The 56,959-nt window shown below is 70.1% G+C and carries 48 protein-coding genes, 4 tRNA genes and 1 pseudogene (2 of these 53 only partly in view); 26 read left to right on the forward strand and 27 right to left on the reverse strand.

All coding sequences use genetic code 11. From position 1 onward, the window contains the following. The 3 genes and pseudogenes from AAH991_RS40460 to AAH991_RS08545 form a co-directional block, all read right to left on the reverse strand. A pseudogene (locus AAH991_RS40460) lies at positions 1-53 on the reverse strand (non-ribosomal peptide synthetase) (its annotated part extends 1,279 nt beyond the left edge of the window); the annotation flags it as partial. A 216-nt stretch (positions 54-269) separates the two neighbouring features. Next, positions 270-977, reverse strand: a complete 708-nt coding sequence (gene upp, locus AAH991_RS08540; protein WP_346225208.1) for a uracil phosphoribosyltransferase — start codon at positions 975-977, stop codon at positions 270-272. Then, complete coding sequence (locus AAH991_RS08545; protein ID WP_169981773.1) at positions 974-1,666, reverse strand: phosphoribosylanthranilate isomerase; 693 nt, start codon at positions 1,664-1,666, stop codon at positions 974-976. The genes upp and AAH991_RS08545 overlap by 4 nt, the downstream gene beginning before the upstream one ends. Positions 1,667-2,310: 644 nt before the next feature. Here AAH991_RS08545 and AAH991_RS08550 point away from each other — a divergent pair. Further along, entirely contained in the window at positions 2,311-3,501 is a 1,191-nt protein-coding gene (locus AAH991_RS08550; protein ID WP_346225209.1) for an MFS transporter, read from the forward strand. On the opposite strand, the gene AAH991_RS08555 is transcribed toward AAH991_RS08550, so the two are convergent. Then, complete coding sequence (locus AAH991_RS08555) at positions 3,498-3,977, reverse strand: MarR family winged helix-turn-helix transcriptional regulator (RefSeq protein ID WP_346225210.1); 480 nt, start codon at positions 3,975-3,977, stop codon at positions 3,498-3,500. The genes AAH991_RS08550 and AAH991_RS08555 overlap by 4 nt on opposite strands. A gap of 52 nt (positions 3,978-4,029) precedes the next feature. On the opposite strand from AAH991_RS08555, the gene AAH991_RS08560 reads away from it, so the two are divergent. Further along, the gene (locus tag AAH991_RS08560; RefSeq protein ID WP_346225211.1) at positions 4,030-4,722 is read left to right on the forward strand and encodes an NAD(P)-dependent oxidoreductase; all 693 of its coding nucleotides are present in this window, start codon (positions 4,030-4,032) and stop codon (positions 4,720-4,722) included. A gap of 129 nt (positions 4,723-4,851) precedes the next feature. Here AAH991_RS08560 and AAH991_RS08565 read toward each other — a convergent pair whose 3' ends face one another. Continuing rightward, positions 4,852-6,126 (reverse strand): hypothetical protein, encoded by a 1,275-nt coding sequence (locus AAH991_RS08565; protein ID WP_346225212.1) that lies wholly within the window; start codon positions 6,124-6,126, stop codon positions 4,852-4,854. A gap of 162 nt (positions 6,127-6,288) precedes the next feature. Here AAH991_RS08565 and AAH991_RS08570 point away from each other — a divergent pair, with 162 nt between their 5' ends. Then, a complete protein-coding gene (locus tag AAH991_RS08570) occupies positions 6,289-7,137 on the forward strand; it encodes a hypothetical protein (RefSeq protein WP_346225213.1) in 849 nt (282 codons plus the stop codon). A 37-nt stretch (positions 7,138-7,174) separates the two neighbouring features. Further along, positions 7,175-7,801 carry a class I SAM-dependent methyltransferase gene (locus tag AAH991_RS08575; RefSeq protein WP_346225214.1) on the forward strand — a complete coding sequence of 209 codons (627 nt, stop codon included), beginning with the start codon at positions 7,175-7,177 and terminating at the stop codon, positions 7,799-7,801. A gap of 12 nt (positions 7,802-7,813) precedes the next feature. On the opposite strand, the gene AAH991_RS08580 is transcribed toward AAH991_RS08575, so the two are convergent. Then, entirely contained in the window at positions 7,814-8,485 is a 672-nt protein-coding gene (locus tag AAH991_RS08580) for a type 1 periplasmic-binding domain-containing protein (RefSeq protein ID WP_346225215.1), read from the reverse strand. A 167-nt stretch (positions 8,486-8,652) separates the two neighbouring features. Between AAH991_RS08580 and AAH991_RS08585 the strand changes: the two genes are divergently transcribed. The 3 genes from AAH991_RS08585 to AAH991_RS08595 all read left to right on the forward strand — a co-directional run bounded on the left by AAH991_RS08585 (position 8,653) and on the right by AAH991_RS08595 (position 12,714). Next, entirely contained in the window at positions 8,653-9,873 is a 1,221-nt protein-coding gene (locus AAH991_RS08585; RefSeq protein WP_346225216.1) for a HupE/UreJ family protein, read from the forward strand. Positions 9,874-10,023: 150 nt separating this feature from the next. Then, entirely contained in the window at positions 10,024-11,553 is a 1,530-nt protein-coding gene (locus AAH991_RS08590; RefSeq protein WP_346225217.1) for a purple acid phosphatase family protein, read from the forward strand. A 129-nt stretch (positions 11,554-11,682) separates the two neighbouring features. Beyond that, positions 11,683-12,714, forward strand: a complete 1,032-nt coding sequence (locus AAH991_RS08595; protein WP_346225218.1) for a WxL protein peptidoglycan domain-containing protein — start codon at positions 11,683-11,685, stop codon at positions 12,712-12,714. Here AAH991_RS08595 and AAH991_RS08600 read toward each other — a convergent pair. Further along, entirely contained in the window at positions 12,690-14,810 is a 2,121-nt protein-coding gene (locus AAH991_RS08600; RefSeq protein ID WP_346225219.1) for a prolyl oligopeptidase family serine peptidase, read from the reverse strand. The genes AAH991_RS08595 and AAH991_RS08600 overlap by 25 nt on opposite strands. A gap of 474 nt (positions 14,811-15,284) precedes the next feature. Between AAH991_RS08600 and AAH991_RS08605 the strand changes: the two genes are divergently transcribed. Further along, positions 15,285-16,193 (forward strand): RNA polymerase sigma-70 factor, encoded by a 909-nt coding sequence (locus tag AAH991_RS08605; RefSeq protein WP_346225220.1) that lies wholly within the window; start codon positions 15,285-15,287, stop codon positions 16,191-16,193. A gap of 116 nt (positions 16,194-16,309) precedes the next feature. On the opposite strand, the gene AAH991_RS08610 is transcribed toward AAH991_RS08605, so the two are convergent. The 6 genes from AAH991_RS08610 to soxR form a co-directional block, all read right to left on the reverse strand. Further along, the gene (locus AAH991_RS08610; RefSeq protein WP_346225221.1) at positions 16,310-16,837 is read right to left on the reverse strand and encodes an EF-hand domain-containing protein; all 528 of its coding nucleotides are present in this window, start codon (positions 16,835-16,837) and stop codon (positions 16,310-16,312) included. A 1,769-nt stretch (positions 16,838-18,606) separates the two neighbouring features. After that, on the reverse strand, positions 18,607-22,572 hold the full coding sequence (locus AAH991_RS08615; RefSeq protein ID WP_346225222.1) for a CehA/McbA family metallohydrolase: 3,966 nt from the start codon (positions 22,570-22,572) through the stop codon (positions 18,607-18,609). A gap of 266 nt (positions 22,573-22,838) precedes the next feature. Beyond that, entirely contained in the window at positions 22,839-23,594 is a 756-nt protein-coding gene (locus tag AAH991_RS08620) for a hypothetical protein (RefSeq protein WP_346225223.1), read from the reverse strand. 83 nt (positions 23,595-23,677) lie between these two features. Further along, complete coding sequence (locus AAH991_RS08625) at positions 23,678-27,220, reverse strand: WD40 repeat domain-containing serine/threonine-protein kinase (RefSeq protein ID WP_346225224.1); 3,543 nt, start codon at positions 27,218-27,220, stop codon at positions 23,678-23,680. 272 nt (positions 27,221-27,492) lie between these two features. After that, complete coding sequence (locus AAH991_RS08630; RefSeq protein WP_346225225.1) at positions 27,493-27,831, reverse strand: hypothetical protein; 339 nt, start codon at positions 27,829-27,831, stop codon at positions 27,493-27,495. Positions 27,832-27,982: 151 nt separating this feature from the next. After that, the gene (gene soxR / locus AAH991_RS08635; protein WP_346225226.1) at positions 27,983-28,441 is read right to left on the reverse strand and encodes a redox-sensitive transcriptional activator SoxR; all 459 of its coding nucleotides are present in this window, start codon (positions 28,439-28,441) and stop codon (positions 27,983-27,985) included. An 83-nt stretch (positions 28,442-28,524) separates the two neighbouring features. Here soxR and AAH991_RS08640 point away from each other — a divergent pair, with 83 nt between their 5' ends. Then, positions 28,525-29,412 (forward strand): NmrA/HSCARG family protein, encoded by an 888-nt coding sequence (locus tag AAH991_RS08640; RefSeq protein WP_346225227.1) that lies wholly within the window; start codon positions 28,525-28,527, stop codon positions 29,410-29,412. Between the two features lie 127 nt (positions 29,413-29,539). On the opposite strand, the gene AAH991_RS08645 is transcribed toward AAH991_RS08640, so the two are convergent. Next, positions 29,540-31,831 (reverse strand): glycoside hydrolase family 9 protein, encoded by a 2,292-nt coding sequence (locus tag AAH991_RS08645; RefSeq protein WP_346225228.1) that lies wholly within the window; start codon positions 31,829-31,831, stop codon positions 29,540-29,542. 168 nt (positions 31,832-31,999) lie between these two features. Here AAH991_RS08645 and AAH991_RS08650 point away from each other — a divergent pair, with 168 nt between their 5' ends. Next, entirely contained in the window at positions 32,000-33,040 is a 1,041-nt protein-coding gene (locus AAH991_RS08650; protein WP_346225229.1) for a LacI family DNA-binding transcriptional regulator, read from the forward strand. Positions 33,041-33,163: 123 nt separating this feature from the next. Here AAH991_RS08650 and AAH991_RS08655 read toward each other — a convergent pair whose 3' ends face one another. The 6 genes from AAH991_RS08655 to AAH991_RS08680 form a co-directional block, all read right to left on the reverse strand. Next, on the reverse strand, positions 33,164-34,021 hold the full coding sequence (locus AAH991_RS08655) for a hypothetical protein (protein WP_346225230.1): 858 nt from the start codon (positions 34,019-34,021) through the stop codon (positions 33,164-33,166). Between the two features lie 266 nt (positions 34,022-34,287). Further along, positions 34,288-34,364 (reverse strand) — tRNA-Phe (locus tag AAH991_RS08660). 20 nt (positions 34,365-34,384) lie between these two features. Beyond that, positions 34,385-34,459 (reverse strand) — tRNA-Asp (locus AAH991_RS08665). 110 nt (positions 34,460-34,569) lie between these two features. Further along, positions 34,570-34,642, reverse strand: a tRNA-Glu gene (locus AAH991_RS08670). Beyond that, positions 34,643-36,274, reverse strand: coding sequence for a metallophosphoesterase family protein (locus tag AAH991_RS08675; protein WP_346225231.1), 1,632 nt, complete (start codon positions 36,272-36,274; stop codon positions 34,643-34,645). A gap of 57 nt (positions 36,275-36,331) precedes the next feature. Then, positions 36,332-36,967: a TetR/AcrR family transcriptional regulator C-terminal domain-containing protein gene (locus tag AAH991_RS08680; protein ID WP_346225232.1), complete on the reverse strand. Its 636-nt coding sequence runs from the start codon at positions 36,965-36,967 to the stop codon at positions 36,332-36,334. 86 nt (positions 36,968-37,053) lie between these two features. Between AAH991_RS08680 and AAH991_RS08685 the strand changes: the two genes are divergently transcribed. The 4 genes from AAH991_RS08685 (at position 37,054) to AAH991_RS08700 (ending at position 40,636) form a co-directional block, all read left to right on the forward strand. Continuing rightward, positions 37,054-37,983, forward strand: coding sequence for an ATP-binding cassette domain-containing protein (locus tag AAH991_RS08685; RefSeq protein WP_428833964.1), 930 nt, complete (start codon positions 37,054-37,056; stop codon positions 37,981-37,983). Continuing rightward, entirely contained in the window at positions 37,980-38,810 is an 831-nt protein-coding gene (locus tag AAH991_RS08690) for an ABC transporter permease (RefSeq protein ID WP_346225234.1), read from the forward strand. Before AAH991_RS08685 ends, AAH991_RS08690 begins: the two co-directional genes overlap by 4 nt. A gap of 12 nt (positions 38,811-38,822) precedes the next feature. Further along, entirely contained in the window at positions 38,823-39,164 is a 342-nt protein-coding gene (locus AAH991_RS08695) for a metallopeptidase family protein (protein WP_346225235.1), read from the forward strand. Between the two features lie 182 nt (positions 39,165-39,346). Next, positions 39,347-40,636 carry an MFS transporter gene (locus AAH991_RS08700; RefSeq protein WP_346225236.1) on the forward strand — a complete coding sequence of 430 codons (1,290 nt, stop codon included), beginning with the start codon at positions 39,347-39,349 and terminating at the stop codon, positions 40,634-40,636. A 1-nt stretch (position 40,637) separates the two neighbouring features. On the opposite strand, the gene AAH991_RS08705 is transcribed toward AAH991_RS08700, so the two are convergent. Beyond that, positions 40,638-41,069, reverse strand: a complete 432-nt coding sequence (locus AAH991_RS08705) for a PspC domain-containing protein (protein ID WP_346225237.1) — start codon at positions 41,067-41,069, stop codon at positions 40,638-40,640. A gap of 86 nt (positions 41,070-41,155) precedes the next feature. Here AAH991_RS08705 and AAH991_RS08710 point away from each other — a divergent pair, with 86 nt between their 5' ends. Both AAH991_RS08710 and AAH991_RS08715 read left to right on the forward strand, forming a co-directional pair. Further along, on the forward strand, positions 41,156-42,313 hold the full coding sequence (locus tag AAH991_RS08710) for an acyl-CoA dehydrogenase family protein (RefSeq protein WP_346225238.1): 1,158 nt from the start codon (positions 41,156-41,158) through the stop codon (positions 42,311-42,313). Positions 42,314-42,451: 138 nt separating this feature from the next. Continuing rightward, positions 42,452-42,523: transfer RNA gene (locus tag AAH991_RS08715), tRNA-Lys, on the forward strand. 478 nt (positions 42,524-43,001) lie between these two features. On the opposite strand, the gene AAH991_RS08720 is transcribed toward AAH991_RS08715, so the two are convergent. Beyond that, positions 43,002-43,406, reverse strand: a complete 405-nt coding sequence (locus AAH991_RS08720; RefSeq protein ID WP_346225239.1) for a hypothetical protein — start codon at positions 43,404-43,406, stop codon at positions 43,002-43,004. Positions 43,407-43,702: 296 nt separating this feature from the next. Continuing rightward, positions 43,703-44,041 (reverse strand): hypothetical protein, encoded by a 339-nt coding sequence (locus AAH991_RS08725; protein WP_346225240.1) that lies wholly within the window; start codon positions 44,039-44,041, stop codon positions 43,703-43,705. Between the two features lie 315 nt (positions 44,042-44,356). Here AAH991_RS08725 and AAH991_RS08730 point away from each other — a divergent pair, with 315 nt between their 5' ends. Continuing rightward, positions 44,357-44,698 (forward strand): VOC family protein, encoded by a 342-nt coding sequence (locus tag AAH991_RS08730; RefSeq protein ID WP_346225241.1) that lies wholly within the window; start codon positions 44,357-44,359, stop codon positions 44,696-44,698. Between the two features lie 21 nt (positions 44,699-44,719). Here AAH991_RS08730 and mltG read toward each other — a convergent pair whose 3' ends face one another. Both mltG and AAH991_RS08740 read right to left on the reverse strand, forming a co-directional pair. Continuing rightward, complete coding sequence (gene mltG / locus AAH991_RS08735; RefSeq protein WP_346225242.1) at positions 44,720-45,664, reverse strand: endolytic transglycosylase MltG; 945 nt, start codon at positions 45,662-45,664, stop codon at positions 44,720-44,722. After that, positions 45,661-46,173 (reverse strand): SigE family RNA polymerase sigma factor, encoded by a 513-nt coding sequence (locus tag AAH991_RS08740; protein ID WP_346225243.1) that lies wholly within the window; start codon positions 46,171-46,173, stop codon positions 45,661-45,663. The genes mltG and AAH991_RS08740 overlap by 4 nt, the downstream gene beginning before the upstream one ends. A 257-nt stretch (positions 46,174-46,430) precedes the next feature. Here AAH991_RS08740 and AAH991_RS08745 point away from each other — a divergent pair, with 257 nt between their 5' ends. The 3 genes from AAH991_RS08745 (at position 46,431) to AAH991_RS08755 (ending at position 48,473) form a co-directional block, all read left to right on the forward strand. Then, a complete protein-coding gene (locus AAH991_RS08745; protein ID WP_346225244.1) occupies positions 46,431-46,895 on the forward strand; it encodes a hypothetical protein in 465 nt (154 codons plus the stop codon). A 640-nt stretch (positions 46,896-47,535) separates the two neighbouring features. Then, complete coding sequence (locus tag AAH991_RS08750; protein WP_346225245.1) at positions 47,536-47,838, forward strand: hypothetical protein; 303 nt, start codon at positions 47,536-47,538, stop codon at positions 47,836-47,838. A 131-nt stretch (positions 47,839-47,969) separates the two neighbouring features. Next, positions 47,970-48,473, forward strand: coding sequence for a hypothetical protein (locus tag AAH991_RS08755; RefSeq protein ID WP_346225246.1), 504 nt, complete (start codon positions 47,970-47,972; stop codon positions 48,471-48,473). 5 nt (positions 48,474-48,478) lie between these two features. Here the strand turns inward: AAH991_RS08755 and AAH991_RS08760 are convergent, their stop codons facing one another. Both AAH991_RS08760 and AAH991_RS08765 read right to left on the reverse strand, forming a co-directional pair. After that, complete coding sequence (locus AAH991_RS08760; protein WP_346225247.1) at positions 48,479-48,676, reverse strand: hypothetical protein; 198 nt, start codon at positions 48,674-48,676, stop codon at positions 48,479-48,481. Positions 48,677-48,790: 114 nt separating this feature from the next. After that, positions 48,791-50,641 carry an ABC transporter ATP-binding protein gene (locus tag AAH991_RS08765; protein WP_346225248.1) on the reverse strand — a complete coding sequence of 617 codons (1,851 nt, stop codon included), beginning with the start codon at positions 50,639-50,641 and terminating at the stop codon, positions 48,791-48,793. Between the two features lie 262 nt (positions 50,642-50,903). Here AAH991_RS08765 and AAH991_RS08770 point away from each other — a divergent pair, with 262 nt between their 5' ends. The 6 genes from AAH991_RS08770 to AAH991_RS08795 form a co-directional block, all read left to right on the forward strand. Next, complete coding sequence (locus tag AAH991_RS08770) at positions 50,904-51,971, forward strand: LacI family DNA-binding transcriptional regulator (RefSeq protein ID WP_346225249.1); 1,068 nt, start codon at positions 50,904-50,906, stop codon at positions 51,969-51,971. Between the two features lie 382 nt (positions 51,972-52,353). Next, the gene (locus tag AAH991_RS08775) at positions 52,354-53,655 is read left to right on the forward strand and encodes an MFS transporter (protein WP_346225250.1); all 1,302 of its coding nucleotides are present in this window, start codon (positions 52,354-52,356) and stop codon (positions 53,653-53,655) included. Further along, a complete protein-coding gene (locus tag AAH991_RS08780; protein WP_346225251.1) occupies positions 53,652-54,431 on the forward strand; it encodes an SDR family NAD(P)-dependent oxidoreductase in 780 nt (259 codons plus the stop codon). The genes AAH991_RS08775 and AAH991_RS08780 overlap by 4 nt, the downstream gene beginning before the upstream one ends. Before the next feature lie 12 nt (positions 54,432-54,443). After that, complete coding sequence (locus tag AAH991_RS08785) at positions 54,444-55,187, forward strand: SDR family NAD(P)-dependent oxidoreductase (RefSeq protein WP_346225252.1); 744 nt, start codon at positions 54,444-54,446, stop codon at positions 55,185-55,187. After that, entirely contained in the window at positions 55,184-56,185 is a 1,002-nt protein-coding gene (locus tag AAH991_RS08790; protein ID WP_346225253.1) for an asparaginase, read from the forward strand. Before AAH991_RS08785 ends, AAH991_RS08790 begins: the two co-directional genes overlap by 4 nt. A gap of 30 nt (positions 56,186-56,215) precedes the next feature. Further along, positions 56,216-56,959: the 5' portion of a polysaccharide deacetylase family protein gene (locus AAH991_RS08795; protein WP_346225254.1), read on the forward strand. 135 nt of this gene lie beyond the right edge of the window; only the first 744 of its 879 coding nucleotides appear in the window; its start codon is at positions 56,216-56,218; its stop codon lies beyond the right edge, outside the window.

Consider the following 56,959-nt stretch of genomic DNA (forward strand, 5'->3'; position numbering starts at 1 on the left):
CAGACGTCCTCGGGTGATTCCCGCCTCGCCTCAGTGACTGGAGTGGTGGTCATTTCCTCCCCCTGCGATGAGCGGACAAGAGTTGGTGGGAAGCCGCGGCCCTCGGCGCCGTCGCGGCCCCGGCCGCGCCCGGCGCGGCCGGGGGCCGGACGACCGGCGCGATGATGGGCCGGATGAGCGGCGCGGCGGTGGGCCGGACGACCGGCGCGGCGGTGGGCCGGACGACCGGCAGCGCGACGCCGGCCGCGCCGATCACGCGGCGCCGGCGTTCATCGTGTGACGTCGGTGCCGAAGTACCGGTCGCCGAAGTCGCCGATGCCGGGAATCATGTAGGCGTTCTCGTTCAGCCGTTCCTCGATGGCCGACGTCACGATCCGCAGGTTCGGGTGGCGCGCGTGGACCGCGTCGATGCCCTCCGGCGCGGACAGCAGGGTGACGAAGACGATGTCGTCCACCGCGACCCCGTGGCCGAGCAGCACCTCGACGGCGGCCAGCGCGGTCCCGCCGGTGGCCAGCATCGGGTCCAGCAGCAGCACGCTCCGCCGGTCGATGTCCGCGGGCAGCGCGGAGTAGTACAGCCGCGGCAGTTTCGTCACCTTGTCCCGCTGGATCAGGATCTTGCCGATCCGCACTCCCGGCGACATCACCCGCAGCTCGTGCTCCATGCTCTCGCCGGCGCGCAGGACGGACACCCCGCAGATCCCCGTGGCCGGCCGCAGGCCGTGGTAGGTGCGCCCCACCGGGGTCTGCACGTCGAACGGCTCGTACGGCAGGAGGTCCAGGGCCGTCTCGATGAGCCGGCGGATGATCCGGCCCGACGTGGTGACGAAGCGCTCCGGGTCGGCGTGCCGGTCCCGGATGATCGTGTGCAGCGCCCGGAGCTGCCTGGTCTGCGGCAGCAGATGCACGGTGTCGAGCGCCGGCCCGGTCTTGGTCGCTGTCGTGGTCACTGTCGTGATCGCTGTCGTGATCGTCACGCCTTCTCACCCGCCTGCAGCTCGGCGAAGGCCCTGCGGGCCTCGTCGACGAACTTGCGCACCTTCAGCCGGTCCTTCCGGCGGGTGACCGGGTCCTCCAGGCCGGTGTGCGCGTCGACGGCGGCCGGGCGGACCTCGGCGATCGCGGCCGCGACGTTGTCCGGGTTGAGCCCGCCGGCGAGCATCAGCGGCTTGGGCGAGATCCGGACCAGCTCCGCGCTGATCGACCAGTCGTGCAGCAGACCGGTGGCGCCCTTGGCACCGGTGGCCGGGTTGAAGGTGTCGGTGATGAACATGTCGACCCACTCGGCCGCCTCGTCCACGATCGTGGCCAGCTCGTCGAGGTTGTCCTGCTTGACCACGAGGCTCTTGAGCACGTACAGGTCGGGGGCGATGCGCCGCAGCTTCCGCAGTTCCTCGCCCGTCACGTCGCCGTGCAGCTGGATCGCGGTGACGCCGAGCTCCGCGCAGAAGGTCTTGATCTCCTCGGCGTCGGTCAGGTAGGTGATCACGACACCCCTGTGCTCCGGCTGGATCTCCTTGACGATCGCCGCGGCGTCCGCTTCGGACAGGTCCTCGTTCTTCGCCGGCAGCCGCAGGGCGAAGCCGAGCCAGTCCGCGCCCTCCTCGCGGATCAGGTCCGCCTCGGCCTGGTCGATGACACCGGCCACCTGAATAAGTCCCTGCATGTTGACCCGCCTTTCGAACCGGCCTCAGCGGCCTCGGTCGGAAACGAATTGCAATCGGCCATGAAACGATGGCATTGAGCTGCCCGCGACAGTTCGGCCTTTTCGCACCGGAATCAGCAGCGGCACGAATATTCTGGCCTGGCGAGGCATATTCAGAATTGGCCGCGGCGCGCTTTTCTCACAACCCCTAGCAGCCCCACATGCATGCCAGGACGATCCGGGACACCTGCGGACTTTTCGGGTGCCCCAGAGCCGGCCGGGAAAATACGGCGGGCAACCCCATTCGACCCCTATCGGTGGGCGGCTCGCCCCGAATCGTGCACGGCTCTCGTTGACCCGGCGGAAAACGCGGAACTAGCCTCCGTTTCGGAGTGCCTCGAGCACGCGCGAGAAACGGCGGTGGTGATAATGCGCCACGGACAATCGCTCTCCCCGGATCATCCGCCGGCGCGGCTCCCCGCCCTCCGGCGCGCGATCGCCGGATCGCGCGCCCGTCCACGCCGCCGGGGCGCCGTCACCGGCCCCTCTGGCCAATCGCTTAGCGCTAAGATAAAGTCTCTTAGTGCTAAGCGAAGTTGCCCAGCCGACGCACGAACGTCCGCTCTCCCCTGCCCGGACCGGGCCACGCGCACAGGAGGAACCAGATGACCGTCATCGAGTCCGTCTCCACGGAAGCCGGCAGACCGGATCGCGTGCCCATCAAGAACTGGCTCGCGGTGATCGCCGTCGCGCTGGGGACCTTCCTGGTGGTGACCGTCGAGAACCTGCCGATGGGCCTGCTCACGGCCATCGGCGGCGGGCTGAACGTCACCGACGGCGAAGTCGGTCTCATGGTGACCGTGTCCGGTCTGGTCGCCGCCGTCACCGCCCCGCTGCTGCCCGTGGCGATCCGGGGGCTGGACCGGCGGGTGGTCCTGCTCGGCCTGATCCTGCTGGCGCTGGTGGCCAACGTCGTGTCCGCGCTGACTCCCACGTACGCCGTGCTCATGGTGGCGCGGCTGTTCGTGGGCGTCAGCATCGGCGGGTTCTGGGCGCTCGCGGCGGGCCTCGGCGTCCGCCTGGTCCCCGGGGCGCACGTCGCCAGGGCCACTTCGCTGATCTTCTTCGGCGCCATGGCCGCCAACGTCCTCGGCGTCCCCGCGGGCACGCTCGTCGGCGAGCTCACCGGCTGGCGCGTCGCGTTCGGCGCGGTCGCCGTGGTCGCGCTCCTGCTGATGATCGCGCTGGCCGTGCTGCTGCCGCGGATGCCGGCGACCGAGCCGGTCCGGCTGCGCACGCTGGGCGAGCAGCTGCGCACGCCCGCCGTCCGGATCGGCGTCATCGCCACGTTCCTGCTGGTGTCCGGGCACTACGGCGCCTTCACGTTCGTCAGCCCGATCCTGCAGGACGTCTCCGGAGTGGGCGCGGCGTTCGTCGGCCCGCTGCTGCTGGCGTACGGCGTGGCCGGGATGGCCGGCAACCTCATCGCCGGCTCCTGGGCGGGCCGCAACGTCCGCGGCACGATCGTCGTGGTCAGCGTCGCGCTCGCGGTCATCCTGGCGGCGTTCCCGTTCCTCGGCGGCAACGCGGTCACCGGGTCGATCCTGTTGATCGCGTGGGGTTTCGCGTTCGGCGGCCTGCCGGTGAGCGTGCAGACCTGGATCATCAAGGCGGCGCCGCAGGGCGTCGAGGCCGCCACCGGGCTCAACACCTGCATGTTCAACCTGGCGATCGCGCTGGGAGCGCTCTTCGCCAGCCTCATCGTCGGGGCGGTCGCCGTGACCGGCGTGCTGTGGGTCGCCGCGGGGCTCGTGGTCCTGACGTCGCTCGTGGTGTCGGGCGCCAAGCGGGTCTAGTCGCCCAGCGACACCAGCAGTTGCCTGAGGGTCTCGGCCAGGTTCTCCCGCTGGGCGGGGGTGAGCCCGGCGAGCAGGCGCCGTTCGGTGTCCACGTGGTCGGGCAGGGCGCGGTCGATGAGCTCGCGGCCCGCCTCGGTCAGATCGACGTGGACACCGCGGCCGTCGACGTCGCTGGGCGTCCGGGTCACCAGGCCCCGCGCCTCCAGCCGGTCGAGGCGCTGGGTGACCGCCCCGGAAGTGATCATCGCCGAGCGCATCAGCTCGGCCGGGGCCTGCCGGCCGCCACGGCGGAGGGTGGCCAGGACGTCGAACGACGAGGGGTCCAGGTCGTGCTCGGCGAACGTACGGCGCAGCTCGTTGTTGACGAGCTGGGTCAGCCGCGACAGCCGGCCGAAGACCGCCATCGGAGACACGTCCAGGTCGGGGCGGGCATGGGCCCACTGCTGCAGAACGTGGTCCACATGATCGGGCACATCGCAAGGTTACCGCCACGGCAACCACCCGGATCGAGAGGGAGTGACAGGCATGCGCATCACGGTGTTCGGGGCGACGGGAAACGTGGGCAGGCGCGTGGTCGCCGAGGCCGTGTCCCGCGGACACGAGGTGACCGCCGTGGCCAGGACCGCGGTACGGCTCGCCGGGCTGTCCGGCGGGACGGACGGCGGGATGGACAGCGGGATGGACAGCGGGATGGGCGACGGGGTGCAGAGCAGGGTGCGCGTGCGTGCCGGTGACGCGACCGACGTGGACGACGTCGTCGCGTCGATCACCGGGCAGGATCTGGTGATCACGGCGACCTGTCCGGCCCCCGGCAGCGAGGGCGAGCTGGTCACGGTCGCCACCACGCTGCTCGCGGCGTGCGCCAAGACCGGCGTGCGCCTGCTGCTCGTCGGCGGCGCGGGCAGCCTGACCGTCGAGGGCGGCGGCCTGCTGATGGACCGGCCGGGCTATCCGTCCTTCCTACTCCCCATCGCGTCGGCGTGCGTCGCGCAACTGGCGGCCTGCCGGGCCGACACCACCGCCGACTGGGCCTACCTGAGCCCGGCCGACGTGCTCGTCCCCGGTGTCCGGACCGGCCGGTACCGCGTGGGCGCCGACGAACTCGTCGTCGACGCCGACGGCGAGTCGCGCATCTCGATGGAGGACCTCGCGGTGGCGCTGCTGGACGAGGCCGAACGGCCCCGCCACCACCGGACCCGTTTCACCGTGGCGTACTGAACGTGGGAGAGCGGATCGGGCGAAACGGGCTTATCGCGATCGGGAGGGCGTTGACTCCGCCCGCCGCCGGCGGCGCGTGTTCGCCGGCGGCGGGCAAGGCCCGGGCGGCCGACGGCCTGCGGCGCTCCCTCAGCCTCGCTCGTCGTTCCCGCGCCAGCGGAGCGCCCGCTCGGCGATCTCACCGGAGAGCCTGCCCGTCACCGATCTGGCCCGGTCGAGGGTCTCGTTGCCGAGCTGCCTGGCGGCGTCGACGCCCTCCGCCCCCGTCTCGAGCACCTTGTCCCGCACCTCCGCCCCCGTCTCGAGCACCTTGTCCCGCACCTCCGTGGCCGCGTCCACCCACCGTCTCGCTTCCAGCGACTGCCGGCCGCGCTCGATCCCGAGCCGCCCCTGGAAGTCGACGACGGCGACCGCGACATGCTCGCTCGAATGCACCACGGCCCGGGACGCGGCCGGGTGCAGCAGCACCTTCGTGTTGGCCGTGCCGGCGGCCGCTTCCATGCGGATCATCAGGCGCTCTGTGCTCCGGGAGATGAGATCCAGCCGGTTCCGCCGTGCGGCCCGAAGCCCGAGGCGATGCCGGTCCAGCTCCTCGGGAGAGGTGTCCAGCACCCGGTCGAGTTCGAGCACGGCGATCGCGTCCTGCAGCTGGAAGCAGCGGGCCAGAACGGCGAGCCACTCCTGCACCTTGAGCTCGGCATCCTTTGACGTTTTGGCGAGATCGCCGATCTTGGTGTTGTGCTCCAGCTTCTCCGCGAGCGCGTCGAGCTGACGCAACGCGTACGCCTGGGTTCGTGCGATCGTCACCGACGTGGCCTGCACCTTCGACCACGTGACCTCGGAGACACGGCCCACCTGCTCCCGGATCGTCATGGACTCCTCGACCACGAGGTCCACTCCGATCATGTCCGCCAGCACGGCGTCCTTCTGGGCGCGAAGCACGTCGTCGACCTTCTCGTCGATCGCGGCGAGATAGTCGGTGATCTCGTCCATGGTCTGCCGCATCGCGAGCTGCGCCATGATCCCCGCGGCACCGGCCAATACCGCCGGGTTGCCCAGAAACGATCGGGACCCCTTCGTGAATTCGACGAATCCCTTGATCTGGCCGCTGTTCCCCTTCAGCACGCCGGTGCTCAGACCCGACTTCGCGCTCTCCCTCAGCCCGTACTTCTCGACAAGCTGCGCGGAATCCTTGGTCAGCTTCACCCACCGGCCCGAGTCGGCGGCGATCTCGGAACCCGCCCGCGCGGCTCCGGCCCCGATGTTGAGAACGGGTCTGAGCCGTTGCAGTCCGAGGTCCTTCGACGGCAGTCCCTCGGAGACCAGGAAGCGTTCGACAGCGGTCGGATTCCCGATTACCGCCAGTCCGTCGCCGTCACTGATCAGCTGAATCTCGTCATCCATCGTCGGCTCCCGAAGCGTGGGCAGGGAAACTGCTCTCCGCACATTTCACCCGGCGCGGTGGGTGTGCAGCCCGGTGCGAATCGAAGCCCTGCCGATATCGAGATCGATTCGTGATTCGCAGCCGACAGAATTTCCGAGCGTGCTTCCAGCCCAGGGAGAGACATGAAGCGTTTCGCGGTCGCCGGTGTCGTGCTCGGCATGCTCACGGCGCTGTTCTCCGGCGCCGGCGCCGCGCACGCCGATTCGCCCACTCAGCCGGTTGATGCGCTCGGGCAGCAGTTCACGGCCGGACGTGGGGTGCTGGTTTCCGAGACCTCCCGGGTGACTTCCCGTAGTTCCAAGCAGACCTACGTCACCCACACCACCGGCTCGATCGGATTCGGGAAATCCGGGGTAACCGGCTATGACGTCACCTCCAGGCTGGAAATAACCCCCTCGCTCCGAGCCAGCACTCCTCGCGAGCAACTGGACGCCCTGCGCGACCCGCTCCGTGCGGTCAATGTGGGGCGCGACACCTACGTTCAGGGTTTCGGCTGGGGTCCGATGCCCGCGGGAAAGACCTGGACCAAATTCGACGGGGACATCGCGACCTGGGGATATTACGGACAGCGCGGGGACCAGATCGTCGACGTCCTCAGCCCCGCGAGGCTCAGGTTCGTCATTTCGAAGGCGAATTTCCGGCGCCCGGGCGAGTATCGCGGCACCCTCAGGACGCAGGACCTGTACGCGGAGCTGGGTCCCATGAATCCGGACAGGCTCAAGGTCTCGTTCAGACTGTTCGTCGGCGCGAACGGATTGCCGGTTCGCCTGGTCACACGCTGGGAGAAGAAGGATTACGAGTTCTCCCGCGACGACGAGTGGGTCAACACCGTTAACACCAACGTCGTGGACACGCGGTATCACCATTGGGGCGCGAAGGTGAGGATCACGGCCCCTCGGGCATCCGACGTCGTCGTCTTCGATGGCCATCTCGAGAACGTGATGAATCGCAAAGTCGTCATCACTCCGTGAAATCATCCGCGAGTCGCCCGTTGGGTAGGGTCGATTCATGCGGCCCACCACGGACGCCGACGTACGGCGGGTGTTCGATCGGATGGCGGATCGGTACGACAGCCAGATGCTGGCCTGGGAGCGCCGTCTTCTCCCGGGCGGCCGGGAATGGGCGGTCGGGCAGGCGCGCGGTCACGTCGTGGAGATCGCGGTCGGCACCGGGCTCAACCTCCCGCTGTACGACGCCGGCACCACGGTCGTCGGGATCGAGCTGTCCGAGCGCATGCTGGAACTCGCGCGGCGGCGGGCGGCGCGGGCCGGCCTCGGCGAGCGGGTGGAGCTGCGGCAGGGCGACGTGCAGCGCCTCGACCTGCCCGACGGCGTCGCCGACACCGTGGTGTCCACGTTCACGATGTGCACGATCCCGGATCCGGCGGCCGCGGCGCGCGAGGCCCACCGGGTGCTCCGGCCCGGCGGGCGGTTCGTGCTGGCCGAGCACGGGCCGTCGAGCAACCCGGTCATCCGGGCCGGGATGCGGCTGGCCGAACCGCTGTTCGTGCGGTCCGCGGCCGACTACCTCACCCGCGATCCCCGGCCGTTCCTGGAACAGGCCGGTTTCGAGCTCGAGTCGGTGACGCGGACGACGCGCGGGATCGGCTTCCGGGTGCTGGCCGTCCGGCCCTGACGCGAACGCGCCCTAATCGAGCAGGATGACGATGCCGGTCATGCCGGTGAGCACGGCCGCGACACCGGCACGTACGGCGCGTCCGGCGCGCTCGGGCGTGAAGCTGGCCGGGTCGTACGTCGAGGCCATGCCGAGACCTTCGCCGCGGAATGACGCACCGGCCCAGTCGGCGGCGGTGACGTTCGCGGTGGGCTCGGCCAGCTCCGCGCCGACCACGAGGAACTGCTGGTCGAGGTGGTTGGGAGTGACCAGAGCCAGGGGATCGACGAGATCGTTGCCGGCGCTCACGATGAGATCGGGCTTCATCTCCATCGCCCTGGTGATGCTCGCGACGAACCGGTCCGGCCGCGTGGCCGTGACGGTCCTGAGGCTGACGCGCTCCTCCTCGGCCCACGCCGTCACCGCGCTCACCAGTGTCCTGGTCTGGCGGTCCTCCCCCGCGGTGAGCAGCACCACGCGGTAGCCCTCCGGCGGGCGGACTCCGTCCCAGGAGCCGGGCCGGGGTGTGATCGTCGCCTCCGGGGCGGGTGACGCGGCCGGGAAGAACCCGGGGCCGGGGGCGCCGACGGCGGTGGGCTTCGGGTGCGGCCGGGACCAGTCGTCGCCGGAGCCGCATCCGCCGGCCAGCAGGGCGGTCGCGACTGCCGCGGCCAGGGTGCAGGCAGGCAGAAGCCGAGAGCGCATGGGGATCGTCCTTCAGAAGGGCGGCGGGGGACTGCGCCTATTTCCTACCTCATGTCCGATGCGATGGCTGCGTCCACATGACGTGATTCGTCGTCGGTTCGCGTCCGAGATACCGCTCGTTCATCTCAATCGAGCAGATTTCGTACGCCAAAGCCAAAAGGAGTCATATGTCCCCCGCCGCTCGGCGTCGTGTCTGTGCTGTCATCGCCGCCGCAGCCGTGGCCGTCCTGTTCAGCGCCCTCTTCACCCTGCTGGGCGCCCTGCCCGCTCTCGCCCACGGGTTCACCTCGACGGTTTACGTCGACCTCGTCTCGCCCCGGGCCGGGCACGTCCGCGCCGAACTCCAACTGGAGTACGACCTGCTCGTCGTCTCCGCCGCCGACTACGAGAAGGACGACCCGCTCTTCCGGGCGGGCACCGCGGCGTTCGAGGCCGGTGACGCGGGTCAGCAGGCCGCCGCGCTCGACGCCCACGCCGGCCCGGTCGTCGCGTACGTGACCGAGCGCTTCGGCGTCACCGCCGGCGGCACGGCGTGCATCCCGGTCAGGGACGGCGGCTTCACGATCGGGCCACGCGAGGGCGTCCCGTACGCGCGCCTGGTCCTCGACTACCGGTGCCCGGAGCCCGCGCAGGCGCACGAGGTGCGCAGCGGGCTGTTCCCCGGCTCGGAGGGATACGTGCGCGACAGCAAGACGATCGTCACCTACGACCTCGACCTGAAGTCCGGGAGCACGGCCCTCGACGCCCGGCATCGGTCGTTCTCCACGCAGCAGTCCTGGTTCGAGCGGTTCTGGGAGTTCTTCCGGCTCGGGGCCGAGCACCTGCTCGGCGGGCTCGACCACATCCTGTTCCTGCTGGCGCTCATCGCGGGGTCACACCGCCTGCGCGAGCTCGTGCTGGCGGCGACGACCTTCACGCTGGCCCACTCGGTGACCTTCGTCCTCGCCGCCCTCGGTCTCGTGGAGGTGCCGGCGGCGTTCGTCGAGCCCGTCATCGCCCTGTCGATCGCGGTCGTAGCGGGCTGGCACCTGTGGCGGATCCGGCGGCGCCGATCACATGCCACGGATCTCGAGACGGCCGGGCACGGCCGCCTCGGCCTGGACCGCGCGGGCCGCGCGCGGCTCGCGGTGGTCTTCTGCTTCGGCCTCGGCTTCGCCTCGGCGCTGGGCATCGAGCAGGCCTGGTCGTGGACGCTCCTGTGGTCGCTGCTCGTCTTCAACGTGGGCATCGAGGCCGTCCAGCTGTCGATCATCGTCGCCGTCTTCCCGCTGCTCGCCCTGCTGCGCCACCGGCGGCCGATCGCGGGGCTGTGGACGACCGGGGCGATCGCGGCGGGCGTGGCCGCGATGGGCCTGGTGTGGTTCGTGCAGCGAGTGCCCGGGACCTGAATCACAACTCGGGCCTGAGATCACAACGTCCGGACCTGAGATCACAACTTCCGGCAAGCGCAACGGTCCGCCTGCCCCATGTTCATCTCCGCGACATCGAATGCCGAAATCGTGCAAATCGCTCCAATTCCCCCACATGGATGGAAAAGCATGAAGCTCGACAAGGGGACACATAACCCCGGGCTCGTCCTGCGCCGGGTGGCCCTCGGCGCCACCGCGGCGGCGCTCACCGCCGGCGCCGTGTTCGGCGGCGGCCTGGCGACCGCGGCCCACGCCGGCAGCGTGACGCTCACCGGGCTCGTCCTCGGCGTGGGCGCCGACGAGACGCAGCGCGTCGTGTCGTGGTACGCCTCGGCAGGCACCGCTCAGGTGGTCCAGGTCGCGCCGGCCAAGAACCTCGTGCGCGGCGAGTTCCCCGAGAACTCCGTCACCTTCCCGGCCACCGTGACGGCGAACAGCGTCAACGGCGGCTACAACGGGCACGCCACGATCGACGGCCTGAAGCAGAACACGGAGTACTCCTACCGCGTCGGCACCCCGGGCGCCTGGTCCCCGACGTACTCCTTCACGACCCAGAACTTCAACGGCGACAACCTCGACTTCCTGTTCTTCGGCGACCCGCAGATCGGCTCGTCGGGCAACGTGGCGAAGGACGGCGCCGGGTGGGCGGACACCCTGGACGTCGCCCTCGCCGCCAACCCGAAGGCCGAGCTGCTCGTCTCCGGCGGCGACCAGGTCGAAAGCGCCAACAACGAGACGCAGTGGGACGCGTTCCTCGCGTCCGACAAGCTGCGCCAGTATCCGTGGGCCGCCACCATCGGCAACCACGACGTCGGCGGCAAGGCGTACGAGCAGCACTTCTGGACGCCGAACACCGACAGGTCCGCGCCGTACTACAACGGCTCCGCGGCCACCCGCTCGGGCGGCGACTACTGGTTCACGTACAAGAACATCCTGTTCATCGACATCAACAGCAACGCCTACGCCAGCGGCTCCGACGCCGCGCACATCGACTACATCTCGAAGGTGGTCAAGGAGCACGGCGCCGACGCGAAGCACACGGTGCTCATCTACCACCACGCGATCTACTCGCCGGCCGCCCACGCGAACGACGGCGACAACAAGGTGCGCCGTCAGGACTTCCCGACCGCCTTCTCGAAGCTCGGTGTCGACCTGGTCCTGCAGGGTCACGACCACAGCTACTCCCGCAGCTACGTGATCAAGAACGGGCAGAAGGCGAACAAGGACGAGCAGCCCGGCGCCACACAGGTGACCAAGGGCCCGGGCGGCGTCATCTACGTGACGGCCAACTCCGCGTCGGGGTCGAAGTATTACGACCTGACCGCTCCGGACACGACCAAGGACCCGAACTACGGCCCCGACCCGCTCAACCCCAAGAGCCACTGGGCCAACTCCGTCGAGAACCAGGAGCACGTCCGCACGTACGTGCGGGTCCAGGTGCGCGGCAACAAGCTCGTGGTCGAGAACATCCGCAGCGGCACCTGCGCCGCCCCCAACGCCGCGGTGGAGCTGGGCCAGGAGTCGTGGTGCGGCCCGGACAACGGCGCGAGCGCCGCTCAGCCGGTCGGCTCCCTCGTCGACCAGGTCGTGATCCACACGAACGAGGGCAAGGGCGGCGAGAAGGCGTCGGCCGTGTCCGAGTCCGACTGGCTCCAGTAGACGACCGAGGGTGACGTGGGGCCTCGCACGACGAGCCGCCCCGATCGGCCGTGGGGTGGGCCCCGTCACGGTGCCCACCCCACGGCACGTCGTTGCGTCCCCGCCCGAGAGACACCGAGGACCATGCAGATGAACCGCCCGCTCAGACCTCCTGCGCCGACCGCGGCAGGCTCCCTCGCCCAAGCCGTCGTCGTGGTGCTGCTCGCCACGCTCGGCCTCCTCGGCCTGGGGGCGGCCCCCGCCGCGGCGGCCGAGACCTCCTGGACGGTCACCACCGCGTCCGGCGACTTCGGGTCCGGCCGGCGGAACTACAGCTACACCCTGAACCCGGGCGGGCGGCTCCGGGACGGCCTCGTGATCGCCAATCACGGCACGACCCCGCTCCACCTGGTCGTGTACGCCGCGGACGGGTTCACCACGGAGCAGGGCCGGCTCGATCTGCGCGGCAGGGAGGCGAAGCCGGCCCGGGTGGGCGCGTGGGTCCGCACGGACCGGCCCGACGTGACGGTCCCGCCCGGCGAGTCGGCCGAAGTGCCGTTCACGGTCGCTCTTCCGCAGGACGCCGAGCCCGGCGAGTACATGGGCGGCATCGTCACCGAACCGGCCTCGGCCGGCGCGGCGGACGGGCGCCGCCTCGGCATCCGCGTCCGTCTGCGCGTGGGCGGCGAGCTGAGGCCGAGCCTCTCCGTACGGGACCTGGACGTGCGCTATTCCGGCACGCCCAATCCGCTGGGGAAGGGCGACGCCACCGTCACGTACACGATCCGCAACACCGGCAACGCCATCCTCGCCGCCCGGCAGGCGGTGTCCGTCTCCGGGCCCTTCGGGCGCTGGGACGTCCAGGCGCCGGCCGTCGACGATTCACCCCAGTTGCTCCCGGGCGACACCTGGAAGGTCTCCGTACCGGTCCACGGGGTGACGCCCGCGCTGAGACTGACGGGGACGGTCACCCTCGTCCCGCTGCTCACCGACGCGGCCGGCTCGGTCGCCCCGCTCGCCGCCGCCGAGAGCGCCACGCACGCGTGGGCCCCGCCCTGGGCGCTGCTGCTCGTCCTTCTCGTCGCCTGCGGGCTCGTCGTCGCGGCTGTCGCCGCCCGGCGCCGCCGTGAGGCCGGAGGTCGTCCGGGGCGGGTTCCTCACCGTTCCGCGGCCGTCTCGTGAAGACGTACGGCCGCCCATGCCGGTGACAGGCCGGTGTGCTCACCGGCGAAGGCCAGGATGTCCGCGGTCAGGGCGCGTTCCTTGCTCGCGGGCGAGGCGGCGTGGGCGGTGTCGGGTTCCCTGCGCATGAGGATCGGCCGGTCGCCGCTGGTGGCGTGCTGGAGAGCCGCGCACATCTTGGTGACGTGGGCCTCTCCGGTCTGCAGATCGGTCACCGCACCGGTGAGCAGGAACGCGGGATAGCGGACTCCGGGCGTGACGTGGTGGTAGGGCGAGTATCCGAGCAGCCATCGGAGCTGCTCGGGCCGGGATGCGCTGCCGAACTCGTCCGTCCACGTGCATCCCAGGCCGAACCGCTCGTAACGCACCATGTCGCACAGCGGGCCTTCGGCGACGACCGCGGCGTACAGGTCCGGCCGCCGCATGGCGGCGGCGGTGACCAGGAGCCCCCCGGCCGACTGGCCGTATATCGCCAGTTGGCCGGTGGTGGTCACGCCGGTCTCGACGAGCCAGGCCGCGGCGTCGATGAAGTCGCCGACCGCGCGGTGTTTGTGCGGTCCGCGCCCGGCGTCGTGCCAGTGCTGCCCCTCCTCGCCGCCCCCGCGCACGCAGGCGACCGCGTACGTCCCGCCGGCGCCGACCCATGCGGCCGCCAGGGGGAAGAACCATGGGCGCATCGGCATGCCGAAGCTGCCGTAGCCGTACAGGAGGGTGGGACGGGGGCCCCGGTCCTCCTCGCCGGCGGTGAACAGGAAGAGCGTTATCGCGGTGCCGTCACCGGCCCGGCAGCGGACGCGGCGGCTGTGGATCGCCGGGGGGTGCCCGGCCGTCGCCGCGCCGGCTTCCCGTTCCGTCCTTCCGCGCACGGCGTCGTACCGGTAGACGGCCGGGGGCGTGCCCGCGTCGCAGTAGCTGAACCACGCCCGGTGCCCGTGCGGGACGCTCGTGCGCAGGGACGACACGATGCCCGCGCCGGGAAGGGGCAGATCGGCGAGCGGCCGGCCGTCGGCCAGGTCGTGCAGTGTCAGCGTTGAGGTGCCGTGGCGGGCACGCGCCACCAGCAGGAGCGGTCGCGCGAGCGCCGGGCCGTCCAGGACCACGCACTCGTCCAGGGGAGCCTCGGGATCTTCGGCCACCAGCGTGCGCCAGGCGGCCGGGCCGGCATCGTGCCGGTCCGCCAGGCAGACGCGGCCGCAGGGAGCCCGGTAGTCGGTGACCAGCAGCAGACGGCCGTCCGCGAGGAAGCGCGGGAGGACCCGCGCGCGGAGGGCGTCTCCGTCCACGACCCTGACGAAGCGCGGGGCTCGCGGATCGGCGAGTTCGGCGACGTACACGTCGTTGCGCGGGGCGGGCCCGGCCGCCGCGGTGACGGCCAGATGTCGGCCGTCGGGGCTGACCGTGAGCCCGTAGTAGTGGTCCGGGGTGTCCTCGCCGCCGAACACCACCGTGTCGGCCTGCCAGGACGTGCCGATCCGGTGCAGCCGCACCCGCCGGTGCAGCCGCAGGTCGCCGGAGGCCAGTTCCTCGTCGGGAACACGGCTGACGTAGTAGAACGCGTCCCCTCCCGGCAGCCAGGCGAGCGAGGTGTTGCGGGCGCGCGGCAAGGGGCCGTCCACGATCTCGCCGGTACGCACGTCCAGCACGACGAGGTCACTGCCGGGCTGCTCGGCTATCTCCATCTGCACGGCCACCCGTTCGCCCTCACGGGACGGCCACCAGGCGTACAGCCCGGTGTGACCGGACGGATCGACATCCATCGGGTCGACCAGCACCCGCCGGCCTTCGGCGTCGACGACGAGCAGGCGGCGCTGCTCGTCCCCGCGCCGCTGCTCGGCGAGGAACATGACCGGACCCCGCACCATCGGGGGCTCCGACACGCCGAAGGAGGACACCTCGTCCACCAGGGACGCCCAGGATTCCTTGTCACGCCATTGCTCGCGGTGGGCGCGGAAAAGACGATCCTGGGCCGCGACCCACTCCCGCACACACGCGTCAGCGCCGTCTTCCAGCCAGCGATAGGGATCGGGCACGGGATTTCCGAACAGATTCTCCACCAGGTCGTCGCGCCGGGCGGCAGGGTAGAACAATCGCGCCATGGACGTCCCCCGATACGTCGTGTGATATGTCGAGGCACTGCGGCCCGTACGCGCCGCAGCACCTCGATTCACTCAGCTACGACTCGCCGCGGAGAATGTCCGCCTGCCAGCCGCGTACGCCCCCGATACGGGCGGCGGGAGTGGAATCGCGATACGGCAGGTATCCAGTCATGTCAGCCTCCTGGATCCGTCGATTCGCCCGAATTGGGCGATTACGACGCCGACCATCCCCGCGCCCGGGATCGATAAACACCGGCACCATCTCGGGCCCCCCGAATCACGGGAAGCGATGAGCCGTCAATCATCCTCCCGTCAAATCCACCGAAAAAACGAAGGCTTACGGAAATTCCAGTGGAGATCGGATCCAAATTCCGGGAAGGACGCGACCACGATCACCGATCCCCCGTCGAAGCCCCCGGACGGGCGGATGGAAGGCTGTAGAGGTCCATCCGCCAAAGGAACGGGGCCGTCAGCATGGTGGATATCGGTGCGGGGAGCCATCGCAGCGGGACCGGAGACCTCGACCAGGCGGCGGCCACCTTCGAAAGCGTGCGGCCACGCCTGTTCGGAATCGCGTATCGGATCCTGGGCAGCGCCACCGAAGCGGAAGACCTGTTGCAGGACGTCTGGCTGCGCTGGCAGGCGTACGACCGCGGCGTCGTGGCCGACCCGGCGGCGTTCCTGGCGACGGTGACCACGCGCCTCGCCATCAACACCCTGCAGTCCGCTCGGATGCGCCGCGAGACGTACGTCGGCCCCTGGCTGCCCGAACCCGTCGCCACCGGTGACGACCCTCACCTCGGCGCCGAGCGGGGCGAAGCCCTCGGCTTCGCGGTCCTGCTCCTGCTGGAGAAGCTCTCGCCCACCGAACGCGCGGCCTACGTGCTGCGGGAAGCATTCGACTACCCCTACCGGCAGATCGCCGAGATCATCGAGACGAGTGAGGTCGCGGTGCGGCAACTCGTCAGCAGGGCGCGCAAGCACATCGCCTCCGAGCGCCGGGCACCGGTGACCCGCGCCGAACAGCGCAGGCTGCTCACCGCATTCGTCACCGCCGCCCGCTCCGGCGACCTGGCCGTGCTGGAAGACCTCCTCGCCACGGACGCCATCAGTTACTCCGACGGCGGCGGCGCCGTCCGGGCCTCGCGCATCCCCGTGATCGGCGGGTTCCGGGTCGCCAAGTACGTGAGAGCATTCGCGGACCGGTTCTGGGCCGGGGTCGAGGTGGAGTGGGCCGACGTGAACGGGCAGGCGGCCGCTCTGCTGCGCCGCGACGGCGAGCTGTTCACGGTCCTGACCGTCAACGCCTCCGACGAGGGCATCGACCAGGTGCTGTGGCTGATGAACCCCGACAAGATCGCCGCGCTGTCCGCCGTGAGCTGACCTCTCCTGACGATCCGGGGTGGCCACCGCCTGTCAGGCCGCGGGCCGGTCGCTCGGAGGACGGCCCACAGCCGCGCCGGGGTTTCCCCGGGCCGGGACCCGCGCGGGTGCCGGTGTCACTCCACCAACGCGCCGAAGACGTAGGTCCCGGGAGCGTCCGGGTCGTCCCCCGCCCAGAACTCCGTCCAGTGGGTGCGGAACTCGTCGCGGGTGAGGTGGCCGTCGCCGTCCAGGTCCAGACGGGGGAAGACCTCGTCGGTCACCGTCGGCGTCCCGTTCCACGTCTCGATGAGCGCGCCGTACTCCGACCGGGAGATCAGCCCGTCCCCGTCGATGTCGACGGCCTCGAACATGGCGTCGGCGGTGGCGGAGACGGCGTCCGCCCGGTCGCCGAGGCCCTCCACGACGAGAAGCACCTCGTCGATGGTGACGGCGTTGTCGCCGTCCCGGCCTGAGGCGGCCCGGAGGACCGGCCACCAGCCGGTCATGACGGAGGCGAGTCGCTCCGGATCGGCGGATCCGGCGACGGCCGTCCAGCGGCGGGCGAGCGCCTGGAAATCGGCCTCGGTCAGCCGGCCGTCGCCGTCCACGTCCATCGCCCGGAAAACGCCACTGACCTTTCTCCGTTGGAGCTCACTGGCCACATCCGTCTCCATTCGTCGGGAAGACTCCATGCTGCCGAGAGGTCACTTTACGTGACAGTGGACAATGAGTGACTGTTCCGTTACAAAAATGGCGCCCGCGGCCGGGGCCGCGGGCGCCATGCGTCCGGGATCACCGGACAGGCCGGGACCTCTCCGGCCGGTACGTCACGGCGTGACGGTCACCCGGACCGCCGGGGCCGCGCCGATCCGCACGTCCAGAGTGACCGGCTTGCCGGCGATGAGGGCGGCACGGGCCTCGTCCCGGAGGTTGAGCTTCAGCTCCCTGGTCATGCCGGGCTGGAGCGTGACCTTCGTGGTGTCGAGCACGTGGCCGTCGTGGGAGACGGCGACCTGCTCCCGGCACTTGCCTGCACCCGCGCAGACCAGGGTGATCGTCGCCTGCGCGGGGGCGTTCCCCTTCGTCTTGACGGTGGCGGTGACGGTGTCGTGGAGCACCCTCATCGCCGGGGTTTCGGGCGTGCCCGGGAGGAGCGAGGCGACGTAGCGCGGCGTGTCACCCGAGGTGTTGAGCGCGAGCGTCGTCCCGTCCGGCCGGTCCGGGACCACGGTCAGCGTCGCGGTGCCCTGCTCGTCGAGAGGCGCCTCGCCGAGATAGGCGATGTCGTCCTCGGCCGGAGCCGACGTCGAGGCGCCGGCCTCCAGCAGGAGGAACGACAACTGCTCGGCCGCCGCCGCGGTCCCGGCGGACACCGTCACGGTGACGGTGCCGTCGTCGTTCACGACCGCCTCGTGGCGGATGCCGCCGGTCTCGACGACCTCGGCCGCCGCCGGGCCCGCAGTGGTGGGCACAGTAAGGGACGCCGTGGTGGGCACCGTGGCAGGGGCGGTGGTGGGTGCGGGAGTGGGTGCGGTGGCGGACGCGACGTTTCGCGCCGCCCCTGCCTCGGCGCCGGTCTCCGGTGCGGCCCCCGGCCCGGCCGCCGCCTCGGCGGCAGGTGCGGCCATGCCGCGCAGCACCGGCCGGCCCAGGCCGGCGTCCCACTGCCAGACGCGCTCGAAGTCGAAGCCGAGCTTGCCCGCCCAGAACGCCTGGGCGGCCACCTCGTCCCGGGTCGCGGTGGCGCCGTTGAGCGTGGCCGGGCCGATCGCGGTCTCGGTCTGCGACTTCGCCTCGACGGTCTCGGCCGCCCAGTTGCCGCTCAGCGTGGCGACGTTGTTCGCCAGCACCCGGCCCAGGAAGCGGTGCGCCCAGGACGGCGCGGTGACCGCCGGGTTGAGCGCGATCGAGTCGCGGATGGTGGTGCCGGTGTAGCCGTAGCCGGCCACGCCGCCGTCGTTGCGGCTGTCGGCGGTGACAGAGCCGGTGGCGAAGACCCGCTCCGTGGTGGATCCGGCCAGGGCGACACCGATCACGCCGCCCGCCTCGGTGCCGCGTACGTGCACGTTCGCGGCGGAGTAGACGTCGCGCACGATGCCCTGCGAATCGCCGACGAGACCACCCGCGCGCGATCCGGCGGTCACGGACCCGGACACCTGCACGCGCTCGACGGTGCCGGTGCTGCTGCCGGCCAGGATGCCGGCGCGAGCGGTGGTGGTGTCCACCGTGGCGTCGAGGACCGCGAGGTCGTGGACGTGCCCGGAGATCTGGGTGAACAGGCCACCGGTGGTGGAGGTCAGGCCCTTGATCGTGTGGCCCGCACCGTCGAGTTCACCCGTGAACGGCCCCGGCAGGCTGGTGAACGGCGTGCCGGTCAGGTCGATGTCGGCGGCGAGCACGTAGTCGTAGGACGGGTGCCGCCCCATCAGGGTCAGCTCCTCCGCGCTGCCGACCTTGTAGAAGCCGCGCTCGTCGGCCGGCAGCCCGGGGCCGGGACCGGTTCGAGCGTCTCGGGCGCCATCCGCAGGGTCGGGCGCCTGGCGACGTCGTTCCACTGCCAGACGGTCGCGAAGTCCCAGCCGCGCTCCTCGTAGAAGGCCTGCCTCTGGATCTCCGCGGGCGCGACCACGTTGCCCTTCTGGTTGTCGGCCGCGGGCGGGCCGGTCAGCGACTGCCCGCTGATCGGCACGGACCGGCTGACGTGGTTGTCCTCGAGCGTGGCGGTCTGCCCGGTGTAGACGCGGCCGACGATGGCGTGCGCGTAGCTCGACGCGGAGACGTTCGCGTTCAACGCGACCGTGTGGCGCACTTGGGTGTCGGTGTAGCCGTAGGCGGCCACCCCGCCCGCGGACGCGCCGTTCGCGACGACGGCGCCGGTGGCCAGGACGTTCTCGGTGACCGACCCGCCGACCGAGACGCCGACGACCCCGCCGGCGTACTGGGTCGTTGCGCGCACGTCCACCGTGGAGACGCTGTCACGTACCGTGCCGAAGTGGTGGCCGGTGATGCCGCCGACGTAGCTGTTCGCGGTCAGCGACCCGTCGGCGCGGACGCGCCGGATCGTGCCGTGGTTGGCGTCGGCGACCAGGCCCGCGGTGGAGCGGTCGGTGGTGACCTCGCCCTGGACCACCAGGTCCTCGATCGTGCCGTGGTTGTCGGCGAACAGGCCCGGCCCCTGGTCGGGCAGGGCGGCGAGGCCGGAGATCCGGTGCCCGTCGCCGTCGAAGACGCCCGTGAAGGTGGTGGTACGGCCGATCTGAGTGCGGGCGAGCCCGGTCAGGTTCAGGTCGGCGGTCAGCCGGTAGTGCCCGGCCGGGTCGTTGTCGACCTTGGCCAGGTCGTCGGGCGAGTCGATCAGGTACGGCGACTGCTCGCTGCCCTCGCCGGCCAGGCCCTCGCGCAGGGTCACGGCAGGCCGGAGCGGTTTGCCCGACCCCAGGGAGTCCCACGTGAAGAGCTTGACCGTGGAGCTCGGCGCCACCGGCAGCGGCGTGCCGAACCGGACGTACTGCTCGCGGCCCCGGTGGTCGAGCGTGACGTCGACGCTGCGCACGTCGATCATCCGCTGCTGCGCGTTGTCGTACGTCGCGGCCATGACGGTGACCTTGTCCAGGCTGCCCGGGGAGGACAGCAGACCGACGCCCTTCAGCTCACGGTCCTTGATCTCGGCGGAGGAGACCTTCCAGGAACCGTGCGGCTTGGCGACCGTCACCTCGTCGACCAGGCGCCCGTCGATCGTGTACGTCGACAGCCGCAGCCCGGCGTCGGTCACCGTCAGGACGCCGCCCATCTGGACGTTCTCGTCGAAGACCTTGTCGTCCCACCAGAACTTCTGGTTGTCGTAGAACTTCGGGCCGGACGACCCCATGGTGACGAACGTGGTGCCCGCGACCTCCTCTTCGGGAGTCTTGGCGAGCCGTCCGTCGTAGATCGTGGACCGCTTGTAGACGTGGTCGTGCCCGCCGACGTACAGGTCGACGCCGAGCCGGTCGAGCACGCGCGTGACCTTGTCGCGGTCGATGTCCATGCCGCCGTCGTCGGCGTGCTGGCCGCCGTAGTAGGAGAAGTGCCCCACGACGACGTTCCACGTCGCGTCCGAGGCGCGCACGTCGTCGACCAGCCAGTCGAGCTGCTCGTCGAGGCGCGCGTTGGAGTTCAGCACGGAGAAGTGGACGTCGCCGCGGTCGAAGGAGTAGTTGCTCTCGCCGATCACGCCGTTGTCCGGCAGCGCGAACGTGTTGGTGAAGATCGCGCCCGGTTGTCTGCCGACCGCGTCGTAGTCGAGGTCCTCGTAGGTCTCGTGGTTGCCGACCAGGCCCGCGTACTGCAGGTCGAGCGTGGACAGGAAGGCATCGTGGATCTCGGCCCACTTCTCGCCCCGGCCGCCGCGGTCGACGAGGTCGCCGACCTGGATCACCGTGCCGCCGCCCGGCGCCTGGCTCTTCAGCCGGTCGAGCACCCGCCCCGGCAGGGTGAGCTCGCCGGCGTCGCCGTCGGGCACCTGCACGTCGCCCAGGATGTAGACCGGCTCCCCCTTGGCGCCGCCGGCGCGAAACTCGCCGCGTACGTCCGTCCAGGCCGCCCCGTCGCCGGCGGCGGGTGCGCGGCCGTCGCGGGCCACGCCGAAGCGGAACCGGTAGGTCGTGCCGACCTTCAGCCCGGTCAGCCGGAACTCGTGCGAGCGCAGGGTCTGGCCCGTGATGGAGTGCTGGTAGACCGGCTCGTCGTTGCCGACCGTGTTCACCTCGTACGGCCGGTCGTTCGTGGACGTGAGCACCTCGGCCGTGGACCAGTCGTCCGATCCCTCGGGCAGGACCTGCGCGTAGACCCGCTCGACGGCGCGGTCGGTGGCGACCGCGACACCGGCGGAGCCGGGCTCCTCCCCCACGGTCGCGTTGCCGCCGAAGCGGAAGACACCCGCGGGGTCCGGCTCCTTCTGGGAGACCTGGACGCGCAGCAGCTCGGCGTTGGTGTTGCCGAGGTCGTCGGTCGCCTTGACGACCACGAACGCGTCGTCGTACGAACGGATGCGGAAGGCGCCGCCGGAGACCGGCACCTCGCCCGCGGAGTCGAACACCTCGTACGTGACCGCCGGCTGGGTTCCGGAGTCGTCGGTGGCCGTCGCCCGGGGCAGCGTGACCATGTCGCCGTACCGCGCCGTAGCGGGGATGCCGCCCGGGACGGTGATCCTCGGGGCGTAGTTCGCGCCGCGGGTGGTCTCCCCGATCCAGATCGGCGCGGAGACCAGGAAGTTGCCGTCGGCCTGGTCGGCCCGGACGTAGTAGAAGTCGCCGTCGCGGACGTTCAGCTTCGTCATCAGCGTGAGGTCGTTGCCGCTGATCGTGCCGAAGTCGTGGGCGACGGCGCCGCCGTTGGTGATGAGGCGCGCGGAGGTGAAGGAGTCCCCGGCGTCGGGGTCGGCGAGGCGGAGCTCGACGTCCAGGCCGGTGGTGTCGCCCGGCAGGATCGAGCCCATGGGTTTCCCGTTGCCGCCGAACCCGAGGACCGCGTCGGCGTCACCGGTCGAGTAGAGGCTGCGGTTCCGCATCGCCGCGTACAGCGCGTCCAGGGAGTGTTCCTCGGCCCACACGCCGGTGATCGACGGGTTCCCGGACACCCAGGTCGCGGAGTGCTCGTCGCCGTTCCACGTCGGGGCCAGGTGCCAGCCGGCGTCGAGCGCCTTCTGGAACTCGCCCACCGCGTCGGCGGACTTCACCTCGATGAGGTCCATCCGGTCGTCGGCGACGGGGTCGAGGCCCTTGAAACCGCAGAAGTCGCCCTTGTCCTTCGTGGACGGATGGTTGAACTGGCCGATCGCGTCCGGGTCCTGCTTCAGGCGGGCCAGGAACGTGAAGTAGTCGTACTTCATGTCGCCGGTGCCGAACGCGTTGCCGTACCCGTCGACGCTGCCCTTCTCGGTCGCGCGCGCCGTCACGTGCCAGTCGGTGCCGAACACGTTGATATGTCCGGTGCCGTCGTACCAGGTGTTCTCGATCGACGGGACGGCGATCAGGTCGTCCTGGCCCGCGTTGAACTTCCCGGCGCTCTCGTGGAGGTAGCGCCACTCGGCGGAGTCGGCGTCCCGCCAGTCCTCGACGAAGTCGTCGCCGTTGCGGATGTCCCACATGACATCGTGCTCGGTGACCGCGAAGAAGTCCGCGTCGGTCTCGTCGTGGACATGGTCGTAGGCGTCCGGCGGGAGTTGCACACCGTCGCTCACCGAGGTATGCGCGTGGAACTCGCCGGTGTAGAGGGTCCTGCCGAGGAAAACCGGCCGGTCATCGCCGGCCGCCGAGGCCGGGGAGGCCGGGGCGCCGATCAGTGCGCCGGCCGCGAGTGCGACGGCCGTGATGGCACCGGGCCAGGGGGAGGTGCGTGGTGCGCTGCTGCGCGTCATGTTTCTACCGTTTCACATGGTCCAAGCGTGCCGATCATAAGAATCAGGGCAGGTGAAACGGTTCGCCTCGCATGCGTGTCGCGAAGGTGAACGAGCGACTAAACCTGACAAATGTCGCATTTATGGATGCATTGGGACGAGGGCGTCGCCGGCGCGGCGGCCACCACCGCCACCGGCGGATCATCAGGCCCGGCGCACCCCATGACGCGCCGCAGGCGCCCCGGGTGCGGGAAACCGTCCTTTCAGCGCCGCGCCGGAACGGCCGGTCAGTGTTCGCCGGGCAGCAGGTACCGCCAGGACAGCACGAAGACGGTCCCCGAGCCGGTCCTGAAGAGCGACCGGCCGTACTCCTGCCCGGCGGGAACCGCCTTGGTGACGGCACTCGCCGTCTCCCCCTCGACGTCCTTCTGCCAGACCGGGTCCACCGCGCCCGAAGGCTCCGGAACGCCCTCGGGCCACGGCGACGGCTTGCCCTCCGCCGACGGAGCCTCATCCGCGACCAACCGGACACGGTCGCCGACGTAGTCGGCGCCCTCCGCGGCGGCTCGGGTCGCCAAGCCGTCCATCAGCTTCTTCGCGTCCACCAGATGCCTGGGGTAGAAGCCCGCAAGCTGTTCCAGGGCCGGGACCCGGACCTCCGTCATCTTCCCGTCCTTCCCCCGTACGCCGAGGACGGTGTCCGGCACGTCCGTCACCGACGGCGCGCCCGGCTTCGGCGCCGCCGTCGGCGGCTGCCCGCCCAGGTACTCCCGCATCCGCGCGACCACCTCGCCCGTCTCGGCATCGGTGAGCGTCATCCGCTTGCTCGCGTCGGCGATAACCAGGCCGTCGCCGTACAGCACCACCCTCGGCGGACGCAGCGCGTTCATCGTCGCGGTCACGAACCCGCCTTCCGCGCCCCACGAGGCGACCGGCTCCGCCGGCCCGTCGTCGGCCGCGGCCGCCGACGTGTCGGGTTCCGCTCCTCCACAGGCCGCCGTCAGCGCCATCACAGCCACGAGCAGGATCATCCGTAGTCTCATGCCTCACACCACGTAATCACCCTCGCCTCGGTTCACCCTCGCGCCGAACAGCCGCGGGCCGCCCGGTCGGAGGCCGGGGCTTCTCAAGCAGGGCAGACCTCCTGGTAGCCCAGGTCCGTTCCCACGTGCTCGCGCCACTCCTGCGGCGCGAGCGGGCGCCCCGCCCGCGCGCACACGGCAGGGACGGCTCTCGCGGGGTCGACCGGCAGCTCCTGGAACGCGCCGTCGTGCCCGACCACGCGGAGGAATGAGCCGTCGGCCGTGAAAGCGAGCGCGGGCATGCGGCCGGCCACCGCGTCCGGATCGAACGTGCCGGTGGTCACGGTCCATCCGGCGCCGAGCTGGCGGCCGGCGACCACGTCGAACAGCGTCACCCTGGTGTCGTGGGCGACGGCCAGGATTCGCCCGTCGGGCGAGAACCCGGCCCCCACCACGTCTCCCGGCACCCGGAACACCCGGCCCGTCGTACGCCAGGTGCGGGTGTCCCACAGGGTCACCGCTCTGCTCCCGTACGGCGAGGCGCCCAGCGGGCCTTTCGGCGCGAGCGTCATCCACCTCTCCGCGAGCGTCCCGGGACCCTCCTCCGGGCGGAGCACCCTGCGGGCGACGAGGTCGATGACGTCGGCGCCCTCTTGGTCGGCCGTCACGAGGAACCGGCCGTCGGAGCTGAAGGACAGGATGCCTCCCGCGACGGCGTCGAACCGCATCACCCGCTTACGCCGCGCGAGGTCGACGATGACGACGCTGCCCTGTCCGTAGTAGTCGCCGGGCAGGGCGTGACCGATGGCGAGCAGGCGGCCGTCGGGGCTGACCTGCATGTCCGCCCGCTCGTGCTCCGTGGGAACGGACACTTCACCCAGTTCGCGCCCGGACTGCGCATCCCAGAGTCGTACGGGGTCCAGGAGGTCGTCCGTGGGGAGGGTGACCACCGTGTGTCCGTCGGGGCTGACCCGCAGGATCAGCTTGTCCCCCGCGACGTCGACCCGCCCGGTCTCGGTGAAGCCGGGGACCGACCATCCGCGCACGGTGTCGCCCGTCAGGGCGAACAGCGCGTCTCCCGAGGCGGCGAACCGCGGCTGCCGAGCATCGGAAGGGAGGACGCGCCGGGGACCGGTCAGCCGGCCGACGTCGTAAGTGGTCACCCGACCGGCGTCGTCCAGGATGCTCAGCCTGCGATTTTCGGGGTCGAGCCGCGGGGATCCGGCGATCCCGGATGCGACGGTGAGCCGGAGGATCGGGGCCGCGTCATCCAGCCGCCACAGCGTGAGGCGCCCACCCGCGGCGCTCACGAAGGTGATCAGAAAGCGGCCGTCGGGGCTGAAGACGGCGTCGGTGGAGAGGCCGGGGAGGACCCGCCGGTCCCACCTGCCGGTGGACAGGTTCCACAGCCGCGTTCTGGTCTCCTGCACGACGGCCAGCTCACCGTCGGGGCTGAAGGCGAGGACCGGCCCCGCCAGGTCGCGGGGAAGACGCCTGCCCGCCGGCGCTCCCCCGCCGGGGAACGTCCGCAGCGCTCCGTTGACGACGCCGAAGCGGTCGCCCGGCGCGATTCGCGCATCCCCCGGACCGCCCTCGTCCTCCAGCGTCCGCCGTGCCACGTTCCACAGCGCGACGTACGGCCCGCCGAGGTTGTCGCGTACGACGATGTAGCCCCCGCCGGGGCTGAACTCCACGCTGTCCGGGCGGCCGTCGTCGCCTTTCATCTCCTTCGGCCCCCACCGGCCCCCGCCCAGCCGTTTGCCGGCCCGCAGGCTCCACAGCTCCAGCTGTCTGCCCCGCGCGAGCGCCAGCGTGTCACCGTCCGGGCCCATCGCGGCGGTCACGGGCGCCTCGCCGATCCCGCCGAAGGTCCTGACCGGCCGTCCCGTCCCCACGTCGTAGGCGGTCACCCGGCCGGCGCCGGCGCTGATGAGCGTCCGCCCGTCGGGGCTCAGCGCCCGTCCCTCGTTGGCCGGCGCGGGATCCATGAAGACCGACTGCTCCCGCTGGGCCAGTGAGCTCAGCACCGCGGACGCACTCTCGGGGACCGGTGCGATGCGGTAGGCGGCCACGCTGAGCAGCATCGCCTTCACCGGGTCGATCCCGCGCAGTGCGTCCGCCTGCAGGGCCACCCGCCGGGCCGTGGCCTGTGCCCGCTCATCGGCCAGACGTCTGCCGGCCTCGTCGCTCCTGACCGACTGCCGCCAGGCGAGGGCGCCGGCGGTGAGCGAGGCGATGAGCAGGACGGCCAGGCCGGTCGTGGCCAGCCGGCGCCGCCTGGTCTGCCGCACCGACGCGGTCCTGCTCTCCGCCACGAACGTCTGCTCGGTGGTGTTCAGGGTCAGGTGCGTGGCGGCCGTCCATTCCAGCGCCTGGCGCAGTGCGGTGCCGCGGAGGAGGTCCTCCGGGCGGCGGCCGTTCCGCGCCCACCGCCGGGCGGCCTCGCCCAGCTCGCGGTGACGGCCGAGCGCCTCGCGGTCGCTTGTCACCCATTCGTGGAGCCTGGGCCACGCGTACAGCAGAGCGGCGTTTCCGATGGAGACCGCGTCTCCCTCGCGGCGGACCACCATGGCCTGCTCGAGCGCGGCGAGCACCCGATCGGCGTGCCGTACCTCGATCAGCTCGTCCAGGGCGGCGACGCGCGGCCCCTCGTCGCCGTCGCGGACGTCCACGAGGCGCAGCAGCAGATCGCGCGCCGCCTGGCGCTCGGACGGCGGCAGCCCGGCGTAGCACTGCTCGGCCACCGCCCCGAGCGTCGGCTCGTCGGCCGGCCCGCCGGGCGGTCGCACGTCGGCGGCGGCCCGGGCGCCCTCGGCCAGCCTCGCGCGTCCGCCGCCGTCTCCACCACCGGCGAGCAGCGCCAGCAGCAGATGCTCCGCGGACGGACGCGCGGCCGGGTCCTTCGACAGCGCGGCACGGACCGGCTCCCGCAGCCTCTCCGGGAGGGCATCGACGTCGGGGTCGTGATTGAGCAGCCGGTTGACGACCGCGAACGTCGTCGGGGCCGTGAACGCGTCGCGTCCCGTCGCGGCGAACAGGACCACCGCGCCCCAGGCGAACACGTCGGCCGCCGGCTCGGCGCGTCCCTCGGAGAACAGCTCCGGCGCCATGTACGTCGGGGTGCCGGCCAGCTCCCCCATCGAGGTCAACGACAGGCCGGCGGCCCGGGCGATACCGAAGTCGATCACGCGTGGCCCGTCGGGCCCCAGCAGGACGTTCTCCGGCTTGAGATCGCGGTGCACCACGTCCGCCTGGTGGATGGCGGCCAGCGCGGTGGCGATGCCCACCGCCAGCCGGTGCAGCGGGTCGCCCGAGAGCGTGGCCTCCTCCCGCACCGCCGCGCGCAGGCTCGGACCGGGGACGAACTCGGTGACGATGTAGGGGCGCTCGCCGTCGAGGTCGTGGTCCAGGATGCGGGCCGTGCAGAACGACGCCACCCGCCGCGCCGCGGCGACCTCCCGGGTGAAGCGGCGGCGCAGCGGAGAGTCGCCGGACAGGTAGGCGTGCAGGACCTTGACCGCCACGCGGTTGGCCACCTCGTCGTAGCCCTCGTAGACGACGCCCTGGCCACCCGAGCCGAGCCTGCCGGCCAGCCGGTAGCGGCCCAGCATCACCGGGTCCCCCGGGCGCAGCCTGTCTGCTGTCATGGCTTCTTAGACGGCGGCTCACCGTACCTGGTTCGGCGGCGGGCCTCGGGCCCATGGCGGGGTGCGGCCGCTCATGCCGTCACCGGATGAGGACGCCCCGCGCGAGGAGAAGGGCCGCCGAAACAGCGAAACCGGCCAGAGTGCGAATCGGCGCCCTGGGGCGCAGGTGCCAAACGGCACCTGCGCCTACGGCTCCTACGGAATCGGCTACGCGGTGCTAGGGCGCCACGCCCGGCTCGCGGCCGTCTTCCATGTGCTGGCGTCCCGTCGGCTCAGCGGTTGGTCCACAGGTGCCAGAACCAGTCGCCCTCGGAGCAGGTGTAGTGCTCCCAGTGGCCCCGATCGATCCCTCCCTGGCCCGCTGCCACGCACTTGGAGTGGCTCGTGTACCAGGTGCGGTACACGTCATCTCCGGCGGGCCGCTGGGCGACGCCGCCGTTCTGCGGCGCGGCCACGCCCTGCGGCGGTCGCGCCGGCAGGGTGGCCGCCGAAGCAGGCAGGCCGATGGCGCCGGCCGCCAGGACCAGGGCGGCGGCGCCGACCAGGCGGCGGGCGAGAGCGGGAACGCTGGACAGCGTCAAGGAAGCCTCCTCGGCAGTTGTGGTGGTCACCACAGATCCTGTCGCCACTCTCCGTCTCGCTACAACTACCGATAGTGACACACTCGCCTGTCGGCCGGATCGTCCCGGCCCTTGCGACTGGGCCGCTTCTGCCGCAGACAGCGCGTTCGTATGCGCGGCGATTCGGGGCTGGAGGCGTTCGTTATCGCCTTCGCGGCAGGCGGCGTGCGCCCGGGCCTTCGCGTCCCAGCACGTCACGCGGATTGGTCAGATGGCAGGACCGCAGCGACAGGCAGCCGCATCCGATGCACTCGGTCAGGTCGTCGCGCAGTGCCTGCAGGTGCGCGATGCGTGCGTCGAGCTCGGTTCGCCAGCTCGCGGACAGGCGAGCCCAGTCGTCCGGGGTCGGGGTGCGCTCACTGGGTAGTCGATCCAGGGCCTCCCGTATCGCCGCGAGCGAGATGCCGACGTGTTGCGATGCCCGGATGAAGGCGACCCGGCGCAGCGTGTCGCGGCTGTATCGCCGCTGGTTGCTCGACGTCCGGGTGCTGCGGATGAGGCCCTGGCGTTCGTAGAAGTGCAGCGCGGAGATCGCCACGCCGCTGCGCTGGGCGACCTGTCCGACGGTGAGTTCATGAAACGTGGTGCGGGCCCGAGGCATGGGCCGACCCTAACACTTGACCTCAACAAAGGTTGAGGTCAAAGAATCGGCGCAGAACACGAGTCGCGACAAAGGAGCCCTTCATGGCCGCTGTTCTCGTCATCGGCGCCACCGGGAAGCAGGGCGGCGCCGTCGCCGAGCTGCTGCTCGACCACGGCCACGACGTCACCGCCTACGTCCGGTCGCCCGAGGCGCCGTCCGCGCGGGCACTGTCCGCTGCCGGAGTCCGGCTCGTCCCCGGCGACCTGGCCGACCCGGAGGCCCTCGCCGGCGCCGCCCGGGGCGTCGATGCGATCTTCGGCCTCTCGGTGCCGTTCGGATCCGGCGGGAAGAACGAGGAGGTGGCCCAGGGCCGCCTCCTGGTCGATGTCGCGATGCGCGCCGGCGCCCACCTGGTGTACTCCTCGGTCCGCGGCGCCGACCGGCTCACGGCGACCGACATCCACCATGCGGACAGCAAGCAGCTCGTCGAGGCGTATCTGCGGGAGCAGGAGGTCCGGGCAACCGTTCTGGGGCCGGTGTACTTCATGGAGAACGTCCTCGACGTCGGTTTCAGCCGCCTTGCCGATGGCGTCCTGGCCAACCCGCTGTCCGCCGCCAAGCCGCTGGACCAGGTGACCGTCCGAGACATCGCCGGCCTCGCCGTACACGCGATCGAGCACCCGGACCGGTTCGTCGGCGAGCGGATCGACGTCGTTTCCGACCGGGTGACCGGCGAGGAGGCGGCCCGGATCCTCAGCGACATCCTCGGCCGCGAGATCCCGTACTACCGGCTGCCGTTGGACCAGGTCCGCCAGTGGGCCGGCGACGAGATCGCCGACATGTTCCAACGGTTCGAGGAGAACACCGACTTCCTCGACGTCGACGGGCTGCACGCCACGTACCCGGACGTGGCCTGGCACAGCTACGCCGATTGGGCCCGGACGGTCGACTGGGACGCCGTCCTGCCAAGCCGGACGATGGCGCGGTAACCCGCGATGACCAGACGACGCTGCCCGAGCTGCCGCATGACCCGAGCGGCCTCGTCTGCGAGTCGCCCGAACACCCGCTCTGAACGGGCGTGGCCCCGCACCGGGTCTCGCGCGGGGCCCGTGCTCGTCAGGCGGGGGTGCAGGTCACCTGGGACGGAACCGAGTTGACGCCGTTCCAGGAGCCGTTGAAGCCGAACGAGGCGGACGCGCCGGCGCCGAGCGTGCCGTTCCAGGACAGGTTCGCAGCCTTCACGTTCGATCCGTTCACCGTGTATGAGGCGTTCCAGAGCTGGGTGATCGTCTGGCCGTCGGGGAAGGTCCAGGCGACCGTCCATCCGCTCGTGGTGTCGGTCCCGGTGTTCTTCACGGTGACGGTCGCCCCGAAGCCGCCGGGCCACTGGCTGGTGACGGCGTACGTCGCGATGCAGGCCTTACCCGTGCTCCCCGAAGGCGAAGGGGACGGGCTGGGTGAAGGCGACGGGCTAGGCGAAGGGGACGGGCTGGGCGAAGGGGACGGGCTAGGTGAAGGGGACGGAGACGGGCTCGGACTGGGCGAGACCGAGGGCGACGGTGACGGGCTCACGGCGGTGCCGACCTTCTCCGCGGTCCAGGCGCTCACCCAGGCCAGCACCGCGTTCCAGTTGATCGCGACCTCGTTGACCGACCAGGCGTTGATGTCGTCCAGGTAGCACTTCTGTGGCTTGCACCCGCTGAGCCTCTCCTGGGCGACCGGGTCCTGCAGCCCGCTGTTGGGGCCGCCGGCCAGCGCGCCGGGCGGCGCGATCGGCAGCGACGAGTCGAGCTGGTGGGCCCAGAAGCGGTGGTGGACGTTGCGCGAGGGCTGGTCACCGTATCCGGTCACGTACGACTGGCCCAGTGGGTTGCGGCCGAACTCGTAGGCCATCGTCTCGAACACCCCGTTGCGGAAGCGTTCCTGCCCGCTGAAGTCGTAGGCGAGCGCGAGCAGCGCCGCGTTGTTGAGGATCAGGTTGTTCGAGCCCCAGATGTAGCCTCCGCCGGGCGGCGCGAACGGCACGGGGTAACCCTGGCCGCGCATCGCGGTGAGCAACGTGTCGCCGTTGCTCACGAAACGGTTGCGCAGCTGCGTCCCGATGGTGGAGGTCAGGCCGTTCGGCACGAGCGCGAGCGTGATGTCGCCGAGCGATCCGACCTCCGACCACTGCGCGCCCTCGTTGGTGAAGCTCTTGCCGTAGTAGAGGGACGAACCGGTGAGGTCGTCGCGGTAGGTCTGCCTGCCCGTAGTGACGTACAGCTCGGCAGCCGCCCAGTAGAACTCGTCGGTCACCTTGGTGTCGACGTAGGAGCCGCCGCCCTGGTCGTCGCTGCTCGGGGCGATGATGGACGGGTTGGCCTTGGCGGCCGCGTACGCCCTCTCGGCGGCGGTGAGGCAGCGGCTGGAGAAGGCCGAGTCGATGGGGGCCCACACGCGGGCGCACTGCGCGGCCGCCGCGGCGAGGTTCAGCGTGGCGGCGGTGGTGGGCGCCGACAACAGCCGGGGCTGGGGGTCCTGGTCGGGCCGCAACGGCAGGCCGGTCCACGCCTGGTCGTGGATCTTGGCGTGTGCCATGCCTGCCAATGGCCGCCCACTCGGGATCTGCATCTTCAGCATGAAGTCGATCTCCCAGCGGGCCTCGTCGAGGATGTCGGGCACGCCGTTGCCCCGCTCAGGAACAGCCATGGTGCCGTCGCCGAAGGCAGCGGGGTCGGCGCCGGAGACATGCGTGGCCCGCTCGTAGATGTTGACCAGCTGCCAGGCCGACATGCCGCCGTTGACCACGTACTTGCCGTGGTCGCCGGCGTCGTACCAGCCGCCGCGGACGTCCAGTGTGTATCCGCAGCTCGTGCGGCAGGGCACGGCGTTGTCGCCCTGGTTGGGCGAGACGTTCACGTGCCCGGCGGGCCGGGCGTACTGGTTGCCCACGTACTGGGCCTGGATCGCGGTTCCGCTGCGCTGGTGGTAGAAGAACGCGAGCGCGTCGTACGGCAGCTTCTTCCAGGCGTCCGCGCCGATGTCGAAGGGCCGGCTGGACTCGTTGCCCACGGTGAGCACGAAGTTCGTGCCCGTCCCGGTGTACGACGAGAAGTCAATCTTGTGGACGGTGTCGCCCGACGGCGCGTCCTGCCCGAAGACGGTCGTGGTCCCGGTCGCCACCACCTGGTCGGAGCCGTTGAGCAGGCTCCACGTCAGCGGCGAGGTGGAGGAGGTGACGACGGTCGCCTGCTTGGCCATGCCCGGCGCGTAGGCCACCTGGTTGACCTTGATGTTCTGCCCGAGCGGCGGCCGCGTGACGGCCTGCACCGGGCTCGTCGCGGTCACGACGGCGAACGACGCCGCACTCACGGCGAGCGCCAGGGACAGCGCCGCTCGGGGGCGACGCGTCCAGCCTGGTTTTTTCATGATTAACACCTCCGGCCTTTATGTTTCGTGACCGCATCATGAAGGCGAAAGTTGGGTGGATGACATTCCTCAGTCCGACGCGTTCCACTCCCGCAGGTCATTGAGCCGGGCTGACGAATGATTCTGAATCTTTCAAGAATGCTGTCGCCGACTCCTAAACTTCCGTCTGTGACCGGCACAAGCCTTCCCACTGAGCTAGGACCGCGGCGCCGTCAAGAGATCACGGTCGCGCAGATCGCCAAACTGGCCGGGGTGTCCCCTCCGACCGTGTCCAAGGTGATCAACGGACGCCCTGGAGTGTCAGTCGCCACCAGGCGCCGGATCGAGGACCTGATCCGTGAGCACGGCTGGCAGCGGCGGCCGGAGAGGACCGAGTCCGCGGCGATCATCGAGGTCCTCTTCCAGGCTCTCGACAGTCTGTGGGCGCTGGAGCTCATCAGCGGCGTCAGCGAGGTCGCCCAGTCGTACGGCCTGACCGTGGCCGTCACCGACATGCACGGACACAACTCCCCGCACCGCGAGTGGATCGAGGAGGTCCTGGCCCGGCGCCCCGCCGGTGTGATCGCCGTCTCCGCCGAGCTGAGCGACCACGAGCACGCGCAGCTCGCCAGCAGGTCCATCCCGCTCGTCGCACTCGATCCGTACGGCGAGCCAAGCCATCGCGTCCCCTCGGTCGGCGCGACGAACTGGAACGGCGGTCTGACTGCCACCCGCCACCTGCTGGAGCTCGGGCACCACAGGATCGCCATGATCAACGGCCCGGCGACCCTGATGTGCTGCCGCGCCCGGCTCGACGGCTACCGCGCCGCCATGGAGACCGCGGGCGTGCCCGTCGACCCCCGGTTCCTGCGGACCGGTCCGCTCTACGTGGAGACCGGCCGTACCGAGGCGCAGGCGCTGCTCGCTCTCCCCGACCGGCCCACCGCCGTCTTCGCCGGCAACGATCTGCAGGCGCTCGGGGTCTACCAGGCGGCCCTGCGGGCCGGGCTGCGCGTGCCCGACGACCTCAGCGTCGTCGGCTTCGACGACCTGCCGCTCGCCCAGTGGACGGACCCGCCGATGACCACCGTCCGTCAGCCGCTGGCCAAGATGGGCGCCGCCGCCGCGGAACTCGTCATGACCGTGAGTGCGGGCGACACCTCCGAACATCACCGCATCGAGCTCGCCACCCACCTGGTCGTACGCGGCAGCACCGCCGCACCGACCTGACCGGCGGACCGCCGGCAGCACGGGGCGCCCGGCGTCAGCACTGGCAGCCACCGCGGCGGCGTGAGCGGTCAGGCTGTCATCGATCACCCGCGCTCATCACGTCGCATACGGGCGCGGTGTGTGTCACCCGTTCCCGGCATGGCACGTGTTCTGCGCACGATGGCAGAGGACGGGAAGCCTGCTCATTTCGTCCAACACCACACGATCGCCCAGCGGCTCGTTGAGCCTGATGACGCCCTGGCCCGACGCGCCGACGCCTGCGCAGGGGCCGTAGCCTCGATAGGGCATCTGGAGTCCCAGAACCACCACATCTGGCCTCTCGCTGGCTCGAAGGGTGACGTCGAACGGTTCGTCACCGACGCAGACGCCGTAGTCGTAGCGCACCAGCAGTGTGCGTTCGTCGAGCACCTCGAAGTCTGAGACGTCGCCCGGCAGATGGTCGCCGACAGCGCCTTCGACAGTCCCGATCGCGTCCTGGTCGACCGCGACGTGGTCAATCGGGCCAGGGAGGTTCGAGAAGTACAGCCGCCAAGCAGGCACGGTCGCCATGCCGCGCACGGTCTTCAACCGTCTCGTCGTGAATCTGGCGCCGGTCAGCTTGTACTCCTTGTCGTCGGGGAAGGTGTACTCCTCCGGCCAGGGGGACAGCGCCATCAGCGCCTCTCGAGGCCCGATGACGGGGACCCGCATCGTGGACCCGTCGTCCCAGCGGATCTGCGCCCCGGCCGGCGGAGCAGGCAGCGGTCCGGCCACAACCCAGCCGTACTCCTCATCACTGTCGATCTTTTCGCGCACCTTCCGAGGCATCGCGCTCAGGTCCTCGAGCGGGACGAAACCCTCACGCCAGATCTTCGCGGCACCGCTGGTCCGCCAGGTCGAAACGGCTTGTGTGGCCTTCTCCTCGAACGTCGGTCCCAACAGACCAGAGCTGTCGCTGAGGAGCAGCACCACCGCCAGAAGCATCGCGGCTGATCGCACCATGTGCTGATCTTGGCAAAGTGCCGCGCTGACGTCGGCGGCGTCGCCTGAACTTGCTCGAGAACCAGAGGTGCTCTGCTCCGGGATGGGCCGAAGGCGCAGCCCACGCTTCATGATCGCGTAGGGCTACAGGAACTCCTCGCTACGACGTGGCCTCACACGACACCATCCGCCCCAAACCACGACTCCATAAATAGAGCGGTTGTCGTCAAAGCCAAACAAGAACGCCCCGGCCGTGATCGGCTCGGGGCGTTTGGGCTGTTCATGGGTGGTGGTCAGGGGCAGGGTCGAACTGCCGACCTTCCGCTTTTCAGGCGGACGCTCGTACCAACTGAGCTACCTGACCTCGGCTACTGCCGCCGTACGCGGTCCTGACGGGACTTGAACCCGCGACCTCCACCTTGACAGGGTGGCGAGCACTCCAAACTGCTCTACAGGACCTTTATGTCCGGGGGAGCTTTCGCTTCCCCGTGTTGTTCGGCTCGCCTAGCTTACCAGCTTCCGGGAGGTCTTCGACCTTCCGTCATCCGGTGCGCTCGACGCGCTCCACGTGCCCCCAACGGGATTCGAACCCGTGCCGCCGCCTTGAAAGGGCGGTGTCCTAGGCCGCTAGACGATGGGGGCTCAAGGCTTTCGCCCTGTTCCGTGACGCCTTCCGTCGGAGACCTCTGAAGCATAGGGGACGTTTGCCCCTGATGCCAAAGCGACCGGCGACGGCGAGCCGCTGCCGGTTGCCGTCGGCGACGGCGCCTGCGGCGACTCGGGAAAAATTGTACGACCAGGGTCCGGCTCGATATGACGCTCGCACTGGATCCACTGCTCGCCGAGGCCTCCGACCGTGATGTCGTCCCAGGCCTCCAGGCGGTGGCTGCTCTTGCCGAAGTAGAGCACCGAGGCGGTCAGCGGGGTCGGCTCGTCGTGTTCCAGGCCGCGCAGGCCGGCGCCACCGGTCGACCCTTGGATCATGAGCCGGGTGCCCGAGGGCATCAGCTCGGTGGACCGGGCGTGGACGTGCCCGCTGAGCACGAGCGGCACGTATCCGGACAGACCCCGGCCCACGGTCGGGTCGTGCACCGCCACGATGTCGGCGGCGATCTTGTCCGGGGCCGAGGTGGAGGCGGAGCGGGGCCAGTCACGCGGCGCCAGCTTGCCCGCGTTGGCCCGGCCGAGATCGAGGAGGCTCTTGCTCTCGTCACCCGCCGCCTGCACGGACTTGTCGGGGGTGAACCTCGGGTCGCCGATGCCGTAGACGCTGAGCCCCTCGACCGTGGCGGCGGCGCCGTCCAGCACGATCGCGTTCTTCTGCTTCGCGACCGCCCGCTGGGTCGTCATCGAGTCGTGATTGCCGCGTACGTAGACGTACGGGACGCCGAGGGAGCCGATCTCCTTGACGTACTCGTTCTCGGCCTTGGTCCCGTGGTCGGCGATGTCGCCGGTGTCGATGATCAGGTCGACCTTGAACTGCTCCTTCAGCGACTTGATCACGTTCCAGCCCAGCGGGTTGATGTGCAGGTCGGAGACGTGCAGCACGCGGATGGTGTCCGGGTCGGGGTCGAAGATCGGCAGGTTCGACCCCGCCTCGTACAGCTGGGACACGTTGGTCACCAGCTTGGCGAGCTGGCCGCGGTATTCGGAGAACTTCGTCACGATCGACTGGGCGCTGCCGACCAGGGACGGAACGCCCGTGAGCAGCCCGGTGTACCGGGGCTCGGAGATCGAGCGGGGGTTGAACGTCAGCGCGGCGACGCCGCCGAGAGCGACGACCATCGCCAGCGAGCCCGCCGCGGTCCAGGCCGCCCGCGACAGCCGGCGGAAGGCGACCAGGCCGGTGAGGAACCCGGCGGCGACGGCGAACAGCACCGCCCGCACGACGAGGCTCCGCAGCCCCGAGATGACGTCGGCCTCGATCGTCGTCGGGAGCCGGTCGGCCCACCGGGGGTTCTTGAGGATCTCCTCCGCGACCTCCGGGTGCACCGCCTCGATCGTCAGGTCGAGCCGCAGCGGGCCGCTGTGGCTGTCGAAGCTGAGTGCGCCGAGGGGCCGTACGTCGATGACGGTCTCCCCGCTCCAGGACGGGGTCAGGGACATTCCGATGTCGGCGGGGCCGACCGGAGTGTCCACCTTGGCGCCGAACGCCATGCCGAGCCATCCGCCGACCACCGCCGCCAGCACGACCGCGAGCACGCGAACGAGCACACGGGCGAACCGGCTGCCGACCGTCCTGTGGGCGAGAGCCCTCAACCGCGAGTTGTCCATCCCTTCCTGACTACCCGAAGTCGCGGCCTTTTTGGTTACCGGTTCACGGTGTTCCGGTTACCGACCGTCCGTCTGAGCCTCCAGACGTGCCCGCATACCGGTCAGAATCAGCGCCAATCCATGCTCGAAGGACGCGTCCGTCTGCGGGCCGCCGGTCTCGGCCATGACGGCGCGCACGTTCGGGTACGGCGCGAGGCTCTCCAGCGCCCCCTCGAACAGGGCAGGGTCGTTCGTCCCCCGCTCCTCGTCGGACTGCTCCTCCAGCACGAACCCGCCGAGGAAGCTCGCGAGCGTGCCCAGGCCCCACATCGCGTCCGTGCGGGTGAACCCGGCCCGCAGCAGCGACTCCAGGATGGTCTCGACGGTCCGCAACGTGGCCGTTCCGGGGTGCGTGCCCGCGGTGAGCCGCGCGGTGTCGCGGTGCGACTTGAACACCCGGCGCTGGCCCCGCAACCACTCCGCGAGCCACTCCTCCCACGACTCCCCCTCGGCGAGCGGCCGCAGCGGCTCCTGTACGGAGATCGTCTCGGCCATCTCGTCCAGGAGCTCCTGCTTGTTCCTGAAGTGCCAGTAGAGGGCGGGGGCCTGCACGCCCAGCTCGGTCGCCAGCCTGCGCAGGGTCAGCTTCTCCAGCCCCACCTCGTCGAGGAGCCGGATCGCGGTCCTGACGATCGTGTCGCGTTCGAGTGCCACGGTTGACAGCTTAACGGCGTTCAATACATCCTTAACATCGTTAAATTTAACCGCGTTAAGGAGATGCCGTGATCCATGCGGAGGGAGTGCGCAAGCGGTTCGGCCCGACCGAGGCGTTGCGGGGCGTCGACCTCGACGTGCCGGGCGGCTCGGTGTGCGGCCTGCTCGGGCCCAACGGCGCGGGCAAGACCACGATGGTGCGCGTCCTCACCACGCTGCTGCGCCCCGACGGCGGCCGGGCCCGGGTCGCCGGGTGCGACGTGGTGCGGGACGCCGAACGGCTCCGCTACCGCATCGGCCTCGCCGGCCAGCACGCGGCCGTGGACGAGCTGCTGACCGGACGCCGCAACCTGGAGTTGTTCGCCCGGCTCTACCACCTGCCCCGCCGTACGGCCCGCGGCAGGGCCGGGGAGCTGCTGGAGCGGTTCGGCCTGGCCGAGGCGGCGAACCGTCCGGTGCGGACGTACTCGGGCGGCATGCGCCGCAGGCTCGACCTGGCCGCCAGCCTGATCGTCTCCCCGCCGGTGCTGTTCATGGACGAACCGACCACCGGCCTCGATCCCCGCAGCCGTCTCGCACTGTGGGACGAGCTGCGCGCGCTCGTGGCCGAGGGGACGACGCTGCTGCTCACCACGCAGTACCTCGACGAGGCCGACCACCTGGCCGACCAGATCGCGGTCGTCGACGCGGGACGGGTGGTGGCGTCGGGGTCGCCGTCCGCGCTCAAGGCGACGGTGGGCGGCGACCGGGTGAGCATCGCCTTCCGCGAGGCCGCGGACCTGGCTCCGGGCGTCGAAGTGGTGCGGGGGGCGCTCCCCGGCGAGCCCGAGATCGACGCCGCCGAACGGCGGCTCGTCGTGCCCGTCTCGGACGGCGCCGCCTCCCTGGTCAGGGTCGCCGCGGCCCTCGACGCCGCCGGGATCGGCGTGGAGGACCTGGGGCTGCGCCGGCCGACGCTCGACGAGGTGTTCCTGGCGCTCACGGACGCGCCGGCCAGAGAGGAAGAGGCGGCGTGATCACCGTGGAACCCCCCGGGACGAGGGCGCGACGGCTGCGCTGGGCCCTGAGCGACACGTTCGTCATCGCGGGACGCAGCTACGCGCGACTGCGCGCCCAGCCCGGCCAGATCGCCGCCGAGCTGGTCGCGCCGGTCATCATGACCATCCTGTTCGGGTACGTCTTCGGCAGCGCGATCTCGCTGCCCGGCGGGGGCGACTACCGGAACTATCTGATGCCCGGCATCTTCATGCAGGTCATGGCGTTGTCCGCGGTCGCCGCCGCCACGTCGGTCGCCGAGGACATGGCCCGCGGCATCATCGACCGCTTCCGCGTCCAGCCCATCGCGCGCGGGGCCCTGCTGGCCGGGCGGAGCCTCGCGGACCTGTCCAAGGACTGGCTGTCACTCGCGGTGATGGCCGTCTGCGGCCTGCTGATCGCGGGCTGGCGTCCGCGCGGCACCCCTCTGGAGACGCTCGCCGGATTCGCGCTGCTCGCCCTGTTCGGGTACGCGATGATCTGGCTGGGCACGTACATCGGGCTGTTCGTCAGGAGCGGTGCGCAGGCGGACGCCGCGACGTTCGGCTGGCTGTTCCCGATGACGTTCCTGGCCAACGCGTTCGTGCCGCTGGAAGGGCTGCCCGGATGGCTGCGGGCCATCGCGGACTGGAACCCGATGAGCGCGGTGGTCTCGGCCGCCCGTGAGCTGTTCGGCAACCCCGGCTCGGCCGCCGCCTCCTGGCCTCTCCGGCATCCGGTGACGGCCTCGCTGTGCTGGTCGCTGCTGATCATCGCGGTGTTCGGGCCACTCGCCGTACGGCGCTACCGCACCGCCACCTCGCGATGACACGATGAGCACGTGATCGACGTCCCGCTGAAGAGGTTCGAGGAGCTCGTGGCCGAGGCGCTGGACACGATTCCCCCGAATCTGGCCAAGGTCATGGACAACGTCGTGGTCGTGGTGGTCGACGACCCGCCCGAGCCCGGCCTGCTCGGGCTCTACACCGGCATTCCGCTGACCGAGCGGGGCGACTGGTACTCGGGGGTGCTCCCGGACCGGATCGAGATCTACCGGAACTCGACGCTGGAGATCTGCGAGACCGAGGACGACGTGGTCGAGGAGGTCCGCATCACCGTCGTCCACGAGATCGCCCACCACTTCGGCATCGACGACGAGCGACTGCACGAACTCGGCTGGTGAGGCCCTTCCCCCTCGTCGGGCCACGGTTCGCGCTCGCGCTCCGCGAAAGCGGATCGTCAGCGGCTTGCAAAAGTCGCATCCGGCGGGCACTGTAAGTGACATGCTGACCACGGGCTGTCATATCCAGTCACCGCGACGGACACCGGCGGATACGGCCGGCGGAGCGACCTCTGCGGAGTGAGATGGCGGCCCTCAAGCCCGGCAGGCTGTCCGGCCGCCATCGTCGTCCTCCGGAGGTGCGGGCCACCTACCGGGAGGTCGCCGCGATCCCCGAGTTCCGGGCCCTGTGGCTCGGGCAGGGCATGTCGCTGCTCGGCGACCAGCTCGCCCAGGTGGCGCTCGCCGTGCTGGTCTACAGCCGGACCGCGTCGCCCCTGGCCACGGCCGCCGTCTACGCGCTGACCTACCTGCCGCCCATCCTCGGCGGGCCTCTGCTGGCCGGGCTCGCCGACCGGTACCCGCGCAGGCGGGTCATGCTCTGGTGCGATGTCCTGCGCGCCCTGATGCTCGCCGCGATGGCCCTGCCCGCGACGCCGTTCCCGGTGCTGTGCGCGCTGGTCTTCTGCGTGGTCCTGCTCGGGGCGCCGTTCTCGGCCGCCCGCGCGGCGCTGCTGCCCGAGGTGCTCGACGGCGACCGGTACGTCGTGGGGTCGGCCCTGCAGAACGTGACCAACCAGGCGGTGCAGATGCTGGGGTTCGCCGCCGGGGGCGCGGCGATCGCCGTGCTCGGGCCGTACCGGGCGCTGGCGCTGGACTGCGCGACGTTCCTCGGCTCCGCCCTGGTCATCGTCGCGGGCGTGCGGCACCGCCCGGCGCCGGTGCGAGAGGACGGCCGGCCGTCCATGTGGCGGATGACGCTGTCCGGCGCGCGTCTGGTGTTCGGCGAACGGCGGCTGCGCACGCTCGTGCTGTTCGCCTGGCTGTGCGGGTTCTACGTGATCCCCGAGGGCATCGCGGCGCCGTACGCGGCGGCGCTCGCCGACGGGAGGCTGCCCGTCCCGGTGATCACGGGCCTGCTGATGGCGGCGATGCCGACGGGCACGGTCATCGGCGCGTTCTTCTTCGGGCGGTTCGTCACCCCGTCGGGGCGGCTGCGGGGCATGGGCTGGCTGGCCATGCTGACCTGCGCGCCGCTCGTGCTGTGCGTGATCCGGCCGCCGCTGGAGGGCGTGCTCGCCCTGTGGGTGTTGTCCGGAGTCGGCGGGGCCTACCAGCTCGCGGCGAACGCGGCCTTCGTCCAGTGCGTCCCGGCGTCGGGGCGGGCCGCGGCATTCGGGCTGGTGCAGTCGGGGCTGCTGGCCGCGCAGGGCGCCGGCATCCTCGCCGGGGGCGCCGCCGCCCAGAGGCTCGGCCCAGAGCCGGTGGTGACGCTGGCGGGCGTGGCCGGGCTGTGCGCCGCGGCCGTGCTCACCATGCTCTGGACCGAGTCGCGTAGGGAGATCATCGCCAAGGTCCGGGCCGCCGCTACCTGAGTCAGGCCTGCGGGCCCTGGTTCTGCGAGTCGCCGGCGGAGGAACGGCCGTACGGGTGCTGCTCGTAGCCGGGGGCCTGGGGGGCCTGCGGGGGGTAGGGGGTGCCGGTGGGGCGGCCGCCCTGGTTCCAGCCCTGCTGGACGTTGTCCCACTTGGCCTTGGCGTCCTGCCAGACGTGGCCGTCCTTGTTCTTGTTGATGAGGTCCTGGACGATGGAGGTGTTCTTGCCCTCCTCGGGGAGAAGGAGCCAGGCGACGGCGTAGACGCCGACGCCGAGGCCGCCGAAGAAGCTTGCGACGGCGAGCCCGAGGCGCAGGATGTTGGCGTCGATGCCGGTGTACTCGGAGACGCCCGAGCACACGCCGGCGACGATCCTGCCGTTCCGAGTGCGGTGGAGCTGCTTGACCGAACCGTTGGTGTTCATCTCGTTCATACCTCCACAGTGCCTGTCCGGGGGGTCGGCGCACATCGGGATTCCCCCTGGCCCTACCCCGAGGGGGCCCGGATACCCTGACGGACATGGACGACCTCCTCGAACTCGACGACCAGCTCGACCCCGAGCACCGCATGATCAGGGACTCCGTCAGGGAACTCGTCTCCGACAAGGTCCTGCCCAACGTCGGCGAGTGGTTCGAGCAGGGCACGTTCCCCGCCCGCGAGCTCGCCCCGGTCCTGGGCTCGCTCGGCCTGCTCGGCATGCACCTGGAGGGGTACGGCTGCGCCGGGCTCGACGCCGTCTCGTACGGCGTGGCCTGCCGGGAGCTCGAGGCGGGCGACTCGGGGCTGCGGTCGTTCGTGTCCGTCCAGGGATCGCTGGCGATGTTCCCCATCTGGAAGTACGGCTCGGACGAGCAGAAGGAGGAGTGGCTGCCCCGGCTGGCCTCGGGGGAGGCCATCGGCTGCTTCGGCCTGACCGAGCCCGACCACGGGTCCGACCCCGCCGGCATGCGCACCACCGCCAAGCAGGACCCGTCCGGCGACTGGATCCTGAACGGCGCCAAGATGTGGATCACCAACGGCTCGATCGCCGACGTGGCGGTCGTGTGGGCGCAGACCGACGAGGGCATCCGGGGGTTCGTCGTCCCCACCTCGACGCCGGGCTTCTCCGCCCCTGAGATCCACCGGAAGCTGTCCCTTAGGGCCTCGGTCACCGCCTCTCTCTACTTCGACGACGTACGGCTGCCCGCCTCCGCGGTCCTGCCGGGCGTCGTGGGGCTGAAGGGCCCGCTGTCGTGTCTCACGGAGGCGCGGTTCGGCATCCTGTGGGGCGTCGTCGGCGCGGGCCGGGCCTGCCTGGAGGCGGCCGTGGACTACGCCACCACGCGGGTGCAGTTCGGCAAGCCGATCGGCGGGTTCCAGCTCACGCAGGAGAAGCTGGCCTGGATGGCGGTCGCACTCGGCCAGGCCGGGCTCACCGCCCTCCACCTCGGCCGGCTGAAGGACGCGGGGAAGCTGAAGCCCACCCAGGTCAGCTTCGGCAAGCTCGCCAACGTCCGGGCCGCGCTGGACATCGCCCGCCAGGCGCGTACGGTGCTCGGGGCCAACGGCGTCACGCTGGAGTACCCCGTCATCAGGCACATGACCAACCTGGAGTCCGTGCTCACGTACGAGGGCACCCAGGAGGTGCACCTGCTGACGCTGGGCAAGGCGCTCACGGGCCTCGACGCCTTCCGCTGACGCATCCGGTCGCTTCGGCCCGTCTGTGCGATCAGGGACAATGGCGTCGCCGAAGACGCGGTACTCTCTGTACCCTGCATTGTGGGGAGTGTTCCGCGGATCACACCGCGACGCGGCGGGTCCGAGGAGCATGACCACGGGGTGCTAGCTCAATGGCAGAGCTGCGGACTTTTAATCCGTCGGTTCAGGGTTCGAGTCCCTGGCGCCCCACCCCTGATGAACTGGGCAGACTCCCGAATCATGATCATTCGGAAGCCTGCCCGGTTGCATTTCCGGTTGCAGTTGTGCTCTCGCTGGTTCACTCGTCCCACAGCGCCCGGCCCATCCGCGCCATGGCGTCGTCGGCCAGGTTCTCGGTGACGTGGATGTAGCGCTTCATCGTGGTGAGCTGGGAGTGTCCCGAGGATCACCTGAACGACCCGCATGTCTATGCCCTGCTCCAGGAGGAGCGTCGCCGCCCTGTGCCGGACGTCGTGGACCCTGGGCGTCCTTCTCGACCTCGGACAGGCGGAGCAGTTCCTTCCACCTCCTCCCAGTCCTGTCGGGAGTCGATCGGGCGCCGTGCCGGTCGCACGAGGCCGGACACCGCTGCTTGACGCAGGTATGCCGCCGTCCGGACGTCCGCTTCGCCGTGGGGCAGCGCCGCCAGCAGCCCGGGCCGCCCGCCGCGCGACGGTTGTTCGACCGCTCAAGCAGGGATCGGCCCGTACAGCAAAGACACAAGCACCTGAGCCGCGATGACGAAAACCGGCAGTGCAGGCATGACCCATGCCACGAGCTGTCGGATGCGGATGAGGCGCTTAGGCGCCAGCCACAGAAAGAGTCCTGCCAGCAGCCAGACAAATGGACTGACGACCCAGGCATAGGCCGTGACGCTTGCCCACTGGCTGACGGGAGCGCATTTCTCCGTCTCGTACTCCGTGAGTGGGTCAAGACCGCACTCGTCCAGCTCTAGGGAGTAGCTGACCAGGAGCCAAGCGAAGAACGCAGCGACCCACGACAGCACCGCGGCAATCAGAGACCACCCGACGAATGTCATTCGCAACGGGAACCTTGGAGGCGACGTTGCCGATCCAGCCAGATCATCTGTCACGGCTCCGAACCTAGGGTTTCCCTATAGAGGGATCAATTCAAACCCAGCCTCCGGCGAGGGTGCTCCGGCTCCGGCTCCGGGGTAATCGTCAAGGGCCTGCTCAGCGTTGCTTTGCTGGCGATAGGTGGCTGAGGTAGGGGCCTGATCACCCCGCCCGCCATCGACCCGGGACAAGCCGAGCAGACCAAGGCCGCCGGGTCACTCATGACCCGCCCGAAGCCCAGGTAAGCGCCCGTACGGGCCGTGATCCATGCAATTCCCAAGCTGACAGCGCGCCCGCCCCAAGCCGAGCATTTCTAGGCGCTCTCAGCCCCGGCCCCCGGCGAGCGGCGCAACTCGTCGTGATGCAACACCTCCACGAACATGATTCGTCCGTCGACAACGTCGAGGATCAGATAGCCCTTCTCCGGAAGCAGTGGCACGCATCGATACCCGAGGCCGTATGCCCCACTTGAACGTTCAGCCGTGTAGAAGCTCTGGCAGAAGTCATCGCCACATCCACATTCGCCATAGAACCGGATATCCAAAGCGCAGACGGCGAGATCTTCCTCACCCTCTTCCCTCAAGCACGTGATCAGCTCTGCGATGAGATCGGGGAACAGATCCCGTACAAGTGGCCCTTCCGTCATGATCACCCGCATAGTGTCCCAGCGCGCCTCTAGGCAGCACCAGAAAGATCGAAGTCATGGGCGGATACCCCTGGATGAGGACTAACGGCAACAGCCACGAAAGGCGCCTGATGGTCTCCCACTCTGACGCAGACGATGGCGATGGAGACCAGCGGCAAGACGACAGGGGAAACGTCGCTCATAGTGCGTCGATCATTGCGGGCGCTGCCGCCGCAAACAAGAGCTGCGCCTCCGTGGGGCGCTTCGGCTCCGGCTCCGGGGTAAGCACCAAAGGCCCCCTTGGGGCTCACCGAGCTGGGGCGTCATTCGTATGATCACGTCATGGCCCTTGACCTGTTCGCAGGAATCCCGGTGGCCGACTACGCGGTGGCCGTGCAGTGGTACGAACAGCTGCTGGGCTCCCCGCCGGCGTTCTTCCCGAACGACACGGAGGCTGTGTGGGAGCTGGCGGAGCATCGATACATGTTCATCGAGCAGCGGCCCGAGCGTGCCGGCCACGCCATGCACACGGTCTTCGTCGATGACCTCGATGCGCTCGTCGCGCGAATCGCCGATCGAGGACTGGCCCCGGCGGAGCAGGAGACCTACTCGAACGGCGTGCGCAAGGCCACGTACCGCGATCCCGACGGCAACGAGATCGGATTCGGCGGCGCTCCGCTGTGACGGGCCCGGCACGCCGCTCGATCACCCGGTCTTGAGGTTCTTCCGGTACTTCTCGGCCAGCTTGACGAACTCGGAGTGGGAGTCGGCGAACTTCATGACGCCCTTCTGCGGGTCGGTCACCACGAACCACAGCCAGCGGCCGGCGGCCGGGTTCAGGGCAGCCTCGATGGCGTCCATGCCCGGGTTGCAGATGGGACCGGGCGGCAGGCCAAGGTGCGCATAGGTGTTGTACGGCGACCGGCTCTTGAGATCCTCGTCCGAAGCCCTGCTGCCGAACTTGTTCAGGCCGTATAGAACCGTGCTGTCCATCTGCAGCCTCATCGCGGGCGTGCCGTTCAGCCGGTTATAGACAACCCGCGCGACCTTGGGCATGTCGCGCTTGTCGCGCGACTCGGCCTGCACGATGCTGGCGATGGTCATGATCTCCAATGGCGTACGGCCGAGACGCCTGGCGCCTTCCACCAGGCCGGTGTCCTCGGCGACGCTTCTGAAGCGTGTCACCATCCCGGCGAGGATGTCCTTCGGGCTCGACGTGGGCGAGACGTGATAGGTCCCCGGAAAGGCGAACCCTTCCAGCGCGCCCTTGGCGTAGACGGGAAGGCCGAGCGCCTCGTCGTCTTCGGCGGCACGCTCGAACTCCTCCAGCGGCTTGCCGGTGGCGGCCGACAGATCCGCCAACACCCTGGAAAGCCGCAGTCCTTCGTGCACCGTGATCCGGTTGTCCGTACGCGTCTCGCCGGAGCCCTGGCCGGGGAGAAGCCCGGGGGCCGCCGTACGCGAGGACAGGCCCTGGACCGCGAGCGTGGATCCGACCGCCAGCACGGTCACGGTCGCCGCCGCCATCAGCGCGACGCCGCGGCGCCCGGACCGGCGCCCGTCGACGCGAAGGAACCGGCCAGGCGGGGGTGGCTGCTCCTCATGGGCCATGTCGGACAGAGTCTCGCGCAGCAGATCCTCGATGTTCATCCGAACTCCCTCACGGTGCTCAGTTCGGGCGCCGCCTTCTTCAGACGCTCCAACGACCGGTAAATCTGGCTACGGACCGACCCCACCCTGACGCCGAGCAGCCGGGCGATCTCGGTCTCCGACAGGTCCTCGAAATAGCGGAGCACGAGCATGGTCCGCTGCCGGGGCGTCAGCCGGGCGAGAGCCGTACGCATCACGAGGCGAAGATCCACCATCTCGGCGTACTCGCCGCCGATGTGGTCGGGCAGCCGACCGGTGGGCACTTCGGCGATACGGGAGCGGCGCCGCCACCGGCTCACCTGCTCGTGGTACATGACACGGCGGACGTAACCCTCGATGGACGCGGGATCGCGCAGGCCGCGCCACTTCGCGGCCGTTTTCGCCAACGCCGACTGCACCAGGTCCTCGGCGGCGTGCCGGTCACCGGTCAGCAGGTACGCGGTGCGGAACAGCGCCCCTGATCGATCGATGACGAAGGCCCGGAAGTCCTCCTCGAATCCTGGATCCACCTGTCCTCCTTCGGAGTGTCACCAGCCAAGGACGCGGACAGGGCGCCGAACTATGCCGGCATGGCCGAAGCGTTCTGCATCACGGGCCGCATAGCCCTGACCTGCATGAGCACCGGCTCGCTCTGGCGCTCGCCGAACGACGTGCCGGCGGCCGGCTGGAACCCGGCTCCCTCCGGCCGCTTACTTCACCGCCCGCTACTGCGAAAGCCCCGAAGGCACATCCCCGAGGCTCGCGCGGCGCGTGAGAGAGTGACCACGTGGTCGGCCACCCGCCTGATTCCGTCAACCGCTGGCTCGCAGTGTGGGATGTGAACAGCTCCTACGCCTGTCAGCCCGAGCAAGGCGAAGGGCGGTGGCTGTGGGCGCAGACGGCCATGTACGCGCTTGCCAGAGCCGAGGCAGCAGGTTTGGACGCCATTGGCGCCAATGCGCGCAGATTCCAGCTGCGCGCATTTCTGATCGAGAACATCGGCCCCACAGACGCACCGCTCTTCAACCCGGATGCCCTCGCCGTGGACATCCTTGCGGCTCTCCCCCTGCGACTGGAGGACGCCGCAGAGTGGGTCACCACCTGGCGGCAGCGACCCCCCGCGCAGATTCTGGCCCTCCGTCAGTGCAAGAACCTGTTGGCGTCGGCCCCGGCCATCCGTGGCCATCTGTCAGTGACGCCCACAGCAGAAGCACTCGATCAATGGCTGGCTCTCCGCGAGCGGCTTCCTTAACTGCAGATCGGATCATGTACGAGCTTTGACCCGGGTTGGACAGCGACGTTTCGGAACGCCCCTCGGCCTCGGGGAAATGATTCGAAACTCTGTCGCTCTTGCCGCGTGATCGTCCTACTCTGACCGTATGGCTCATGGAAAGACGTCTTTCGTGTGTTTGGCGTGCCGCGCCTCGTACAAGCAGCCATCTCCAGGCCCGGGCCTTGGCGATCGGCGCTGCCCCCGGTGCGCCCAGCCGCTCATCCATGTCGGCTCCGCCTTCGCGGCTCCACGTCGTAGGGACAGCGCAGGCTGGCGGGCCCTTTCGGTGCTGCTGCACGCGGGTATCCGCTTCAACAAAAGTTGTTGCGGGGGCCCTGGTTACCGCCCGCGCTCGCTCAGTGAGGTGCGCGCACGTATGACGTTCGCCCGGAGAACAGGAAAACCCTTCTCCGAAGCTCTGGTGCGCCGCGAACTCCCCTGATCAGGACCTCCCAGCGCCCGAGCAGCGTTGTGGCAGAGGCCGGCCATGCCGCACATATCACTCGCGACTCAAAGGCGGGTGACCGTCGTGTATGCCGATCGGCAGTGACGTGATCGGCTACGGTGCATGCCGCCTCTACCGGTCGTACGAATCCCCCGACAGGAGGATCACCCGATCATGAAGGTGCCGGTAAGACAACTGTTATGGGGCCTGATCGGTGTGGTCACAGCTCTGGCCACCTACGTCGTCGTAGCGTTCTTTCTCTTCATTGCGACGTTGAGCCTTTACACGATCCCGATTCTCGTCGTTTATACGCCGCCGGCCTTCCTGGCAATCGGTGTCCTGGGAGCCGCCCTATCCATGAAGGCACTGACGCGGGCACATTCGCCGAGGCCGAAAAACGTCTCGCGTCTGTCGTTCTGGTGCGGTTGGGCGATATGCCCGGCCGGATATCTTGTCCTTCTCATCTTCGGAAGCTGACGACGCCCTTTTTCGAGTGGGTGCAGGGCACCTACGCGAGCACCGTCGGTCGCGATCATGGCTGTGGTGCCCGAACGCCGCCGCGGCGACCGTGGCCGCTCAGCCCGTGCGGGATCCCCCGAAGGAGGCATATGCTCCCGATCGTGCGTCGAATCGCGGTAACGGTAGTGGCCGCACTGATGGCAGCCGGCTGTACATTCGAGCCGGAGCAAGCAAAACCACCTCCTGCGGTCGCGTTCACGCCGGAGTTGGCGGAGTCAGTCCTTGCGGAAGTTGTCGCCGGAGTCAGCAAGAACGGCGTCGCCGATTTCTGCTCCGAGTTCGCGCGCAGCACGGGGACATGTGAGTCTCTTCTGCAGGATGCCTTGGGGCGGTGCCTGCTGCCCGGAGACAAGCCCACCGTGAAGCGCTCGGTGCATCTACCGGCCACGGACAAGTACGAAGAGACGTGGCAGCTGGTGGTTCAGGGTAGAACACTCGACGGCCAGAAGTATGTTTCGGATTTTCCGATCGTTCTATCGGCGGGCGCGCCGAAAGCTGTAATAGGAATCTATTGGACGGGTCAGGGTTACGGCAGGAATATGGACGACCCCCCGAAGTACACGGTCCCCCCGCAGAACGCCTGCCCTCGGTAACAGTGTCACGCGGCATTGCGGACGATGTGCAGCACGGTCCGCAGGACTCGCTGTGTCCAGTCCACCAGCGTCCCGGCGAAGCCGGCGCCGGCGAACACGTACCGGACCGGCGTGCCCGGGTACATGCTGAGCAGGGCGTGCTTTTCCGGCCGTCCGCCCCTGTTCGGCGCGGGGAGTAGCCGCCCGTTGTCAACCGGTATCACCACTCCTCAAACACGCTGTGAAGAAACAGAGGCGCTCTTCTGGGAAATCGACTCCTGAGGGGCCGGGTGAGCCCGCCGGTCAATCACGGACGGATGACGGCCGGGCAGGGCTGCTCAGGTGACGGTCTGGGTGGGCCGGCGGTCGAGCTCCGCGGGGGTGTCGTCGTCGATGAGGAAGCCTCCGGACTGGTGGTGCCAGAGCCGGGCGTAGGAGCCGTCGGCCTGGAGCAGTTCGCCGTGGGTGCCCTGCTCCACGATGCGTCCCCGGTTGAGCACGACGAGCCGGTCCATGCGGACGACGGTGCTCAGGCGGTGTGCGACCACGAGCGCGGTCCGGTCCTGCATCAACTGCCACAGGGCCTCCTGGACGAGGATCTCGCTCTCGGAGTCCAAGGCGCTGGTCGCCTCGTCCAGCAGGAGGATGGGGGCGTCGCGCAGGATGGCGCGCGCGAGTGCGATGCGTTGCCGCTGGCCGCCGGAGAGCTTGACGCCGCGCTCGCCGACCAGGGTGTCGAAGCCGTCCGGCAGGGCCTCGACGAACTCCGTGACGTGCGCCGCCCGGGCGGCCCGCAGGATCTCGGCCTCGGTGGCGCCCGGCCGGGCGAACGCGAGGTTGTCGCGTACGGACCGGTGGAACATGGCGGGATCCTGGGGGACGTAGGCGATGAGGCTGCGCAGGTCCGTCTGACGCAGCCGGGCGATGTCCTGGCCCCCGATCAGGATCCTGCCTCCGTCGATGTCCATGAGACGCAGCAACAACCGGGTGAGGGTGGTCTTGCCGCCGCCGGACTGGCCGACCAGCCCGATCTTCGCGCCGCTGGAAATGTCCAGGTCCAGGTCCTCGAACAGGAGCGGGCCACGGCCGTGCGCGAACCGCACCCGTTCGAAGCGAATGCTCGCGTCGGCCGGGCGCAGTGGCTGCGGATCGACCGGGTCCACCACGGTCGGCGGCTCGAGCAGCAGTTCGGTGAACTGGGCCGCCTCGGTGAGCACGCTCTCGATGCGCCGGTATATCTGGTTGAACTCGAACATGATGCTGATCGTGTTCGAGTAGTAGGTGAACGTCACCACGATGGCCTCCACACCGAGACCTCCGCGCAGCGCCACGGCGAGGAGCAGGCCCACGGTGCTGGTGAGCACCGACAGCGGGGCGACGACGGTGTCCACCCGGAGGTTGCCGTAGTCCCAGGAGCGGAGGGACAACCTGCGCTGCTCGGCGATCCTCGTCCGGTATTCCGTGGCTTCGCGCTCCTCGGCGGCGAACGCGCGGACCGTGTCCATGTTGGCCAGCACGTCGGCGACGTGGCCCGACACCCGCACCTTGGCGGCCTCGCGTTGGTTGACCAGCGCCTGACGGCGGCGGATGAGCGGGGCGACGAGCAAACCGGTGACGATGATGAGGCCCACGAGGACGAGGACCAGCAGCGGGTGGTACTGCCACAGCACCACCGAGGCGAAGGCCAGCGGCACCAGCTTGGCCATGATCGAGAAGGTGAGCGTGTCGGCGAACTCCTCGAACCTGGAGGAGAACCCGATGACCCGCTTGGTCAGCGAGCCGGCGAAGTTGTCGTGGAAGAACGCGGCGTCCTTGGCCAGCAGCGCGTCCATGCCCACCACGCCGAGCCGCTCGATGCCCCGGGCGTCGGTGCGGTTCAGGAAGTGCAGCCCCACCCGCCATACCACCTCGCCCATGAGCAGCATCGCGCCGAAGCCGAGCACGTACGGCAGCAGCACGCCGATGGTGCCGTCCCCGCCGTCGGACAGGTGCCCCACGAGCCCGGCCACCGCCAGCGGCGCCAGGTAGAACAGGCAGATGTTCCCGACCGCCGGCAACGTCAGCGCGGGCACCGCCACCCGCCACTGCCGTCTCAGCTCGGCGCCGTAGTAGCGCAGCACCAGCAGGACCGCCGATTTCCGCGCCGATGGGCCGTCTCCGACCTCCTCACCCGATCCGAGCACAGCCATCAGCCCCTCCTGAATGCCGGCGTCCCCGTGGCCATGCTGCCCCAGCGCCCGACGGAAGGGCGAACGATTTTCCCGTCACTCCACTACCAAGAGTGACCGGCTCGGGGGATCGGAGGGGCCGCCGCGGTTCCCCGACCGGCCCGGAGGCGGGACAATGGGCACGGTCCCAGGCGGGACAATGGGCACGGTCCCAGGCGGGACAATGGGCACGGTCCCGCGTGTGAGCGGGGTCGGCAGAGGATCGCGGGTGCAGGGAGTGTCGATGGGCAGGCGGACGCCCCATGCCACGCTCCAGATGATCGCCGACGAGACGGGCGTCACCCCCTCGACGGTGTCCCGGGTGCTGAACTCGGCATCCGAGGCGTCGGCGCGCCGCTGGGCGTCCGCGGAAACGATCAACCGGATCCGCGCCGCGGCCGCCTCGCACGGCTACACGCCCAACCCGCAGGCCGTCGGGCTGCGGACGCAGCGCTCCCGGCTGATCGGCGTGATCGTGCCCCGGCTTCAGGACTACGTGCTCGCCACCATCTACGAGGGGATCGACGAGGCGGCCACGGAGAAGGGCTTCGCCACCTTCGTCACCAACTCTCTCGACGACCCGCAGAAGCGGGCGCGTGCGACCGAGACGCTGCTGTCCCGCCGGGTCGAGGGCATGATCTTCGGAGACGCGCAGTTCGACGGCGAGTTCCTGCAGGGGGTCGCCGAGCGTGGGATGAAGTTCGTCCTCGTCTCCCGGCGCGCCCGCGACTTCCCATCCGTGACCTGCGACGACCATCTCGGCGGCAGGCTGGTGGGCGAGCACCTCGTCTCCATCGGACGCCGCGACGTCGCGATCCTGGCGGGTGAGCCGTACGCCTCCACCGGCCTCGACCGGACGCGGGGCGCCATCGACGCGCTCCGCGAGGCGGGTGTGGACGTCCCGCCGCACCGCGTCGTCCACGGCCGCTTCGACGCGCAGGGCGGACGGGAGGCGGCGGAGCGGATCCTCGACAGCCGTCCACTGCCGGACGCGATCTTCGCCGCCAACGACTTCGCGGCGATCGGCGTCATGGGCGCACTGCGTGACAGGAAGCTGTCGATTCCCGACGACGTCGCTCTGGTCGGGTACAACGACACCGCGCTGGCGGCGGAACTGCCCACGCCGCTGACCACCGTACGGTCGCCGATGCACGAGATCGGACGGCGCGGGCTGGAGATGCTGCTCGACCTGCTCCAGGGCGCCGAGGTCGAGCCGCTGCGCCTGCCGCCCACGCTCGTCGTCCGCGAGTCGACGGTGTCGGCGGAGGCCTCCCGGTCCACCGGTACGGACGGGTCCGGCCCGTCCGTGTGACCCTTGACATGGGCGGATGCCACATTTAACCTGCCTGAAGGTTGCACAAAGGTTTGGGTAGTGACCCGGGACGCACCGGTCCCCAGGTGCGGCCCACCCGGCCAGGCGTGTGGGGTCGACCATTCCGCCGCCGGCCGGCGTGACGCCGAGGTACGCATACGTGACGGGCGCGCGACAAGCGGGCGGCCACGTCTCATCGCACATGAAAAAGGTCAGGGTCTCGTCTCCGCTCCTCACACAAACCTTTGTGCGGCGTTACACAAACCTTTGTGTGCCTTCTTGAGCTCAACTAGGAGGAGTCCCCCAAATGGGAGCTGTCCCATCCCAGGGAGCGCCGGGCGCGTCCCTGCGAGCGCCCGCGAACGAACCCTGGAACCGGCCGGTGACGAAGCGGGCGGTCGTCTACGTCAGCGTCATCGCCTTCCTCGCCTGGGTCGCCTCCGTGTACGACTACACCCTCTTCGGCACCCTCCTGCCGAAGATCGGTGAGCATTTCGGCTGGTCCACGAGCCAGTCGACGATGGTCAACACCTTCGCCACGGTCGGCGTGTTCATCGTCTCCCTCGTCGTCGGCCCGGTCCTGGACAAGATGGGCCGTAAGAAGGCCCTGGTCCTGCTGATGACCGGCGGCGCGCTCGCGTCGGGGCTCACCGGGCTCGCGGTCGGGGCCGCGAGCGTGGTCGTCATCCGGGCGTTCACCGGCCTGTCCCTCTCCGAAGAGGTGGTCAACGCCGTCTACCTCAACGAGATGTTCAAGAAGGTGAAGAACCGGGGCTTCGTCTTCAGCCTGGTGCAGGCGGGGTGGCCGGTGGGCGCTCTGCTGTCGGCGGGCATCACGGCGGTCCTCCTGCCGCTCGCCGGGTGGCGGTGGTCCTTCTTCTTCGCCCTCGCCTTCTCCATCCCGATCATCCTGCTCGCGCTCAAGCTGCCCGAGTCTCCGACGTTCCTCGCGATGAAGGAGGTCAAGCGCCGGCAGGAGCAGGGTGATCACGCCGGGGCCCGCGAGCTCGCCGAGGAACACGACGTCACCGAGCTGGTGGACGGCAGGACGAGCGGCGCGCTCAAGGACGTCCTCGCTCCCGGGCTGCGCCGGCACACCATCAGCCTGGCGCTCGCGTGGCTCACCAACTGGATGGGCATCCAGGTCTTCTCCGTCCTCGGCACCACGGTGCTGGTGGAGGCGAAGGGCGTCTCGTTCGAGAGCGCGCTCATCGTCCTCGTACTGTCCAACATCGCCGGATTCGCCGGATACCTCTTCCACGGCTGGATCGGCGACCGGATCGGGCGGAAGCTGACGATCACCCTCGGCTGGCTCATCGGCGGCTCCGTCAGCCTCCTCATGCTCCTGCTGCCCACCGGGCAGGGGCTCACGATCGCGCTCTACGCGCTGACGCTTTTCTTCCTCAACGGCCCCTACGCCGCGATGTTGTTCTACATGGGCGAGTCGTTCCCGGCGCACGTGCGGGGAACGGGAGCCAACGTGGCGCACGTCATGGCGCCGCTGGGCGGCATCGCCGGATCGGCGCTGCTCAGCGTGCTCCTCGCGACCGGGCTGTCCATGACCGTCGCCGCGATCACCGCCGGCTCCGTGTTCATGCTCATCTCGGGCTTCCTGATGCTCGGCACGAACACCACCAACCGGTTCGGCGACCACGCGGCACAGAAGAAGGAGGTTCTCGCATGACCAGGGACGACGGGCTCGAGGGCAAGGTCGCGGTCATCTCGGGAGGGGCCAGCGGCATCGGCCGGGCCCTGGCCGTCGCCTACGCCAGGGCCGGGGCGCACTCGGTCGTCGGCTACTACCCCGGTGATCCGCACGACGCGGGCGACACCGTCGCCGCCGTCGAGGCCGCGGGCGGGCGCTGCGTGGCCGTGGAGCTCGACGTCCGGTCGCATGAGCAGACCGAGCGCTTCGCGCAGGCGGCGGTCGAGGCCTTCGGCCGCCTCGACATCGCCGTGGCCGCCGCGGGCGTGCTGCGCCGCCAGGCGCTGGCGGAGATGACCGACGGCGCGTGGGACGACATGCTCGCGGTCGACCTCGGCGGCGTCCTGCGGATCTTCCGCTCCTGTGCGGCCCATATGGCGCAGGGCGGCTCGATGGTCGCCACCTCCTCGATCGCCGGCGGCGTGTACGGATGGGAGGAGCACAGCCACTACGCGGCGGCCAAGGCCGGCGTGCTCGGGCTGTGCCGTTCCCTGGCCGTCGAGCTGGCGCCGCGCGGGATCCGCGTGAACGCGGTGATCCCCGGGCTGATCGAGAGCCCCCAGTCGCTCGACGAGGTCAACTCGCTCGGCCCGCAGGGCCTGCGGGAGGCGGGGAACATCATCCCGGCCGGACGGGTGGGCACGGTCGACGAGGCGGCCCGGGTGATCCGGTTCCTCACCTCCGACGACGCCGCGTACGTGACCGGGCAGAGCGTGATCGTGGACGGCGGGCTCACCGTCCGCTGGCCGAGCTGAGGGGAACGGACCATGGGAGCTCTCGACGGCCAGGTCGCCGTCATCACCGGAGCGTCGAGCGGGATCGGGGCCGCGACGGCCCGGCTGTTCGCCGCGGAGGGCGCCGCTCTCGCCCTGCTCGACCTCAAGCCCGTCGCCGGAGAGCTGCTCGGCCTCGGCACGGACACGGGCCACGTCACGGGCCACGTCGTCGACGTCACCGACGCCGCCGCCGTCGAGCGTGTCATGGCCGAGGTCGTCGAACGGCACGGCCGGATCGACGTGCTGGTCAGCGCGGCCGGCATCCTCGACGAGGTCCCCTTCCTGGAGATGACCCCGGAGCGCTTCGACCGGACCATCGCCGTGGACCTGCGCGGGGTCTTCCTCGCCGCCCGCTACGCCGCGCCGTACATGGTGGAGGCGGGCCGGGGCCGCATCATCAACATCGCCTCCCAGCTCGGCATCAAGGGCGGCACGGGCCTCGCCCACTACGTCGCCGCCAAGGCGGGCGTGATCGGCCTGACGAAGGCCCTCGCCCTCGAACTCGCGCCGAAGGGCGTGCTCGTCAACGCGATCGCCCCCGGCCCGATCGTGACGCCGCTCATCGACGGGCTGTCGGAGGAGTGGAAGCGGAGCAAGGCCGCGGAGCTGCCGCTCGGCAGGTTCGGCCGGCCCGAGGAGGTCGCGCCGACCGCGCTGCTCCTGGCCGGCTCGCCCGGCGGGGACATCTACGTCGGTCAGACGCTCGGCCCCAACTCCGGCGACGTGATGCCGTGAGCGTCCGGACGGAAGACGGATCCCGGAAGGCGCGCGTCGTCGTCATCGCGACCGGCGGGACCATCGCGTCGAGCAGCGAACCCGGCGGCCCGGCGGTGGCACGCAGGACCGCCGCACAGCTCCTCGGCTCCACCGGCTACGGGGACGTCGAGGTCGAGGGCCGCGACCTGTTCAGCCTCGGCTCCTACCTGCTCGGTCACCACGAGCTGCGCCTCATCGCGGAGGCCGTCGCCGCGGAGATCGCCAGGGACGACGTGACCGGCGTCGTGGTGACCCACGGCACCGACACCATGGAGGAGACGGCGTTCCTCCTGGACCTCGTCCACGGCGGAGACAAGCCCGTCGTCCTCACCGGCGCCCAGCGGGCGGCCGACCAGCCCGACAGCGACGGGCCCCGCAACCTCCGGGAGGCCGTCGCCGTCGCCGCCTCTCCCGATGCGCGGGGGTGCGGCGCGCTCATCTCCTTCGCCGGGCGGATCTTCGCCGCCCGGGGCACCCGCAAGGCCCACACCGTCGCCGCCCAGCCGTTCAGGACCCTCGACGGCGGTCCCATCGGCCGCGTCGACGCGACGGGCGTGCACATCACGGCGAGGCCGGTGCGGCCGGCGCCGCTGGACCCGCCCGGCCCCCGCTTCGACGACACCCGGGTGGACGTGGTGACGGTCCACCCGGGCGCCGACGCCGCGCTCGCCCGGGCCGCCGTACGCGCCGGAGCCCGGGCGGTCGTGCTCGCCGGGACCGGCGTCGGCAACGCCAACCACGCCCTGCTGGACTGGATTACCGAGGCCGTGGCCGAAGGAACGGTCGTGGCGCTGTCCACGCGGGTGGCCGAGGGGCCCGTCGTGCCCACGTACGGCAACGGCGGCGGGGTGGACCTCGTACGCGCCGGGGCGCTGAGCATGGGCGGGCTGCCCGTCTACCAGGCGAGGCTGCTGCTGGCGCTGCTGCTCTCCCAGGGGGTCTCCGTCACGCGGCAGGCCCTCGCCGCCCACGTCTGACCCATCGATACCAAGAGAAGAGGATGCGCTGTGGCCAAGGAAATCTTCGTAGCGTTCGGGATCGACGTCGACGCCGTCGGCGGCTGGCTCGGCTCCTACGGCGGTGAGGACTCCCCGGACGACATCTCGCGCGGCCTGTTCGCCGGCGAGGTGGGCGTCCCGCGGCTCAACGCTCTGATGAAGAAGTACGACCTGCCGTCGACCTGGTTCTGGCCGGGGCACTCCATCGAGACCTTTCCCGAGCAGTTCGAGCAGGTCGTGGCCGCCGGACACGAGATCGGCGTGCACGGCTACAGCCACGAGAACCCGATCGCGATGAGCCGCGAGCAGGAGTCGACGATCCTCGACTACTGCATCGACCTCATCGAGACGCGCACCGGCCGGCGCCCCACGGGGTACGTCGCGCCGTGGTGGGAGTTCTCGCCGGTCACCAACGAGCTGCTGCTCGAGCGCGGCATCAAGTACGACCACTCGCTCATGCACCGCGACTTCGAGCCGTACTACGTGCGCGTCGGCGACACCTGGTCGAAGATCGACTACGACAAGGACGCCCGCGAGTGGATGAAGCCGCTCGTGCGCGGGCAGGAGACCGACCTCGTGGAGATCCCGGCGAGCTGGTACCTCGACGACCTGCCGCCCATGATGTTCATCAAGACCAGCCCGAACAGCCACGGCTTCGTGAACCCGCGCCACATCGAGGAGATGTGGCGGGACCAGTTCGACTGGGTCTACCGGGAGTCGGACTACGCCGTCTTCACCTTCACGATCCACCCG

Origin of the sequence: Microbispora sp. ZYX-F-249, from assembly GCF_039649665.1 — a bacterium.
Classification (GTDB): domain Bacteria; phylum Actinomycetota; class Actinomycetes; order Streptosporangiales; family Streptosporangiaceae; genus Microbispora; species Microbispora maris.

What these genes read in the sequence shown, in the direction of transcription:
- AAH991_RS08675 (WP_346225231.1), bottom strand. Translation starts at nt 36,274, where the DNA reads ATGGACAACTCGCGGTTGAGGGCTCTCGCCCACAGGACGGTCGGCAGC.
- AAH991_RS08770 (WP_346225249.1), top strand. Translation starts at nt 50,904, where the DNA reads ATGGGCAGGCGGACGCCCCATGCCACGCTCCAGATGATCGCCGACGAG.
- AAH991_RS08785 (WP_346225252.1), top strand. Translation starts at nt 54,444, where the DNA reads ATGGGAGCTCTCGACGGCCAGGTCGCCGTCATCACCGGAGCGTCGAGC.
- AAH991_RS08580 (WP_346225215.1), bottom strand. Translation starts at nt 8,485, where the DNA reads ATGCGCTCTCGGCTTCTGCCTGCCTGCACCCTGGCCGCGGCAGTCGCG.
- AAH991_RS08620 (WP_346225223.1), bottom strand. Translation starts at nt 23,594, where the DNA reads ATGAGACTACGGATGATCCTGCTCGTGGCTGTGATGGCGCTGACGGCG.
- AAH991_RS08780 (WP_346225251.1), top strand. Translation starts at nt 53,652, where the DNA reads ATGACCAGGGACGACGGGCTCGAGGGCAAGGTCGCGGTCATCTCGGGA.
- mltG (WP_346225242.1), bottom strand. Translation starts at nt 45,664, where the DNA reads ATGAACATCGAGGATCTGCTGCGCGAGACTCTGTCCGACATGGCCCAT.
- AAH991_RS08545 (WP_169981773.1), bottom strand. Translation starts at nt 1,666, where the DNA reads ATGCAGGGACTTATTCAGGTGGCCGGTGTCATCGACCAGGCCGAGGCG.
- AAH991_RS08570 (WP_346225213.1), top strand. Translation starts at nt 6,289, where the DNA reads ATGAAGCGTTTCGCGGTCGCCGGTGTCGTGCTCGGCATGCTCACGGCG.
- AAH991_RS08750 (WP_346225245.1), top strand. Translation starts at nt 47,536, where the DNA reads ATGAAGGTGCCGGTAAGACAACTGTTATGGGGCCTGATCGGTGTGGTC.
- AAH991_RS08765 (WP_346225248.1), bottom strand. Translation starts at nt 50,641, where the DNA reads ATGGCTGTGCTCGGATCGGGTGAGGAGGTCGGAGACGGCCCATCGGCG.
- AAH991_RS08640 (WP_346225227.1), top strand. Translation starts at nt 28,525, where the DNA reads ATGGCCGCTGTTCTCGTCATCGGCGCCACCGGGAAGCAGGGCGGCGCC.
- AAH991_RS08645 (WP_346225228.1), bottom strand. Translation starts at nt 31,831, where the DNA reads ATGAAAAAACCAGGCTGGACGCGTCGCCCCCGAGCGGCGCTGTCCCTG.
- AAH991_RS08560 (WP_346225211.1), top strand. Translation starts at nt 4,030, where the DNA reads ATGCGCATCACGGTGTTCGGGGCGACGGGAAACGTGGGCAGGCGCGTG.
- AAH991_RS08655 (WP_346225230.1), bottom strand. Translation starts at nt 34,021, where the DNA reads ATGGTGCGATCAGCCGCGATGCTTCTGGCGGTGGTGCTGCTCCTCAGC.
- AAH991_RS08625 (WP_346225224.1), bottom strand. Translation starts at nt 27,220, where the DNA reads ATGACAGCAGACAGGCTGCGCCCGGGGGACCCGGTGATGCTGGGCCGC.
- AAH991_RS08590 (WP_346225217.1), top strand. Translation starts at nt 10,024, where the DNA reads ATGAAGCTCGACAAGGGGACACATAACCCCGGGCTCGTCCTGCGCCGG.
- AAH991_RS08585 (WP_346225216.1), top strand. Translation starts at nt 8,653, where the DNA reads ATGTCCCCCGCCGCTCGGCGTCGTGTCTGTGCTGTCATCGCCGCCGCA.
- AAH991_RS08605 (WP_346225220.1), top strand. Translation starts at nt 15,285, where the DNA reads ATGGTGGATATCGGTGCGGGGAGCCATCGCAGCGGGACCGGAGACCTC.
- AAH991_RS08705 (WP_346225237.1), bottom strand. Translation starts at nt 41,069, where the DNA reads ATGAACGAGATGAACACCAACGGTTCGGTCAAGCAGCTCCACCGCACT.
- AAH991_RS08700 (WP_346225236.1), top strand. Translation starts at nt 39,347, where the DNA reads ATGGCGGCCCTCAAGCCCGGCAGGCTGTCCGGCCGCCATCGTCGTCCT.
- AAH991_RS08600 (WP_346225219.1), bottom strand. Translation starts at nt 14,810, where the DNA reads ATGGCGCGATTGTTCTACCCTGCCGCCCGGCGCGACGACCTGGTGGAG.
- AAH991_RS08615 (WP_346225222.1), bottom strand. Translation starts at nt 22,572, where the DNA reads ATGACGCGCAGCAGCGCACCACGCACCTCCCCCTGGCCCGGTGCCATC.
- AAH991_RS08550 (WP_346225209.1), top strand. Translation starts at nt 2,311, where the DNA reads ATGACCGTCATCGAGTCCGTCTCCACGGAAGCCGGCAGACCGGATCGC.
- AAH991_RS08575 (WP_346225214.1), top strand. Translation starts at nt 7,175, where the DNA reads ATGCGGCCCACCACGGACGCCGACGTACGGCGGGTGTTCGATCGGATG.
- AAH991_RS08595 (WP_346225218.1), top strand. Translation starts at nt 11,683, where the DNA reads ATGAACCGCCCGCTCAGACCTCCTGCGCCGACCGCGGCAGGCTCCCTC.
- AAH991_RS08710 (WP_346225238.1), top strand. Translation starts at nt 41,156, where the DNA reads ATGGACGACCTCCTCGAACTCGACGACCAGCTCGACCCCGAGCACCGC.
- AAH991_RS08755 (WP_346225246.1), top strand. Translation starts at nt 47,970, where the DNA reads ATGCTCCCGATCGTGCGTCGAATCGCGGTAACGGTAGTGGCCGCACTG.
- soxR (WP_346225226.1), bottom strand. Translation starts at nt 28,441, where the DNA reads ATGCCTCGGGCCCGCACCACGTTTCATGAACTCACCGTCGGACAGGTC.
- AAH991_RS08565 (WP_346225212.1), bottom strand. Translation starts at nt 6,126, where the DNA reads ATGGATGACGAGATTCAGCTGATCAGTGACGGCGACGGACTGGCGGTA.
- AAH991_RS08730 (WP_346225241.1), top strand. Translation starts at nt 44,357, where the DNA reads ATGGCCCTTGACCTGTTCGCAGGAATCCCGGTGGCCGACTACGCGGTG.